Below are 40,852 nucleotides of genomic sequence, written 5' to 3' on the forward strand. Positions count from 1 at the left end.
GTGTGGCTCCACCGAGATGGAGCCACACCGGCCTCGCGCGACGGGGACGTGTATGTGTGTGACCGATATGATATGCGAGGTCAGAGCTTGCGGATGACCGTGACGACCTTGCCGAGAACGACGGCGTCATTACCCGGGATCGGCTCGAACATCGGGTTGTGCGGCATGAGCCAGATGTCGTTCTTCACCCGCTTGAACGTCTTGACCGTCGCCTCGCCGTCGAGCATGGCTGCGACGATATCGCCGCTCTCGGCCACGTTCTGCTGACGGACCACGACCCAGTCGCCGTCGCAGATCGCTGCGTTGATCATCGATTCGCCGACGACCTTCAGCAGGAACAGCGACCCCTGGCCCACGACCTCACGAGGAAGAGGGAAGACGGCTTCGATCGACTCCTCGGCGAGGATCGGTCCGCCCGCCGCGATTCGTCCCACCACGGGAACGAGTGCGGCCGACGGGATGTCGTCGGAGGAGAGGGCCGGAATTACCTCGCCGTCGCTGTCGGGCGCGACTCGAGGGTCGTCGAATCCGCGTACGTCGACCGCGCGGGGGCGGTTGGGGTCGCGGCGCAGCATGCCTTTGCGCTCGAGAGTGCGGAGTTGGTGTGCGACCGAGGACGTGCTGTTGAGGCCCACAGCGTCTCCGATTTCGCGGATGCTGGGCGGGTAGCCCCGCTCGGCGACCGAGTTGCGAATCACCTCGAGGACGCGGCGTTGACGCTCGGTGAGCGCGGTGCCGTCGGTGCCGGACGGCTTCTTCGGCCGGCTGGTCGCGGAGTTGGCGTCCGTCATGTCGTGACCTCCGTGCGTCGAGTTTCTGATGTGTTGTGTGTGATCTATCGAATCTAACCGGATCCGAGCCTTATATCAAACATCTGTTCGAGATTCTTTCGAACAAACCGGCGACAAGGTTGCGGTGGTCATGGTAGAAAGTTCGAACAGACATTCGTTCGAATGCGTGGGCGAAGCTACCGACCCCGACTGCCACGGAGGATTCGATGGGCACAGTACTGTTGACGGAATTCCGGAGTGCCGCTCCGGCCGGAACCATTGCGATTCCGCTGGCCGAAGCGCCACTGTGGGTGGCGGACAGTGATCAGTACCCGAGAAGGTCTGGGAGATCCTGCGCTCGCCCGCCAGGTATCCGCATCGGGCTCGGGCGTCCACTGCTGCAGGTTCTCGCAACGGTGTTGTGCACGGCGGTCGCGGTCACTGCGATCCTGTGCATCGCGCACCTTCGCGCGAGCGAGGTTGCAGCGGACTCCACCCGCTCGATACCGGCTGCCACCGACGCACCATCTCCGCCCTGGATGAGGGGTGCGGCCACCGGTGGGAGATGACGGTGCGGTGTCGACCAACCCGGACTTCAGGAGTGCAGCACACGTGCGGGTATTGTCTGAATCTGTCAGTCACACCACCCCGTGTGGTCGCGTCGGGACGACCTCGCCCCCGGGCGAGATCGATCTTTCGAACACGGCATCGTTTCGTCGGCGACGTCGCGGCCACTACGGCAGCGACGAAGGAATCGACATGTATTGCCCGTATTGCCGGCACCCCGACTCCAGGGTCGTCGACTCGCGTGAAGCCGACGAGGGCGCCGCGATTCGCCGCCGTCGGGCATGTCCGGAGTGCGGTCGCCGATTCACCACGGTCGAGGCCGCCGTGCTGTCCGTCGTCAAGCGCAGCGGCGTCACCGAGCCCTTCAGCCGCGAGAAGGTCGTGCGCGGTGTCGCGCGAGCCTGCCAAGGGCGCCATGTCGACAACGACGCCCTGAACAAGCTTGCGCAACAGGTGGAAGACGCTGTGCGGGCCAAGGGTGCACCGGAGATTCCCAGTCACGAGGTGGGGCTTGCGATCCTCGGGCCGCTGCGCGACCTCGACGAGGTCGCCTACCTCCGCTTCGCCTCGGTGTACCGTTCGTTCAGCTCCGCTGAGGATTTCGAACGTGAGATCACTGAGCTGCGCGAACATCAACGGACCCGCGATGTGTCCGCCGACGCGGACTGAGCAGGCCACGCCCGAGACAGGCCGGTGCGGCGGCTGGAGGGTCAGCGGACCGAATCGATGGCCTTGAGTACGCGCTTCTCCGACACCGGAGCGCGCGTGCCCATTCCCTGCGCGAACAAGCTCACGCGTAGTTCCTCGATCATCCAGTAGATGTCCACCACGTCGCGTGCGGCTCGGCGTTCTTCGGTCGACCGCGCGAGCAGCTTGTCGTAGGCCGCGTATACCCGATCGAGCACATCCATCGCCTGAGCATCGCGATTCGCGCTTGCAGGCAGCGCTTCGAGGCGCTGAGCTGCAGCAGCGAGGTAACGCGGAAGGTCGGCCAGACGACGAGTGCCCAGGTCGGTGACGAACCCGGCGAAGAGCAACGAAGACAGCTGCTCTCGTACGTCGTCCGCGGCTTCGCCGCGAACAGAATCCAGTAGCACGCCCACCTGATGGGCTCTGCTCAACACCGGCACCACGGACTTCAGTAGATGCGCGACTCTCCCGGGTAGTTCGCTGCGCACGACCCTGACGAGCGCGTCGAATTCGTCAGGAGTGCGTACCGACTTGCCGTGTGCAGCGATCATCTCGTCGACCGCGCACGTCCGGCAGTCCTCGAGGAGAGCGTCGAACGAACCGTCCGGGTTGCGGCCGAGCGCCAGCCGCTCCGGATTCGTCAAACCGGAGGTCGCGACCTTCGCCTTGGTGGGTGCGGCGGCGAGAAGGAGCGCGCGCAACCCTGTTCGGGTGGCGGCACGTTGCGCCTGCGGCGTGCTCAGAACGCGTACCGCGACCCCCTCGCCCTCGGGCACCAGGGCGGGATAGCCGGTCACCTGCTGGCCACCGACATCGCGTGTGACGGTCTGGGGGAGAGTGCCGAGGGTGTCGGCGGTCCACACCACTGTCGGCGCGCGTTCGGTACCCGCCGCAGCGCGCGCGACCTCGGCGTCGACTCGCGTCGACAATTGCTTCCGCAGCGCGGCGAGGCTCTTGCTGCGTCCCAGGACCTTGTCGTTCTCGTCGACCGCCGCGAACGTCATCTTCAGGTGGTCGGGCAGTGCCGACGGTGCGAAGTCGCCCGGTTCGATCCTGCAGTTGCCCAACCGCGACAACTCGCGGGCGAGCGCGTTGACGAGCGGTTCACTACGCGCGGTCACCGAGGCGAGGGCGGCCTTCGCGAAATCGGGTGCCGGAACCACCTGACGTCGAATCTGTTTCGGCAGGCCCTTGATCAGGACGGTGACGAGTTCGTGCCGCAGTCCCGGGACCAGCCAGTCGAATCCGACGGGCCGGACTCCCGCGAGCAGCGCCACGGGGATCCTTGCGGTGACCCCGTCGTCCTCGGTGCCGGGCTCGAACTGGTAGGTCAGCGGGAACTGCAGCTCGCCCTGACGCCATGCGTCGGGATAGTCGCCTTCCAGAACCGTGGCCGCGTCCTGGTTGACCACCGTCTCGGGTGTGAAGGTCAGCAGATTCGGCTGCTGCTGCCGGGTCTTCTTCCACCAGGTATCGAAATGCTTTGCCGAGACGACTTCTGGGCCGACACGCCGGTCGTAGAACTCGAACAGAGTCTCGTCGCCGACGACCAGGTCGCGCCGCCGCGCGCGATGCTCGAGCTCTTCGACGTCGTCGAGCAACGCCCGGTTCTCGTGGAAGAACTTGTGGCGGGTCTGCCACTCGCCAAGCACGAGTGCGTGCCGGATGAACAGCTCGCGCGAGACTTCGGGCTCGATCCGTCCGTACTGCACCCGGCGCTGCGCGACGAGTGGGATGCCGTAGAGCGTGACGCGTTCGTACGCCATCGCCGCCTGCTGCTTCGTCGACCAGTGAGGTTCCGAATAGGTCCGCTTGACCAGGTGCGGAGCCAGCTTCTCCGCCCATTCGGGTTCGATCCGTGCCGCCATCCGGCCCCACAGCCGTGACGTCTCGACCAGTTCACCCGCCATCACCCACCGCGGCGGCTTCTTGAACAGGGACGAGCCGGGGAAGATCGCGAAGTGCGCCCCGCGTGCCCCGAGGAAATCGTGCTTGTCGCCCTCGCGGAGCCCGACATGCGACAGCAGACCGGCGAGCAGCGACTGGTGGATCGCGTCGTCGCCGACCTCCTGGTGCGCGGTCTCCCAGCCGAGGCTCAGCGTGATCTGACGAAGCTGCCCTTGCAGATCCTGCCACTCCCGGATGCGCATCCAGTGCAGGAACTCGGTGCGGCACAATTTGCGGAACTGGTTGGACGACAACTCTTTCCGCTGGTCCTTGAGGTAGTCCCACAGGCGCAGGAAGGCGAGGAAATCCGATCCATCGACGTTGAACCGGGAGTGTTTCTCGTCGGCCGCCTGCTGGTGCTCGGTGGGACGTTCGCGTACATCCTGGATCGACAGAGCCGACACGATGATCAGGACCTCGCGCAGACACCCGTTGCGATGGCCTTCGACGATCATGCGCGCCATGCGTGGATCGACAGGCAGCCGTGCGAGTTCCCGGCCGGTACCGGTCAAACGGGGGGTCTCGTCCTTGCCTGTGGGTTCGATCGCGCCGAGCTCGTGGAGCAGTGCGATACCGTCGCGGATCGCGCGCGGGTCCGGCGGCTCGACGAACGGGAACGCCGCGATATCACCGAGACCGAGCGCTGTCATCTGCAGCACGACCGAAGCGAGGTTGGTGCGCAGGATCTCGGGCTCGGTGAACTCGGGGCGCGACTCGAAGTCGTCCTCCGAATACAGGCGGATACAGATGCCGTCGGCGACACGACCACAACGACCGGAGCGCTGCCGAGCGGAGGCCTGCGAGATCTCCTCGATGGGCAGTCTCTGCACTTTCGTCCGTACCGAGTACCGCGAGATGCGGGCCGTACCAGGATCGACGACGTACCGGATGCCGGGCACGGTGAGCGAAGTTTCGGCGACGTTCGTCGACAGCACGACCCGGCGCCCGGTGTGGGAGGTGAAGACGCGGTGTTGTTCGGCGGCCGACAATCGGCCGTAGAGGGGGAGGATTTCGGTATTGCGTAGCTTGCGATCGCGTAGTGCATCGGCGGTGTCGCGGATCTCGCGCTCACCCGACAGGAACACGAGGATGTCGCCGTCGCCGGCCGACTGCAGCTCCTCGACCGCCTCGCACACGGCATCGACGGGATCGCGGTCGACGAGTTCGTCGCCCCTCTCGACGGTCAGCGGTCGATACCGTACCTCCACCGGATAGGTGCGCCCGGAGACCTCGACGATCGGGGCAGATCTGCCCTCGGCGTCGGCGAAGTGCTGCGCGAACCGTTCGGGGTCGATCGTCGCCGAGGTGATGATCACCTTGAGGTCGGGTCTGAGGGGGAGTAGCTGCGCGAGGTACCCGAGAAGGAAGTCGATGTTGAGGCTGCGTTCGTGTGCCTCGTCGATGATCAGGGTGTCGTAGCGCCGCAGCATCCGGTCGCGCTGGATCTCGGCGAGGAGAATGCCGTCGGTCATCAGCTTGACCAAGGTGTGGTCGGACACCTGGTCGGTGAAGCGCACCGTGTAGCCGACGGTGTCGCCGAGTTCGGAATCGAGTTCTTCGGACAGTCGCTCGGCCACTGCACGCGCCGCGATACGGCGGGGCTGTGTGTGCCCGATGAGACCGCGCACTCCGCGCCCGAGTTCGAGGCAGATCTTCGGGATCTGAGTGGTCTTGCCGGACCCGGTCTCACCGGCGACCACGACGACCTGGTGGTCGCGGATGGCGTCCGCGATGTCGTCCTTGCGCTGGGAGACCGGTAGGTCTTCCGGGTAGCGAATGGCGGGGACGGACTCGGCACGTCGCGCGAGGCGACCGCGCGCGGTGTCGATGTCGCCGGCGATCTTGGTGAGCGCGTCGTCGCCGCGGGCTCGATCGATGCGCCGACGGAACCGATGCTCGTCGCTGAGCGACACCTCGGTCAGGGCTTCGCGAAGGTCGCGACGGCTCGGGGCAGGAGAGATGGACATGCTGGTGATACAGCTTAGCGAGTGTCGATGCCGTGCGGCGACACAGGCGCCGTCGACGTGTGGGCGCTCGCGCGATCGAACCGGCTTGCCGAGCGCGCGATTCGCAGCCGCGGAAAGCCGGCAGGCGCGGGCGAAGGCGCACCCGGGCGGGTAGGGGCACCGCGTTCGATACGAACCCATACGATGGCGGAGAACCGAGAGCCGTGGACAGGAGCTGACTGTGGGTGCGTTGTGGCACGGATTCGCCGATATGGGTGCGGTCGAACGGGACGGGGCCTTCGTCGTGGCCCGTGGAGAGGGCGCATACATCTGGGATGATGCCGGCACCCGCTATCTCGACGCGACGGCAGGCCTGTGGTTCGCCAACGTCGGACACGGTCGCACGGAGATCGGTGAGGCCGTTGCTGCGCAGCTCTCGAAGGTCGCGCACTTCTCGAACTTCGGTGATTTCGCTGCCGAGCCCACGATCGCCCTCGCCGAGAGGCTCTCGGCCATCGCGCCGATCGTCGGCAGCAAGATCTTCTTCACCTCGGGTGGATCCGACTCGATCGACACCGCAGCGAAGCTCGCTCGCCGCTACTGGCAGGAGAGTGGACGGTCGAGCAAGACACTGATCGTCAGCCGGGAGAAGGCCTACCACGGTATGCACGTCGGCGGTACGTCGATGGCGGGAATCCCCGTCAACGCAGAGGGCTACGGCCCACTGTGGACCGACACCGCCACCGTGCCCTGGGACGACGCGAAAGCTCTGCTCGAGCTCATCGAGAAGGTCGGAGCCGACAACATCGCTGCGTTCTTCTGCGAACCGATCCTCGGCGCCGGGGGCGTGTACCTGCCGCCGAACGGCTACCTCACGGAGATCCGCGACATCTGCCGCGACCACGACATCCTGTTCGTCGTCGACGAGGTCGTGACCGGGTTCGGCCGGATCGGCGGTTCGTGGTTCGCATCGACGAAGTTCGATCTGCAGCCCGACATCGTGACCACAGCAAAGGGCCTGACCTCGGGATATCTGCCGATGGGAGCGGTGTTCGTGGCACCACGCGTCGCCGAGCCGTTCTTCGCCGGTGGCGTCTGGTGGCGTCACGGCTACACCTACGGCGGTCATGCGGCGGCAGCTGCGGCCGCGCATGCCAATCTCGACATCCTCGAACGCGAGAACCTGCTCGACGAGTCGGCACGCCTCGAGAAGACGCTCCACGAGAAGCTCGCCCCGCTCGCGGATCATCCACGGGTTGCGGAGGTCCGTAGCGGTATCGGTGCGGTGGCGGCTGTACAGCTTGTCGATCCAGGGGAGGCCATGGGCTTCGTCAAAACCCTGCGGGAACACGGCATCTCAGGCCGCGCTGCCGGTCAGGGCGCGATGCAGATCTCACCGTCGTTCGTCATGACGGACGATCAGGCGCAGGCTCTCGCCGACGGCTTCGCTGCCGCCCTGGGCTGACGTCCTCTGGGCAGACCGAATCGCTCAGGCCCCGGATCGGATCCGCCGCAGCAGACGGCGGATCCGGGTCTTCGCGCTCATTCGAACCGCGGTGAGGGGTACTTCTCCGGTGCCGTCCTGCGCCGCGACCGCTCGTGCGTACCGTTCGTGCAGTACCGAGCGGATTTCGTCCGGGCTGTAGTCGCGGCGCTTGCGCTCGTTGCGCAGCGTGATCGCACCGGTCGCCGCCACACCGACGACACCGGCGAGTCCGAGCAGCTTCCACATCGTGCTGGTACGAGGGGCCATGCACTGACCCTAGCTGGCTATAGGTCTTGTCAACCGTTCGTGACAGTGTTGTGCTCATGCAACACGGAGGCGCCATCCCACCTGCTCCGACGCCGTCACGAGTCACCCTCGACGAGGCGGTGGATCTCACACGGACGGGGGACATCTGGATCTTCCGCGGGACGAGCGGAGCGGACAGGGCGATCCAGACCCTGACCAATGCCCCTGTCAACCACGTCGGGATGTCGCTGGCGTTCGCGGATCTACCTCCGCTGATGTGGCATGCGGAGCTGGGACGCAGCCTGCCGGACATGTGGACCGGCAGGCATCAGCGCGGTGTCCAGCTGCACGACCTGCGCAGCGCAGTGCAGGTGTGGGGTGCTCGCTACGGGCAGCGCGGGTGGCTTCGTCAACTCTCGGTCCCCGTCACCGCGGAACAGGAAGATCAGCTGCTGCGCACCATCGCTCGTCTGGACGGAACGCCGTTCCCGTCGACGGCGAAGCTCACCGGACGCTGGTTTGCCGGTCGTCTGCCACGCCTGAAACGACGTGAGTCCGGTCTCGAAAGTGCGTATTGTGCAGAGGTCGTCGGGTTGACGATGGAGGCGATGGGCCTACTCGAACAGCGACGTCGCGGGAGCAGTTGGTACGACCCGGGGCGCTTCTGGAGTGGCGACAGATTGCCGTTGGCGCCCGGCGTTGCACTCGGTGGTGAGATCGAAGTGGTTCTCGAAGCGAGTGACATTGCGGCGGGTGAGGCGCTCGGCGGGAAGCCGACGACCGCGAGCACTTGGCCGACATGAGGAAAGGGACCCCTCCGAGGAGAGGTCCCTTTCTCGGTGATGCAGTAGATCAGGCGCCGGAGATCAGGCGTTGGTACCGGCGAGAACCTCGCCGGCAGTGATCGCCTGGGCTACGCCCTGGAGGGTCGCGGCGACCTTGACGGCCTCCCAGACCTGCTCCTTGGTGAGGCCCTCCTTGCGAACGACGTTGTCGTGCGCGGCGGTGCAGTCGTGGCAGCCGTTGATCGTGGACACTGCCAGCGACCACAGCTCGAAGTCGGCCTTCTCGACGCCGGGGCTGCCGATGATGTTCATCCGCAGGCCCATACGGACCTGTGCGTACTCGTCACCGAGGAAGCTCTTGGCCCGGTAGGCGACATTGTTCATGCCCATGATCGACGCTGCGCCGAGTGCGGCGTTGTACGCCTCGGCCGACAGGACGTCAGCGGCTTCCTCGGAGATCTCCTGGAGCACGGTCGCCGACCTGGTGGCGGCCGCGGCGGCGAGGAACGTGCCCCACAGCTGCTGCTCGTTGAGCTCTGTCGAACGAGCGAGCGAGCTCAGGTTGAGCTTGAGATCTTTCGCGTACTCGGGGAGAGCGTTCTTCAGGTTGTCGACACTCACTGCAGCGCCGCCTTGACGAGCTCACCCGCGTTGAGGGTCGGGTCGTTCTTCTTCCAGTTGCATGCGCACAGCTCGTCGGACTGCAGAGCGTCGAGGACGCGGAGGACCTCGTCGACGTTGCGGCCCACGGAACCGGCGGTGACGGACACGAACTGGATCTCGTTGTTCGGGTCGATGATGAAGGTGGCACGATCGGCGACGCCGTCGGCGTTCAGGACACCGGTTGCCGAGACGAGCTCACGGTTGAGGTCCGACAGCATCGGGAAGGGGAGAGTCTTGAGCTCTTCGTGCTGTGCACGCCACTGGAAGTGCACGAACTCGTTGTCGACGGACGCGCCGAGGACCTGCGTGTCGCGGTCTGCGAACTCCTCGTTCAGCTTGCCGAATGCGGCGATCTCGGTGGGGCAGATGAAGGTGAAGTCCTTCGGCCAGAAGAAGACGACCTTCCACTTACCTGCGTAGTCGTCGCTGGTGATGGTGGTGAAGTAGTCGTCGGGCTGTGCAGCGTCGACCTGCGACAGGTCGCCGCCGATGAGGGCCTTCAGGTTGAAAGCGGGGAACTGATCGCCGATGGTCAGCAATGCCATTTTCGGTCCTCTCGTGGGTGTCTCGTGAACAAGCGAGTCGATCGCGCACGCCACGCACGTCGACGTGGGGCGGTGCGTTACCGGACGATCCTTGCGGTCCGTTCTCCGGTATGAGATTCATCCTGCCGGAAAATTTTCAAAAGGTAAAGGTGATTACTCGCACTATACTGATAGGCGTGTCCGATCAGACTTATCACCCGACCCTGTCACAGCTGCGTGCGTTCGTGGCGGTCGCCACGTACAAGCACTTCGGAACTGCCGCAGCACGATTGAGTGTGAGCCAACCCACACTGTCGCAGGGTCTTGCGTCGCTCGAGAACGGGCTCGGCGTGCAATTGATCGAGAGGAGTACCCGCCGTGTGCTCGTCACTCCGGCCGGCGCGCGACTCCTCGCCCAGGCCAAGGCGATCCTCGACGCCACAGACGGGTTCGTCGCCGCCGCAGCCGGCGTCTCCGACGGATTCTCGGGCCCGCTGAAAATCGGGCTGATCCCCACCGTAGCGCCCTACTTCCTTCCCGGCCTGCTCCCCGAACTACGCACGCGCATGCCGAATCTCGCCGTGCACGTAATCGAAGACCAGACGGCCCGACTTCTCGGTGCGCTCCGTTCCGGCACCCTCGACGTCGCCGTACTCGCCCTGCCGTCCGACGTCGCAGGTGTCGTGGAGATCCCGCTGTACACCGAAGATTTCATCCTCGTCGTCCCCATGGATCATCGTCTCGCCGGCAAACGAGATCTCCCACTGTCGCTCCTCGACGAACTCCCGCTCCTGCTCCTCGACGAAGGCCACTGCCTCCGCGACCAGACCCTGGACCTGTGCCGATCGGTGGACGCCCGACCCGATGCGGGCGACACACGGGCAACCTCGCTGGCCACCGTCGTGCGATGCGTCGCAGGTGGTCTCGGTGTCACACTCGTACCCGCGTCGGCAGTGCCGGTGGAAACGGCCGGTGGCGACCTGGCCGTGGCACACTTCGCTGCACCAGAGCCGGGGCGCACCATCGGGCTGGTCTTCCGGGCCTCGAGTGCACGCGCCGACGACTACCGCGCGCTGGCGGACGTGTTGCGGTCACAGGCACCGCCGCAATCCAGAACCATCAGCTGATCAGCTGCGTCCGCGGCGGGAGCGCCCGGAGTGTTTCCCACGGCTGGTCGTTGCCCGCCGCGACTTCGGTTTTTTGTCGCCGACAACCTTCTTCGGTTGCGAACCCTGACGCTCGCCCCGACGTTTGCCCGTGGAGCTCGGTGAAGCCTCGGTTCCGGTGTGATCCTGCCTGCCACGGGAACTGTTCGCAGTCCGGCCTCGCACGATGCCGACGAACTCGTCGACATGATCGGTGGTGCGGTCGGTGAGCCAGACGAGGCCCACCTGCGACTGCGGAGCATCGATGACCGGCCGATACGTCAGATCCTTGCGATGATGCAGCCGGGCGAGTGATTGTGGAGTCACGAGCACCCCCACCTCGGACGCGACATGCGAGATCGCGTCCTCTGTGGTCGCGGGCCGTTCGAACGCGCCCTCGCCGGGCAGACTCACCCAATCGAGCACATCATCGAGGGGGTGCAACACGGTCTCGTCCGCGAGGTCCGCCACCGACACCTCGTCGACCACCGCAATGGCGTGCTCCTTCGGTACGACCACCACCGAGGCCTCCGTGTAGAGGGTGATCACCGACAGCCCGTCACGCTCGAGTGGCAACCTCAACAGCGCGATATCTGCCCTGCCGTCCCTCACGCACTCGGCTGCCGAGGTCGAATCCACCGGAACCAGCTCGATCGGTACGCCCGGACGCCGTTCCTTCCACACTCGAACCCACTTGGCCGGGGTTACGCCGGGGACGTAGGACAGGCGAAACGCCGCAGCGGACTCATCGTTCACCGGAACCAGGGTACCGGTCCTGTGCGGAGCTCAGCCCTCGACGATCTCGAACTCGTCGAAGACGACCTCCCCGGCCGCATCCGACTCGGCGAGGTTGACCTCCCCGAGCAGCGCCCAACCGTGATCGCCCGCGGGATCGGCGAGGGTCTGACGCACCCGCCACACGTCCGAGTCCATCTCGGCCGAGAACAACAGCGGGCCTCGTGCATCGGGCCCGGTACCGATCTCGTCGTACTCGTCGAAGTAGAGCTCCAGCAGATCCGACCAGTCCTCCGCGTCGAGCCCGTCACCGAGTTCGGCGAGGTCGTTCCAGCGTCGACGTGACGCGAGTTCGACACGTTTGAACATCGCGTTGCGCACCATCACCCGGAACGCGCGGATGTTCGCAGAGAGCGGTCGCGGTGTATCGGCGCCGAAGGCGATCTGCTGATCGTCGGATTCGGCACCCGGGTTGGTGAGCGACTCCCACTCGTCGAGCAGGGACGAGTCGACCTGTCGGATCAGCTCGCCGAGCCACTCGGTGATGTCCTCGAGTTCCTCGGTACGCGCGGCGTCCGGAACTGTCTGACGCAGCGCCCGGTACGCATCGGCGAGATACCGCAGCACCAGGCCTTCCGATCGCGCCAGTCCGTAGTGGCTCACCTGCTCGGCGAACGTCATCGCACGCTCGACCATGTCGCGCACGACGGACTTCGGCGCCAGCGGGAACTCGGACACCCACGGGTGCCCGCCACGGTAGGTCTCGAATGCGGGCTCGAGAAGCTCCACGAGCGGCTTGGGCCAGGTGACCTCTTCGAGCAGTTCCATCCGCTCGTCGTACTCGATACCGTCGGCTTTCATCTCGGCGACCGCTTCGCCACGCGCCGCGTGCTGCTGCGCCATGAGGATCTGACGAGGATTGTCGAGGGTCGACTCGATCACCGATACCACGTCCAGCGCGTACGTGGTCGACGCCACGTCGAGCAGCTCGATCGCGGCCAACGCGAACGGGGACAGAGGCTGATTCAGAGCGAAGTCACGCTGCAGATCGACGGTCAGACGTGCCGTACGTCCGTCCTCGTCGGGTTCGTCGAGCTGTTGCACGATCCCCGCCTGCAGCAGACCGCGGTACAGCGAAATCGCCTTGAGGATGTGCTTGCGCTGTGCGGACCGCTGTTCGTGATTGTCCTCGAGTAGGTGACGCATCGCGTCGAAGCAATTCCCGGGCCGCGCAATGACGTTGAGAAGCATCGAATTGCTCACAGCGAACCGGGACTGCAGCGACTCCGGGGATGCGACGATGAGCTTGTCGAAAGTGGCCTGACCCCAGGAGACGAATCCCTCGGGAGCCTTCTTGCGTTGGACCTTGCGTCGCTTCTTGGGATCCTCACCGGCCTTGGCGAGTGCGCGGATGTTCTCGATCTCGTGCTCCGGTGCCTGCACGACGACGCTTCCCATCGTGTCGTAGCCTGCGCGCCCCGCCCGCCCTGCGATCTGGTGGAACTCACGCGCCTTGAGCTGCCGCGTGCGGGTGCCGTCGTACTTGGTCAGCCCCGTGAGCAACACCGTGCGGATCGGCACGTTGATACCCACACCGAGCGTGTCCGTGCCGCAGATGACCTTGAGAAGCCCTTCCTGCGCGAGCTTCTCGATCAGGCGCCGATACTTGGGCAGCATACCGGCGTGGTGGACGCCGATTCCGTGCCGGACCAGTCGCGAGAGAGTCTTGCCGAATCCGGTCGTGAACCGGAAGCCGCCCAGTGCGTCGGCGATGGCCGCCTTCTCCTCCTTGGAACACATGTTGACGCTCGTGAGGGCCTGCGCCCGCTCGAGCGCCGCGGCCTGCGTGAAGTGGACGACGTAGACCGGGGCCTGATGGGTGGTGACGAGCTCTTCGATGGCCTCGCCGATCGGAACCTGCGAGTACGAGAACGTCAGGGGAACGGGCCGTTCCGAGCCTGATACCTCGACCGTGGGCCGACCGGTTCGCCGCGTGAGATCGTTCTTCAGGAAAGTGACGTCGCCGAGTGTCGCCGACATGAGCAGGAACTGCGCGTGGGGAAGTTCGACGATCGGCACCTGCCACGCCCAGCCGCGTTCGGGCTCCGAATAGAAATGGAATTCGTCCATCACGACCTGACCGATATCGGAGTCCGCGCCCTCGCGCAACGCGAGGTTCGCAACGATCTCGGCGGTCGCGCAGATGATCGGAGCCCCCGCATTGACGGACGCGTCACCGGTCATCATTCCGACCAGGTCGGCTCCGAACACGTCGCACAGCGCGAAGAACTTCTCACTCACGAGCGCCTTGATCGGTGCGGTGTAGAAGGTACGTCTTCCGGTGGCCAGCGCGTGGAAATGGGCGCCGAGGGCGACCATCGACTTACCCGAACCGGTGGGCGTCGCAAGAACCACGTTGGCGCCGGAGACGAGCTCCATCAACGCCTCCTCCTGCGCCGGGTAGAGCGTGATGCCCCGGTCCGTCGTCCAGGAGGTGAACGCGTCGAACAGAGAGTCGTCGTCGACAGTGTCGGGTATCAGATCCGGAAGCAGCACCGCTCCAGGCTAGTCGGAACAGCGGCCGGCCCTACGTCGCGCTGCGTTCGTCCGATCCCATCGCGCCCAGGACCGCCGTGCGTGTGGCCGGGCCGCCGGTGATCCGGGATTCGCTCACACCGGTGAGCAGCAGCTGACGCCACTGCTCCTCGTCGAACCTCAGCGGAGTGGTGGAGTCGAGGAAATCCTCGACCACCCGCAGGAACCGGATCGGGTCGTCCCGGAACGGGAAGTGCCCGGACCCGCGGAAGACCTCGAGTCGAGACCCCGGCATGGCCGAATGTGCGAGGTGCGCGTGCCCGACCGGGATCACGCTGTCCTGATCGCCCCAGATCAATTGGACCGGGACGTCTTCGGTGAGATAGCAACGATCGAGCATCGTCACCACCTGACCACGCCAGTCGACGACCGCCCGCAAGGTGCGCAGGTAGGCCTCGTATGCGGTCGGGTCCGGAAGGCCGGCGAGGATCCGGACGAGATCGCTCGTATCCAGGAGCAACGTCCCAGGTCGGAGCGGCGAGCCGTGGAGGTGGCCGAGAACGGTGCCCGCGAGCTTCACCACAGGTACCGCCCCGGGCAGCCTGAGGAGCTTGAGCACGTCGCTCACCCCGGGGAGGGACGCCAGCCGCAGGGCCGGATGGACATCCTTGGTGACACCACCGGAGGACACGAGTACGAGTCGCTCGACCATCGCAGGGAACTGATAGCCGAACTGCATCGCCACCCCGCCACCGAGGGAGTGGCCGATGACAGTGGCCCGCTCCACGCCGAGTACCGACAGCAGGTCGCGCACCCCGTTCGCGTAGGCGGCGACGGAATAGTCGGCGCGAGGCTTGTCGGAACGGCCGTGGCCGAGTAGGTCGGGGGCGATGACGGTGTACTTCTTCGCGAGGTGCGGAATGATATCGGCCCAGGTGGACGAGTTGTCGCCGATGCCGTGGATCAATACCAGCACCGGACCGCTGCCCGCAAGACGGAAGGCGCGCCGGTATCCGTGGATGGTCCGGAACACCATCCGAGGTTCGGCGTCGGGAACCGGACGCAACGTGCGCGCTCGCGATGTAGCCATCAGTCTCTCCTGCCGTGTCCACGGGCTGCAGTCGACCTGTCGGTGTTCTCGGGTCGGTGTTCTCCGGTCGGGGTCTCCGATCGAACTCGGGAGGTGATCGTCGCTGGTTCACCCTTGCATGCCGGGCGAGCATACTTCCTGTATGTGAGGTCGGCAACAACGATCGTCGCCGGTATGTAATGCACCCGTGGCCTTACTGAGCCGTACCGGATTCGGCCGAACAGAGCCGGACCCCGGTCGTCAGGATTCGGGATCCGTGCCGCCGTCGTCCCGGCGCTCGTATTCGGCGAGGAACCGTTCGAACTCGGCTCCGAGCTCGTCTCCACTGGGCAGGCTTTCATCGGTCGGCAGGGGAGTGGACTGCTGTTCCTGCGCCGCTACGTAACTGTCGTACTGCCGTTCGAGCGCGTTGACGACGGACAGCACTTCCTCGTTACCCTCGATGTGCTCGTCGACCTGCTCGCGGACACGTGCGGCAGCCTCGCCGAGCGCCTCGAGCGGAAGGTCGAGATTCCCGACCTCGGCGACATTGATCAGCAACGACTCGGAGGCCGCCGGGTAGTCGGTCTGCGCGAGGTAGTGCGGGACGTGGACCGAGAACCCGACGGCTTCGTGTCCGTGCTGCGCCATCCGGAACTCGAGCAACGACGACGCGCCTGCCGGGACCTGAAGTTGCCCGGACCAGCGGTGATGATCCGAAATCAGATCTTTGTTGGTCGAATGTGCCGTGACTCCCAACGGGCGGGTGTGCGGAATCGCCATCGGGATCGAGTTCAGGCCGATCGTGCGCCGGACCCCGAATTGCTCCGCCAGCAGGCGTACCGCGGTGATGAAACGCTCCCACCGCAGGTCGGGTTCTGTGCCGGCGAGCAGTAAGAACGGGGTACCCGCGTTGTCGACGAGCGCGTACAGATTCAGCTCGGGCGCGGCGTACTCCGAGAAGTGATCCGACTCGAACGTCATCATCGGCCGACGAGAGCGGTAGTCGACCAGTTCGTCCACTGCGAAGGACGCCACGACCTCCGTCTCCAGTTGCTCTCGCAGATGTGTGGTGGCCAGACGCACGGCGTGCCCTGCATCGGAGAACCCTTCCAGCCCGTGCACGAGCACAGGGCCCTGCCCGTCGGCCGCTGTCAGTCGAGGAGCGGGAAACTCCAGCTCGTACATCCGGGACTGCTCGTCCATATCCGAACCACTCCGATCACGTCGTCGTAGCCTTCTGCCCGGTGGCGTACCGGCGTGGCATGGTGGTGTTCGAGTCTAATTGAACCGAAAACAGCGCTCGACGGGGTGTTCCGCCCCGGTGGCCGAGAACAGCGGAGGTTCGGGTGGCCGTGTATGCAGCTCGTCGGCAACACCATCGACACGTCGGCCGTGTGGTCATCTGCGCGGCACTGATCGTCACTGCGTCCGGGTGCTCGACCACGGTCGTAGGCACCGCGATGCCCGAATTCACATCGAGGACCGTTCCGGTGACAGGGGTATCCGATCCCAGCCTCGACCGGCCATTGCCCGCCGCGCTTCTGCTACCTCCCGCCCAGTTCCCCGCCTCCTACCCGGCAGTGACACTCCCCCCGTCGGCAGTCGCACAGGCCGCTCCCGATCTGGCCGGGATTCCGGTCGGAGCGAAGGTCGAACCGCCCGGATGCCTCCCGCTCCCGCAGAACTACGGCCCCGCGGGGACCGCGATGGCCGTCGGGACATCCGTCGACGGCAGGGCCACCATCAGCGTCGAAGTCGTCGTCCCGGCCCCGGAACTTGCCGAGCTGAAGAATCACCTCGGAGAGTGCGGCGAGGTCGACGCCACCCATAAGGGAGTGACCTCCACCGTCACCACCGTCGCTGCACCGGAGCCGCTCCCGCCGATGGGCGGCGTGCGTACCGTGGCCTACACCCGCACAGTCACATCCGGTCAACCGGGCCACGAGCTGACCCAGTCCATGGAATCCCGCGGTGCCCAACTCGGAGACGCCAGGATCCTGGTGACCTACATGACCTTCGACGACAGTGGGATCGACCGGGACGCGCTCGACATCGCATTCCACAATGCCGTGGTGTATGCGTTCGGGGGCTGATCCGGCTTCCACGACCCTGTTCGAGGCCGAGACGGTGTTCCATAACGCGTGACTCCGACACGCCGGAGGTTCCGGTCGTGGAATTCGGCGTCGGTGCGATGGTTGTCCACAGCCACCACATCCATCCACAGATTTCCGGATTACGCGTCCGCGACCGGTTTTCGGTGGGCGTCATCGTGGATCGTGCTGGACATGACCACATCGACCTCTTCTTCGCAGCCACTGCACCTGTCCGACATCGGCGAACTCCTCGCAGCAGTTCCGGCCATGCTCGGCTTCCACCCGACACGTTCTTTCCTCGTCTTGACCCTCTCGCCCGCGCCGCGATCACCGGACGGCGACGGTCGAGGCGATGCAATCGGCGCCGTCATGCGGCACGATCTTCTGCTACCCCGCGCCGACGAGGCGATTCCTGCTCCGATGAGTGCCGCATTCGAGCGGTTCTGCACAGTGTGCGTCCGTGAAGGAGCACGCTCGGTACTGGTGGTGCTCGTCGACGACAGGCTCGACCATCCGCACGGCCCCGCCGCCGATGCTGCAACACGCCTGCTCGGGGAGTTCGCCGACGAACTCGCAGCGTCCGGGGTCGAGGTGGCCGGTATCCACGCCACTCCGGAAATTGCGCGTGGGCGCGTGTGGTTCACGCCCAACGGGGAAGTGAACGGGACGATTCCCGACCCTGAGAGTTCGGTCGTCGCCGCCACACGGGTGTTCGGCGGCAGTCCGATCCGGCGGTCGCGTGACGAACTCGAGGCGCTGCTCGCTCCCGCTCCGCCGGAGCATCGCAGGCGGGTGGGGCAGTACATCGATGACGTCATCGATGCCCGCGACCTGGCCTACGAGCACGCGGCGCGGGCCGGCGGTGCCGACCGTGCGGACCGCATGGAACTCGAGGCACTGCTCGGACGCCTCACCACCTTCGGTGACGGTGCCGAACTGCGGGCCCGGGAATGCGCCGAAGTGGCTGTGCTCTTGGCGAATCCGACTGTGCGTGACTCGGCGCTCGCGTTGGCGGCAGGAGTGCAGGCGCGTGCAGCCGAACGCATGTGGGTCGAGCTCGCCCGTGCGTTGCCCGATCCGGAACGGGCCGACGCTGCGGCACTCGTCGCATTCAGCGCCTACGTGCGAGGCGACGGCCCGTTCGCGGGCGTTGCGCTCGGAGTGGCGCTGGAATCGAACCCGCGCCACCGCCTCTCGGATCTCCTCGACCAAGCGCTGCAGGCGGGACTGCGTCCCGAAGCCATTCGGGGACTCGCCGACACCGGATACGAGATCGCTGCCCGACTCGGCGTGGTGCTACCGCCGCCGGGGCCGTCGGAATGATCAGCGGCGCGCCGCGTGCGCGCGATCACCGAGATTCCGCATGAATTCCCAGGCATCCGCGACGATCTCGTCGAGGTCGGTGTGTTCGGGTTTCCACCCGAGATCGTCGATCGCTCGTGTGCTCGACGCGATCAGGACGGCAGGATCACCGGCGCGTCGCGGTGCGTCGACTGCGGCGATGGGCAGTCCGGTGATGCGCTCGCACGCCGAAATGACCTCGCGCACGGTGAAGCCCTCACCGCTGCCCAGGTTGTAGATGCGATGTGACCCCGCGGCTGCCTTCGACAGTGCCAGCAGGTGGGCGTCGGCGAGGTCCTTGACATGGATGTAGTCGCGGATCGCGGTGCCGTCCTTGGTCGGCCAATCCGTCCCGAACACCGAAATGCGCTCGCGTTGCCCCAGGGCGACCTGCAGGACGAGTGGAATCAGGTGTGTTTCGACGAGGCGATTCTCGCCTGCGCCCCCGTACGCTCCGGCCACGTTGAAATAGCGCAGGCTCGTCGCGGCCAGTCCGTGGGCATGGGCATACGACGAGATCGCATGATCGATCGCCAGTTTGGATGCACCGTACGGGTTGGTCGGACGGGTGGGCGCGTCCTCGGTGATCGGCACCTGCTCGGGCTCACCGTAGGTGGCCGCGGTGGATGAGAAGACCAGTCGTGGCGTTCCCGACAAGCGCATTGCCTCGAGGAGTGCGAGCGTGGTGACGACGTTGCCCTGCCAGTATTTCTCGGGGAACTCCACCGACTCGCCGACCAGTGATTGCGCGCCGAAGTGGAGAACACCGTCGAATCGAGATGACGTACCCCCGACGCCCAGCACGTCTGCGGCAACATCGGCGATGTCACCGTGGATGAACTCGGCACCAGGGGGGACGGCGTCGGCGTTGCCAGTGGACAGATCGTCGACGACGACCACCTCGTGGTCGTTTTCGAGCAGCACAGTGCTGCACACGCTGCCCACGTAGCCGGCGCCGCCGGTCACCAGAAGTTTCACGCTGGGTCTCCTCTTCCACCGGCCCACCCGGGGCCGGTGGAAGAGGCCCGGCGTCAGACCTGCTTCACCTGCACGGCATGGGCCATCTCGTCGGAAAGCTCGAATGTGCTGTGACCGGTCACGGTGATCATCACCGAACCCGGTCGCGTCTCGACTGTAACGCGTGCGTCGGGAACGACACCTGCCTCACGTAGCCGAGCGATCACGTCGGGATCCGACTGGACGTACTCGGCGAGCCTGCGGACCACCACGGCGGTCGGTTGCCCGCTCGGGATCTCGGTCAGTCGAATCAGCTTCTCGTCCGACACGGTGGCCTTCTCGAGACCCAACTCTGCGAGGCCGGGGATGGGGTTGCCGTACGGCGAGGTGGTCGGATTGTTGAGGACCTCGACGAGACGACGCTCCACCTCCTCACTCATCACATGTTCCCAGCGGCACGCCTCGGCGTGCACGTTCTCCCAGTCGAGCCCGATCACGTCGACGAGCAACCGCTCTGCGAGGCGGTGCTTACGCATGACGGACACGGCAAGATCCCGGCCTTTCTCCGTCAGCTGCAGATGGCGATCACCTGCGACCCGCAGCAATCCGTCGCGTTCCATGCGGGCGACGGTCTGGCTGACCGTCGGACCGCTCTGTTCGAGGCGTTCGGCAATGCGTGCCCGCAGGGGCACCACACCTTCCTCCTCCAAGTCGTAGATCGTCCGGAGATACATCTCCGTTGTATCGACCAGGTCCTTCACTCTCACACCCCTTCGTCTGCGCCCGATTCTAACCGTGGCGTTCAGGTGGTGGGTGAGGTCCGATGCTCGCGCGACCCGAGGCGGGCAAGTAGCGTCTGTGTTCATGACCACGAGCTCCACCGCGGCAGGCGGTTCGACACATCTGGGCGGCGACCGTGTGGTGGTCTGGAGCCCCGACTACCTCGACTATCGGTGGGGGCCGAGCCACCCGATGAACCCGACCCGGCTCGACCTGACGATGGCTCTGTCGCGCAGTCTCGGGCTGCTCGAGGGTGTCGAAACGGTGCGTCCGGATCCCGCCGGTGACGCAGATCTACTTCGTATCCATACTTCGGGGTATGTCGACGCCGTCAAGAGGGCGGGTTCGACGCCCGTCGGGTCCGAGCCGTCGTCCGATACCCCGCACGGTCTGGGTACCGAGGACAATCCGATCTTTCCGAAGATGCATGAGGCGAGCGCCACACTGGCGGGTGGCACGCTGGCCGCTGCTCGCGAGATCGCGTCCGGCCGTACCCGCAGGGCGGTGAGCATCGGCGGTGGCATGCATCACGCGATGGCCGACTGGGCCGCCGGATTCTGTGTGTACAACGACGCAGCGATCGCCATTTCGTGGCTCCTCGATCAGGGCTACGACCGAATCGCATACGTCGACGTCGACGCACACCACGGCGACGGGGTGCAGCACGCATTCCTGGACGACCCGCGTGTGCTCACAGTGTCCCTTCACCAACATCCGGCAACTCTGTGGCCGAACACCGGTTGGTCGAGCGAGGTCGGGGCGGGGGCGGCCGAAGGCACCGCCGTCAATCTGCCCGTGCTTCCCGGCACCGTCGACTCGTTGTGGTTACGTGCGTTCCACGCCGTCGTGCCCGGCGCGATCGCCGCGTTCCGTCCGCAGATTCTCATCAGCCAGTGCGGCGCCGACAGCCACCGCGAGGATCCGTTGGCCGATCTGTCGCTCACAGTCGACGGACAGCGGGCGTCGTATCTCGCGATGCGTGATCTCGCCGACCGGCACTGCGAAGGACGCTGGCTTGCCTTGGGTGGGGGAGGATACGGTCTGGTCCGGGTTGTGCCGCGCTCATGGACACACTTGATCGCCGCTGCGCTCGACCGCGAGATCGACCTCACGACAACGGTTCCCGACGACTGGCGCGAGCGAGTCGGGGCCATGGCGCCGGGGGTCGACCTTCCCACCGAAATGGGGGAGGGAGCCGACCTGTCGTATCTGCCGTGGGACGGTCCCGGTGGCACACCGGAAACCGGTGTTGCGTCGTTGGATCGCGCGCTGACCCGAATCGACTCCGCGATCATCGCTACTCGCCGAGCATGCTTCCCACTTCTCGGACTCGACCCGGAGGATCCCCGTGACTGACTCGGAGAGCACGCAGGCACCGGCGGGCGGAGCATCGACCCGAGCGCTCGATCCGGCTGCCGACCCCGCTCGCGAGCGCGCACTCGTCGTCGCGCGTGACTATCCCCGCCACTGGGTCGCCGATGTACTTGCCTCCGACGGTGGTGTCGTCCATCTGCGGCCGATCGTGCCGGAGGACGCCGACAAGATCGTCGAATTCCACGGAAAGTTGTCCGAACGGACGCGGTATCTCCGCTACTTCGGTCCCTATCCGACCATCTCGAAGCGCGACCTGTTCAACTTCACTGTCGTCGACCATCACACACGGGTGGCGTTCGTGGCGATGCTCGGCGACGAGATCATCGCGGTCGGCCGCTACGAAGGGCTTACTGCGGAGGGAGACGGACTGTCGGCGGAAGTCGCATTCACTGTGTCGGACTCGCATCAGGGGCGAGGGTTGGGTCCCATCCTGCTCGAGCACCTCGCGGGAGCTGCCGCGGAGAACGGGCTCCGTCGCTTCGTTGCGGAGGTCCTCGCAGAAAACCGTCACATGATCTCGGTGTTCCGAGAGGCCGGATATCAGGTCAGCCGTAGCTTCGAGGGCGGTGTGGTGCGGTTGGAGTTCGACATCGACCCCACCGAGGCACTCGTATCCGTGCGCAACGCGCGCGAACGCGCCGCCGAGGCCCGCAGCGTCCGTAACATCCTGAGCCCGGGAAGCGTCGCGGTGATCGGCGCGTCCACCGACAGTCGCAAGGTCGGCAACGCGGTCCTGGTGAACATGCTGCGCAGTGGGTTCACCGGACCGGTGTACCCGGTCAATGCCGAGCACCGCTCGGTGCGGGGCGTGCGGGCCTACCCGACGGTGCGCGACATCCCCGACGAGGTCGACCTCGCGATCGCCGCAGTCCCTGCCGAATCGATCGACTCGGTCCTCGACGACTGCCTCGCGAAAGGTGTCAAGGCACTGCTCGTCGTGTCGTCCGGATTCGGTGAAACCGGCCCCGAAGGGCGCGACGCGGAGCGGCGTCTCGCGCACGCCGCACGTGCACACGGGATGCGGCTCATCGGTCCGAACGCGCTCGGAGTCGCCAACAACGATCCGGCCTTCCGGCTCAACGCGACACTCGCTCCGATCCTGCCGCCCGCGGGCAATGTCGGGTTCTTCTGCCAGTCCGGTGCGTTGGGCATCGCTATTCTCGACGAAGCTGCCAAGACCGGAGTGGGCCTGTCCTCGTTCGTCTCGGCGGGCAACCGCGCCGATCTGTCGGGCAACGACCTACTGCAGTACTGGGACACCGACCCGGCGACCGAGGTGGTGCTCCTCTACCTCGAGAGTTTCGGCAACCCGCGAAAGTTCTCCCGCATCGCACGCCGTGTCGCACGAAGCAAACCGATCGTGGCGGTCAAGTCCGGTCGACACGCGGTACCCCCGGTGCTCGAGGCCCGTACCGGTGAGATGGACGACGCGATCGTGCGTCATCTGTTCGAGCAGGCCGGCGTCGTGCAGGTCGAATCCATTGCGCAGCTGTTCGATTCGGCGTTGCTCTTCAGCTACCAGCCACTGCCCGCGGGGCCGCGGGTCGCGGTGGTGGGCAACTCCACAGCGCTCGGTGTGCTGGCGGTGGATGCCGCGCGCGGGCAAGGTCTCAAACCCGCCGACGCGGTGGACCTCGGTGCACAGGCAACACCCGAGGAATTCGCCGACGCCGTCACCCGGGCGCTCGGTTCGGCCGAGATCGATTCGGTCATCGCGGTGTTCGTGCCTCCGGTCGCGGTGACGGTCGAGCCCTATGCACAGGCATTGCGCGATGCGGTGGCGGGCGCGGAGAAGCCGGTAGTCACCACATTCCTTGCGACGGAGGGGATCCCCGACGTTCTTGCGGTCCGCGATGAGGACGGCAATCCGGTCAGGGGATCGGTGCCCTCGTATCCCGGGCCGGAGCGGGCGGCGACCGCGCTGGCCCGCGCCTGGCGGTATGCCAAGTGGCGGTCCCGCCCACAGTCGCAGGTCGTACGTCCGGCCGGGATCGACCCGGAGCGTGCCCGAGCCCTGGTCGACGGCTGGCTCGGCACCACGCCGAACGGTCGCTACCTGTCCGACACCGAAACCGCCTTGCTGCTCGCGTGCTACGGGGTGCACATCGCCACATTCCGGTCGGTCACCACCGAGGAAGAGGCGGTCGCTGCAGCTCACGAGATCGGCTTCCCCGTTGCGGTCAAGGCGACCGGAGCACAGTGGCGTCACCGGCCGGATCTGACCGGTGTCCGACTCGACCTCGTCGACGACGATTCGGTCCGCATCGCCTACCGGGATCTCGCTGCGGTGTCGGGGGAGCCGCTGCTGCACGTGCAGAAGATGGCGACCAAAGGGATCGGATGCGCGATCCGGGTGCAGGACGACCCCTCCTTCGGATCGTTGATCTCCTTCGGTGTCGCCGGCGTCATCTCCGATCTGCTCGGTGACCGGGCCTATCAGGTGCTGCCGCTGACCGAAGACGAGGCCGTCGAACTGATCGACGCGCCCAAGGCAGCGCCGCTCCTGACGGGGTACCGTAATGCCGCGCCGGCCAATCGCGCGGCGCTCGTCGACATCGTGCAGCGCATCTCTGCGCTCGCCGACGATCTGCCCGAGGTTCGCGAACTCGTGTGCGAACCGGTGCTGGCCTCTCCGATCGGCGCCGAGCTCACCGACGCACATCTGCGGATCGGCCCGGAAGCGCCACATCCGCTCGACCTGGGGCCGCGCCGCCTGCGGTGACCGAGACAGAACAGGCTCCGAACGGCGCGATCCCCGAGAACCCAGCCCGGTTCTCGGGGATCGCTACAGCTGACGCGCCCGGTCAGCTTGCATAGGCGCGGAGGCGGTTTGCACGCTCACCTTCGCGGAGTTTGCCCATCACTTCACGTTCGATCTGCCGCACGCGCTCGCGAGAGAGGCCGAACAGCTTGCCGATCTGGTCGAGAGTGCGCGGCTGGCCGTCGTCGAGCCCGTACCGGAGGCGAATGACCTGCTGTTCTCGCTCGTCGAGGGTCGAGAGGACGCTACGGACATCGCTGTGCAGGAGTCCGGCGATCACTACGGTTTCGGCAGAGGTCGCCTCGGCGTCCTCGATGAAGTCGCCCAGCGGGGCTTCCTCATCGCTGCCGACCGGCATATCCAGGCTCACCGGGTCGCGGCTGTGGTCGAGCAGATCGGCGATCTTGCCGACCGGAATGCCGGACTCTTCCGCCAGTTCGTCGTCGGTGGCTTCGCGACCGAGCTGCTGGTGCAGTTCCCGCTTGATCCTGGCGAGCTTGTTGACCTGCTCGACGAGATGGACGGGGAGCCGGATGGTACGGCTCTGATCGGCCATGCCGCGGGTGATGGCCTGACGGATCCACCACGTGGCATAGGTCGAGAACTTGAAGCCTTTGGCGTAGTCGAACTTCTCCATGGCACGGATGAGGCCGAGGTTGCCTTCCTGGATCAGATCGAGCAGGGGCATGCCGCGTCCGGTGTAGCGCTTTGCGAGCGACACCACGAGGCGCAGGTTCGCTTCGAGCAGGTGGTTACGAGCCGCCTGTCCTTCGCGTACGACAATCGCAAGATCGCGCTTCTTGGCAGGTGAGAGACGCTTCTTCGTCTCGAGCACCTGCTTGGCGTACAGGCCGGCCTCGATCCGCTTTGCCAGTTCGACCTCGTCCGCTGCGGTCAGCAGAGCCGTCTTTCCGATGCCGTTCAGATAAACGCGCACAAGATCGGCGGCGGGACTTTGGTTGTCGAGGTCGGAAGTGACTCGAGCGGTTGTTGCGGGGCGTGCCATGACGTGCCTCCTCATCGGTGGTGTCTCACAGGGTTCAACGCTCGAGTGGGCCGGGAAAGTTCCCGCCGGTTCCCGAGCCCCAACGCTGCGACCTGCACAAACCCGGAGGCTCGTCTGAGAAGTTGCTGAGAGATCGGTGGAGGACGTCGCTGCGGGAACTGCACCCGCATCGTCGGATCAGGCGGGTTCGACGAAGCCGTGACGGACGAGCCCCTGCATCAAGGGCACCGCCATGGCCGTGAGTTCGGCTTCGTCTTCTCCGTGGGCGGCGGCGAGGAGAGAGACCAGATCGCCCAGGGGGAGGCCGTCGGCACGGAGCCCGCCGAGCAGATTCGCCGCCAGGTCGTCGACTTCGTGCTGCCATGCGGGCCCGCCCCCGCGATGCACCCGTGTGACGACCCGGGCCCAGCCGTCGTTGCCGGGCAGGAAGACACGCTCGAGCGCGGTGTCGGTGCGTACCCGGAATCGTGAGTCGAGGACGTCGTGATCGCGGAGCCACTGGAGCCGTGCGAAGTAGTCGATCGATTCGGGACCGAGCGCATCGGTGAACGAATGGCGGAGGTCTTCGGCCAGCACATCCGACGGCAGGTCGGTGCGGCGCAGATAGACGAAGCCGAAACCGACGCCCTCGACGCGATTGCGTTCGAAGTGGTCGAACCAGTCTTCAGCGCGCGCCGCGACCGCCGGGTCGCGCTGGTCGGCGTCGCCGTCCCTGAGCCAGGTACCGATGTACAGCGACGGATCGGCGACGTCGCGCTGCACGACCCACGCGTCCACACCGTGCGCGGGCAACCACGACGCAACGCGTGCCCGCCAGTCCTCATCCTCGACATGGACCCATGACGCGAGGATCGACGCGGTTCCTCCGGGGTTCAGGTGATCGACGGCCTGAGAGACCATCAGCTTGCTCGCGCCGTCGAGATCCAGCCCCGAATCACGGTAACTGTGCTCCACCTGGCCGCTGCTCACCACGAACGGGGGATTCGCGACGATCCGGTCGAAACAGCGGTCTGCCACGGGCTCGAACCACGAGCCCTCGAGCAGTTCGAGGTCGAGTTCGTTGAGCGCGGCCGATGCGGCGGCGAGTGTGAGACACCGCGGTGTGATGTCGGTCGCGGTCACCGTGTCGGCATACTCGGCCGCATGGATCGCCTGGACACCGCAACCAGTGCCGAGATCGAGCACGGAGCCCACCGGATCGGTGGGAGTGGCCTGCAGCAGCGACAGGGATGCCTGCCCGACCCCCAGGACATGGTCGGGACGGGTGGATACGGCGCGAAGGGCGCCGTCGAGGTCGGACAGAACCCAGCGGTTGCCGACGCCTGCGTCCAACGGCCGCAGATCCAGCGAGGTCCGTACACCGTTCGTGTCGCGTTCGAGCAGACCTGCGGCGAGCGCGTCGTCGAGGGCGAGAGGTGCGAGGGCCACGGTGACCTCGTCGGCGGGGCAGGTGTCCTGCAGAAGGAAGAGTCGTACGAGCACACCGAGATCGCCTGCGTCGCGCGTGGCGCGTCGCGCCGGAACGGGCTCGCTGCGTCCCAGCGCGGCGTGCGCTTCGGCACCCAGAAGATCGCGCACGGTATCGATGTCGTAGCGACACCGGATCAACGCAATACGTAGGGGCGGGCAGATCGACAAGAGCAGGTCGCGGTCCACGACGCTATTCTCGCAGCACCACGCACCACCCGACGCATCGCCCGTGTCGGATCAGCCGTCGATGACGCGGTATTGGTGCGCCTCGAGGGCGGCGTGTTCTTCGCTCCGTCCGTCCCAGCGACTCGGCTCGTCCTTGCGTCGTGGTGGCCGGTCGTTCGCGATGAGCACCGCGATCCACGGGAGGGGTATCGAGAGCCCGATGATCGCCATCGCGATCCACGGGTTCGCCCATATTCCGTACGAGGCGGCGGCCAGGATCAACGCAGGGATACGGAATGCCATCAGTGTCATGTATTTGCGGACCCGCGCTCGGTGCTGGTCTTCGAGAGACGCCTCCGCCTCCGTGATCAGGACCGGGTTATCGGGCGATCCGCTCTCGTGGGATCCGCCGAAACCAGGTGTTCTCGCCATATCTACTACTTTCCCACGCCCGTAGATCGAATGCACATACCGGTTCGGCGCAGCGGTGCGGCATTATGGACATGTGAGTACGGATACCAAGGAACGGCCGGATACCACCACCGACGAAACCACCAGCGACGACACTCCCAAGTTCTTCCATTACGTGAAGAAGAAGAAGATCGCGGAGAGCGCCGTTATGGGAACCCATGTTGTTGCGTTGTGCGGTGAGGTCTTTCCGGTGACCATGTCGCCGAAACCGGGCTCGCCGGTGTGCCCCGAGTGCAAGAAGGTCTACGAAGGCCTGCGCAAGGGCGACTGAGGTAGTCGGGTCAGAGGAGCGTTCTCCTCCGATCCGGGGTCTCGCGGCGAAACCGGACCGTTGTCGGCCGAGGTGATCGAATCCTCCTCGGCCGTTTCGTCGTGTCCGGACACCGATGGATTCCGGGACGATGGATCACTGGACGCGGTCGAGCGGTCCGGACGGTCGATCGGGCATGCGTCGGCCTCACGCTCGTCGGAAGGGCGCGGGTCGTCGTAGCCGGGAAGCTCATCGGAGCGGAGAAGATCGGTGAGCCGGATGGGACTGGCCATCGTGATCCGTCGGGTCAGGTTGGTGACCGCCCCTTCCTCGGGCGACGGCTGCTTGTCGGCCTGCTCGGCGAGCCACACGCGCCATTGCTCGATCCGTGTCGCTCGCGCGGGCCACATCTCTTGGATGGCGGCGTTGAACTCGGCTCCGATGACCACCGCGAAGCCGAGGAAGAACGTGAACAGCAGGAACGCGATGGGCGCGGCCAAAGCACCGTAGGTGTATCCGTGTTCGGCGATCCAGGTCAGGTATCTGCGCAAGCCCGCACTCGCGAGAATGAAGAACGCACCTGCCAGGACCGCGCCGCCGAGTAGCCGATGCCAGGGCAGGGACTTCGGCAACGCCACCTTGTACAGCGTGGTCAGAGCGACGAGCAGGAGCAGGCCGACCGCCGGATAGTAGAAGGTGTCCACGAGTTGCGACCCGAGCGAGTACCACGACTGAGGGAGCAGACGACCGATCACGGTCGGTCCGAGCGCCACGAGTGGCAGTGTGACGACGGCCAGGATGAGAAACATCACGTACAGCAGCAGGCCGAACACGCGTTGCCAGACCGGGTGGCGGTGGTCCTGTTGTCCGTGTGCTTCGACGATCGAGTCGACGAACGTCGAGATCGCCGACGAGCCGGCCCAGAGCGACAGTACGAAGCCCAGTGACATCACATCCGCCCGTCCGCGGTTGAGTACGTCGTAGACGGTCGGAGCGATGATCTCGTCGACGACGCTGTCGCTGAAGGCGGTGCGCGTGAATGTGACGATCTTGGACACGATGATGTCGGCTATGTCGGGGCCGAACCATCCGCCCACGTAACCGAGGCTGCCGAGCAGGCCCAGGAGCAGCGGCGGCAGCGACAGGGTCTGCCAGAACGCGGCCGTCGCAGCCTTGCTGAAGATCGAGTGATCCCACGCGGATCGCGCAGTGTGGCCGAGGACCCGACCGCACAGGCGTACGGCGCGCCATAGACGGCGCGGTCCGGACGTGGGAGGCACAGGTGTGGCGTTCATCTACTTCCAGCATTCCTGATGACACGACGTAATGCGCGCCCCACATGCGGTTGTCGGTGTCTCGGATTCTGTCACGATCATCACGTCCCATCCCCATCGCCCTGGCGGTTCGGGACGTCGATCGACGGTCGGAGGCGATAGGCTGCATGGCGGTCGGTGGCCGGGCTTCGAATTCTGCCGTCACCGACCGGAGTTGAGCGGACAAGGAGCGCGAAGAACCGGTGAGCACCGAAACCGTCGGACAGGCTACGACCTCCGTATCCGGGGGACAGTTGCGCGCGTGGCAGCGTCGCGCCCTGACCAAGTACCTCGCCACCAAACCTCGCGATTTCCTCGCGGTGGCCACGCCTGGGGCCGGCAAGACCACATTCGCGCTGAGGGTCGCGTCGGAATTGCTGAGGGACCGGACCGTCGACCAGGTCACGGTCGTTGCGCCGACCGAACACCTCAAGCATCAGTGGTCATCGGCAGCGGCACGAGTCGGGATCGCGTTGGACTCGAACTTCACCAACTCCACAGGGCAGACCTCGAGTGACTACCAGGGCGTGGTCGTCACCTACGCGCAGGTCGCATCCCACCCGTTCAAGCACCGGGTGCGCACCGAATCGCGTCGCACCCTGATCATCCTCGACGAGATCCACCACGGCGGCGACGCCAAGAGCTGGGGTGAGGGGATTCTCGAGGCGTTCGGCGATGCGACCCGACGACTCGCACTGACCGGTACCCCATTCCGCAGCGACGACAGCGCTATCCCGTTCGTGACGTATGAACCGAACGAGGACGGCCTGATGCAATCGAAGGCCGACCACTCCTACGGTTACTCCGATGCGCTCGCAGACGGCGTCGTGCGACCCGTCGTGTTCCTTGCCTACTCCGGTGAGGCCCGCTGGCGCACCAGCGCGGGGGAGGAGTACACCGCCCGGCTGGGCGAGCCGCTGAGCGCCGAACACACGGCCCGCGCGTGGCGCACCGCACTCGACCCCGAAGGCGACTGGGTGCCTGCGGTCCTGAATGCCGCCAACACCCGCCTCGAGCAGCTACGCGCGGGCGGCATGCCGGATGCCGGCGGGCTCGTCATCGCCACCGATCAGGCGGTTGCTCGCGCCTACGCCAAGATCCTCGAACGACTCACGGGGGAGCCGCCCGCCGTCGTCCTGTCCGACGAGGCCACCGCCTCCTCACGCATCTCCGAGTTCAGCGAGGGGACCCAGCGATGGATGGTCGCGGTGCGGATGGTGTCCGAAGGCGTCGATGTTCCGCGGCTTGCAGTCGGCGTCTACGCGACCAGCGCCTCGACCCCACTCTTCTTCGCTCAGGCGATCGGCCGTTTCGTGCGTGCCCGGCAGAAGGGCGAGACGGCCAGCGTGTTCCTGCCGTCGGTACCGGTGCTGCTCGACCTCGCCAGCCAGCTCGAAGCGCAGCGCGACCACATTCTGGGTAAGCCGCACCGGGTCAAGGAAGGCTTCGACGACGAACTGCTCGCCGACGCGAACCGAAGGAAAGACGAGCCCGGCGAGGACGAGAAGCCCTACACGTCGCTCGGCGCGGAGGCCGAACTCGATCAGGTGATCTACGACGGTTCATCCTTCGGAACTGCCACGTTCTCGGGCAGTGACGAAGAAGCGGACTATCTCGGTCTGCCGGGGCTGCTGGATGCAGACCAGATGAGGGCGTTGCTGCGTCAGCGTCAGGAGAAGCAACTCGACAAGCCGGCGACGCCGCAGGCAACGGCCCCGCCGCCGCAGGTGGCGGAGCGGGTCGCCGCAGCCGACGAGCTTCCTCAGCTGCGCCGCGAACTCAACTCGCTGGTGGCGGTCGTGCACCACCGCACACGGAAGCCACACGGTGTGATCCACGGAGAACTCCGTCGCCAGTGCGGTGGCCCACCGACGGCGATCGCGAGCGCCGAGCAGCTGCGCGATCGCATCGCGATCCTTCGGAGCTGGTGACGGCCTGCAGTGACGACCGGACTGTGAACGACGAAACGGGCGACTGCTGGAAGCAGTCGCCCGTTCATGTCGGGTCGCGGAACCATCAGGTTCCGGACGGCGGATCAGACGGATGCGTCGGCGTCGGCCTCGGTGACGATCGTGGCACCGAGCTCACGGAGCCGATCGGTGTGTTCGTTTGCGTGATGACCGCAGAACAACAGTTCGCCGCCTGCGGGAAGGACAGCGCGTACGCGAGCGGCTGCATTGCACCGATCGCACCTGTCGGCGGCTGTCAACTTCGGGGTGGTCAACGTACCGGGCATGACTCCTCCAAACTGGCCACCTTCGACAACGGTCGCCTGGGGTCTGGTCCGCCGCGCCGGGGGTAGCGCGGTAGATCTACTCTTACAGACGATTCGCGTTCGCGGGTTGTTCCCCTAGTCGCCCATTCGTGTCGTGTTTCACGAATTGTGCAGAAGAAACCCCAGGACGTGGGCGTTTGCGTATTTGTTCGGTGTCTCACCACGCGGATGTTCGCTCACAGCGCAGCAGCCGGAACGGCGCGTCGCGGCCTGGTAGGTGCTTCGGCGTCGCCAACAATGAGGGGCATGAGTGAACCGCTGCTGCACATCTGCCCGCGGGACGAGTGGCTCCGCGCCCGGAAGTCCGGCGCCCTGACGCCTCCCTCATTGGCCGACGTGGGCTTCGTGCACCTGTCTACACCCGACCAGGCGCACCTGCCCGCGAATCGCTTGTTCCACGGGCGCACGGACCTCGTCCTGCTCCACATCGACCCGTCGCGCCTTACCGATGACGTGCGGTTCGAACCGGGGGTGCCGGAGGACCCCGACTCGATGCGGTTCCCGCATCTGTACGGGCCGTTGCCGGTCGACGCGGTCGTCGATGTCGCCGACTACCTGCCGGGCGAAGACGGACGCTTCGTACCTCTGTGAGCGAGCCATGCCACACGGAAACGGCCATGCCACAGGAAACGGCGTAGGGACGATGTCGTCCCTACGCCGTTCTCGATCGTCCGTGGCCACCTCGATCGTCCTTGGCCACGCCGCGTGACCGGTCGACGTACCTGACTAGTCGAGGTAGTCGCGCAGGACCTGGGACCGCGACGGGTGGCGCAGCTTCGACATCGTCTTCGACTCGATCTGGCGGATGCGCTCACGAGTCACCCCGTAGACCTGACCGATTTCGTCGAGGGTGCGGGGCTGACCGTCGGTGAGTCCGAAGCGCAGTCGCACGACACCGGCCTCGCGCTCGGAGAGCGTCTCGAGGACGGACTGCAGCTGATCCTGCAGCAACGTGAACGACACCGCATCGACGGCGACGACCGCTTCGGAGTCCTCGATGAAGTCGCCGAGCTGGCTGTCGCCCTCGTCGCCGATGGTCTGGTCGAGTGATATGGGCTCACGCGCGTACTGCTGGATCTCCAGCACCTTCTCCGGCGTAATGTCCATTTCCTTCGCGAGCTCTTCTGGCGTGGGCTCACGGCCCAGATCCTGGAGCAACTCGCGCTGGATACGGCCGAGCTTGTTGATGACCTCGACCATGTGCACGGGGATACGAATGGTGCGGGCCTGATCGGCCATGGCGCGGGTGATGGCCTGACGGATCCACCAGGTCGCGTACGTCGAGAACTTGTAGCCCTTGGTGTAGTCGAACTTCTCGACCGCACGGATCAGACCCAGGTTGCCTTCCTGGATGAGGTCCAGGAAGGCCATACCGCGGCCGGTGTAACGCTTGGCGAGAGAGACGACCAGTCGAAGGTTCGCCTCGAGGAGGTGGTTCTTCGCTCGGTTACCGTCGCGGCAGATCCAGTTCATGTCGCGGCGCTGGGCCACCGGGAGCTTTTCGCCCTTCGCGGCGAGTTCCTGCAAGCGGAATGTCGCGTACAGGCCGGCCTCGATGCGCTTGGCGAGTTCGACTTCTTCCTCGGCGTTGAGGAGGGCAACCTTGCCGATCTGCTTGAGATAGGCGCGCACCGAGTCGGCGGAGGCAGTGAGCTCGGCGTCCTTGCGTGCCTGGCGCAGTGCCTCGGACTCCTCTTCGTCCCAGACGAAATCGCCGGACGCCTTGTCCTTCTCGCTGGGTTCGTCCCCTTCGGTTGTGGCGTCTTCGGCGACGAGCTCGCCTTCCGCCACCTCGATGTCTTCGAGCTGAGGCTCTGCTGCGCTGTCGAAGTCGTCGTCGCCCGCCTTCGCGCCCTTGGCCGCGGTCTTCTTCGCGGCAGTCTTCTTGGCGGCCTTCTTGGCGGGTGCCTTCTTCGCGACGGCCTTCTTGGCCGGTGCTTTCTTCGCGGCGGCCTTCTTGGCCGGCGGAGTCGCCGTAGGCGTCGCGGGGTTTGCAGCGTCGGCGGCGCCCGAAGCGTCCGCGACGGGTGCCGATTCCTTCTGTGAATCAGCGGTGTGGATGTCGGTGGCTGCCACGTACGCCCTTTCGTGACGAGGTAGTGCGGCGTCGCGCCAGAGGAGTTCCGGCGGAGAGGTCTGTCGGGATCAGGCCGGGTTCCGGCCGGCTGTGCACCATTGTAACGATCCCCGTGACGGAGGATGTGTCGGACTCAAGGAGTCGCGCCTGTTTTCGCAGCGTATGCAGCACCGACGATCCCCGCCGTGTTGCGCAGTTCGGCTGCGACGACGGGAGTGTCGTTCGTCAACAGCGGAATCCACTTCTCGTGCTTTCGGCTGATTCCGCCGCCGGCGATGAACAGATCGGGCCACAACAGGGCCTCGATACGCTCCAGGACCAGCGAAACCTCTCGAGCCCAGCGCTTGTAGGACCAGTCGTTCTTCTCCTTGATCGACGACGCGGCGCGATGCTCTGCTTCCATGCCGTCGATCTCCATGTGTCCGAGTTCGGTGTTCGGGAGCAGGACGCCGTTGTGGAGGATCGCGGAGCCGATTCCGGTGCCGAAGGTAACGAGGATGACCAGGCCTGGGGTGTCGGCCGCTGCGCCGAACCGATCCTCGGCGATCCCTGCGGCATCGGCGTCGTTGAGAACCGTGACGTGTCGTTCGCCCAGCGCGGTCGAGAAGAGTGCTCGCGCGTCCGTTCCGATCCATGAGGAATCGATGTTGGCGGCGGTCCTCGCGACCCCTCCGGTCACCACACTCGGGAGGGTGATTCCGACGGGCCCCTCCCACTTCGCCTGCCTGATGATCTCTGCCACCGTCGCGGCCACGGCGTCGGGAGTCGAGGGCTGGGGAGTGAGGATCTTGATCCGGTCGCCGATCAGCTGACCCGTGGTCAGGTCGACCAGACCCCCTTTCACTCCGCTGCCGCCGACATCGACGCCGAATCCCACGTCGGTGGAGTAGGTCGGGGGCGGGGGTGTTCCCTGCGTCATCTGGTGTTCGGCGCGGATACTCCCTCGTTCACGGGGGAGAGGAAGCGCCGTCCTCCTTCCAAAAGGTGGGCTGCGTGGAGCAACCGTGTCGGACCGAGCACACCGTGTCGGTGGGCGCGGTTGTCGTGCCGGGCATGGGGACCGAGGTGGTGCGCTACAAGTACCGACTGCGGCCGGGCACACTCGCCGAACGCACCCTCATCCAGGAATGGCATCGCTGCCGATTTTTGTGGAACGAAGCCGTCCACCAACAGAAGACCGGCCGGAAACCGAACTTCACGAAACTGGGCACCATGCTGACCGAGACCTGCGCCCGTTCGTCCTGGTTGCGGGAGGGTGCTCAGGTCGCGCAGCAGCAGATACTCCGCACGTACGCGCAGGCCCTCGACGACTCGTTCACCGTCAAAGGCCGCCGACGTCCCCGCTACAAGGCCCGGAAGGTGGTGTTGGTGCGGCCCGCGTATACGACGATGACGTGTTCGGGGTGTTTCGCGAGAGCCGGGCAACCCCTCGGACTCGGGGAACGAGTCTTCCGGTGCGGTACCTGCGGGTTGTCTGGGGGTCGGGATCGGAACGCTGCCAGAGTGATTCTGGCTGTGGCGGAGCGTGGCCACACCGGTGTCGACGACGTAGGTCACTGGGGTCCGCCTCCTTCGGGTGCAGTCTGAGCTGCGAATCTCCTGTCAACAGGGCAGGAGAGACGTTAAGAGATGCTCACTCTCCCGTCGGTCGCACAGCTCTGGTCGGTCGGCCGCAACGCTTGTGGGGCAACGATAGTTCTAAAGTCACGGTTGTGCGGGTGGTGCGGCCGATGCACGTGTGTTCCGATGGTCGAGTGTCAGATGCCATCGATTCCCCAGTCGTCGAGTCCGATCCCGCCGCACTGCGCGCGGTCGCCGCCACCGTTGCCTCGGAGGCGGCTGCCCATGTGCGTCGTCGCCGTGCCGAGCTGTTCGGGGCGGAGCGGCCGTTCGGTGGCGAGGCCGACGCGGTGCAGACGAAGTCGTCCGGCACCGACCCGGTCACCGTCGCCGACACCGAGACCGAGGACCTCATTCGGAGCAGGCTCAGGCAGTTGAGGCCCGGCGACGCTTTTCTCGGCGAAGAGAGTGGTGGCAGCGACGGCCCGGGCGCGGACGGCGTGGGCGGGACGGGCATCCAGTGGGTCGTCGACCCGATCGACGGCACAGTGAACTTCGTCTACGGGATTCCCGCCTACGCAGTGAGTGTGGCGGCCCGGATCGACGGTATCTCGGTGGCAGGTGCCGTGGTCGATGTCGCCTCGGGCGATCTCTACTCGGCGGCAGCAGGCCTCGGCGCCACGCGTACCGACGCCGAGGGGAGCGTGACCAGGCTGCGCTGCACGCCGGTGGCCGATCTTGCGCTTGTACTCGTCGCCACAGGGTTCTCCTACTCGGCGGAGAGGAGAGCTGTCCAGGGTCGGTTCGTGGCGGAGTTGCTACCGCAGGTGCGAGATATCCGGCGGATCGGAGCTGCGGCCCTGGATCTGTGCATGGTGGCGTCGGGACGGGTCGACGCCCACTACGAGCACGGCCTCAATCCCTGGGACTGGGCGGCCGGCGCGCTCATCGCGTCCGAAGCGGGAGCCGAGGTCCGGTTGCCCGCCGGATTCGGCGATCAAGGCGAGATCATGACTGCCTCGGCACCGGGCGTGGCGGAGGCATTCGCTGCGGCGCTTGCGAAAATCGGTGCGATCGCTCCTGTTCCCGCATAACAACGCCGCGAGTTCTCGTGCGGGAAACTGTGGTGAATTCGGTCCGAAATCACGGGAGCGTTCGGACGAAAAGGGGAAATTGCCCGATTTTGCGAAATGTGTGCGCGGTCAGCAGGGTGCGTTGAGCGCAGCATCGAGAAGTTCCACATCGAGAGGTGCGGATTTCTCGCCCACGGAGGCTTCACGCAACGTGCGCAACAGTTCTTCGGCGTCGGCGCTCGGTGTCAGGTCACGGAAATATGTGCCGAGGGCGAGATCGACCGTGTCGTCCTGACGATCGTCGAGAATCAACTCTGCGCAGGGCGCCACGAGTCGTGCGGTATTCGCAGCGGCGCGACCGGTCTCGCCGAATCGAACCTGACCGTGGCATTGCATGTTCTGGTCGACGTACACCGGATCGTTACCCGCTTGCACATCCGGCGCACTCGCAAAACCGTAGTCGCTGAGCTGGGCCGCGACGGTGGATGCCTGTCCACGTTCACCATTCGCGTTGAACACTCGCACCCTGGTTGCGGCGAGCGGAGCCGGCTCGACGTCGAGCATTGTCGAACGCTCCGCAACCTGCCCGAGCGGGGCAGGGGCGGGGCTCTCGGGATCAGCGGGCGCGGTGGGCGGCGGCGGGCATGCCACCGTGGCCGTCGTGGTGTCGGCCGTGGTCAACACCGAGCTCCAGACCACGATCGTCCCGGCGGCGAGAACTGCACCCGCTATCGCGGCGGGAATCCAGCGGCGACGATGGAACGGGCGACCGCGCTTGTCGGTTGCGCTGCCTTCGGTGATCAGGGAAACCACGCAGGCCTGCCTTTCGTCTCCTCGCCGTGCGAACGGTACGTCGTTCACCTGCCGTGTGTACGGTGCGACGTTCACTCTAGAGGGCAAGGTGGTCGACGCGATGGAGGCGTACCCCGTCAGGAATGTCACGTTCACCGTGATGTAGGTGACGATTTTCGGTCGATTCCGAAGAAACAGCGAATCGATTGCATATTTCGTTCGGTCGTCGGCTATTGTTCGGCGGCCGAGCGTCGTCCATCGACGAAGGCGACGGGGTTCGGACTCGGGGTATTCGGGGTACCACCGACAAACCGGCACCTGTGGGAACTTCACCGCACGGTCGAGCGTTGCTTTGGCCGGGAGCATCACCGTGGTTCCTGTCGAGCACCTGTAAGAGGACTAGAGGTAAGAGGGAAATGGCGACTGACTACGACGCACCGCGGCGGACCGATAGCGACGATGTGTCGGAAGACTCACTCGAAGAACTGAAGGCACGGCGTAACGAGGCGCAGTCCGCGGTAGTGGACGTCGATGAATCGGACACGGCCGAATCCTTCGAACTCCCGGGTGCGGACCTGTCCGGCGAGGAACTGTCGGTGCGTGTGGTGCCGAAACAGGCCGATGAATTCACCTGCTCGAGCTGCTTCCTGGTACATCACCGGAGTCGCCTCGCGAGCGAGGAGGGCGGTCGGATGATCTGCCGTGACTGCGCCTGGTGACAAAGCACACGCGCTGACCTACTTCGAAACGCCGCAGCAGTGGCCCGGAAGGGCCACGGCTGCGGCGTAGAAGTATGTGCTGCGAGGGTCAGCTCGTCGACGACTCGCTGTGTCCCAGGGCCGCCAGGAGCTCGGCGGGTCGCCGCGTGCTGATCAACCAGTAGGGGGTCGGATCGTCCTGGTCGTCGAGGACGATCAGAGCCATCGTCTTGATCCACGGACGATGCCGTACGAACGCTGCGGGGTCGAGCTGTCGGCCGAGCGCGGCGCTTTTTGCGGAGGCCGGGACGACCACCCCGCGGGAGATCAGCTCCACCGGAAGGTGCGCCTGCTCGACGACGAGTTCTCCGTCGACGACCTCGATTCGCCGTCGCGAGAGCCACACCAACGTCCACAGTGCGCACGGGACGAGAACGGCATACGGAACCCACTCGTATACCCCTGGTGCGCCCATGTGCAGCTCGGCCGCGAGCAACGCTGCGATTCCGATACCGATGGGCCACCACCAGATCGGAACCCACAACCGTTCGGAGTAGGTCGGCGTGTGGGTCAACGAACCGGTGGTGCTGCCGGAGCTGGAGGTATCAGACACGCACCCAGGATAGTCGCCTCGAAATGGGACATCGACATCCGGAGAGTAGTCTCGGTCCACGTGACCGACCTTTCCCCCATCCCGCTGCGTCGTCTCGACCCGGGTGTCCCCATGCCGACACGTGCGCACGCAGGTGACGCGGGCGTGGATCTGTGCTCTACCAGCGATGTGACGATCGAACCCGGGCAGCGCGTGCTCGTCGGAACCGGAATATCCGTGGCGTTGCCGGTGGGAACCGTCGGGTTGATCCACCCGCGCTCGGGACTCGCCGCCAAGTTCGGACTGTCCGTGGTGAACACACCGGGAACCGTCGATGCCGGCTACCGGGGAGAGATCAAGGTCTGCTTGATCAACCACGACACCGAGCAGGCCGTCGAAGTGAACCGGGGCGACCGCATCGCGCAGCTACTCGTGCAGCGGGTCGAGCGCGGGGGCGCCCGGATGGCCGGCGAGGGCGGCGCGCAGGGCGCCGGGGACGGGCTCGCGGAAGGCGGGGCCGCCCTGGAGGAGGAGCGCGGAGGAGAGGTCATAGAGGGCCGCCGCCCGGGCGGCCGGCGGACCGGTCTCCGCCTCGGGGGCGGCGGCGAGCACGTACAGCGCCCGCGCGAGGGACCGCCAGACGGCGAGCGCGGCGTCGTGCAGGTCACGGTCACGGTCCCGGTCACGCGCGGGCGCAAGGGCGGGCGCGACGGCGGGCGCGACGGCGGGTGCAGCGGCGGGCGGGAGGGCTGAAGGAAGGAGCATCTCTTCGTCCTGCGGTCGGTGGCCGACAAAACGGGCCGGTGCCCCCCGGGGACCGTCCGGTCCTGCCCCCTCGCCCTCTGCGGGCTCAACGACGCCGGGCGCGTGGGGAAACGGTCCGGCAACCCCGGGTGGCCGAACGGGCGCGCCCCGGCGGCCCGCCGCGGGGGTGACCGGGCGGGTGCCGGTTGAGCCGTTCAGTCGCCACAGTGGGCGACAGTCGCATCACCGTATGTAATTTCATCGTGCTCCCCTTCCGTCGGCGGCGGACCGCGCCGCACGGCAACCAGGAAAGAGGTCCCGATGAGGCGCATGCGGCACAGCGACCAGGACGAATCCCCGCCGGGCCGGACCGGATACCGAGGCTGGCGGCGGCTGGCCGTCCTCGCCGTCGCTCCGCTGCTGGCCCTGCCGTCCACCGCGGCGAGCGCCCAGGGCGTGTGGCTGACCCTCCCCCAGATGCCCACCGCGCGCGCCTACCTCGCGGGCGCGGCGGCGAAGTGCCCGGAAGGGCTCCACGGCACCTGCGTGTACGCCGTCGGGGCCGACGCCAAGCTGGAGGCGTACAGCCCCGCGGTCGGCACCTGGGCCACCCTGCCGCCGCTGAGGACCCCCCGCTCGAACCTCGCGTCCACGACGGCTCCCTGTCCCGGCGGGGTCCGGGGCGACTGCGTCTACGCCATCGGGGGGCTGGTCGGCGGCACCACCACCGTGACCAGCCTGGAGGCCTACAGCACCGAGACCAACGTCTGGCTGAGCCTGCCCCCGCTGCCGGGCGGCCCCCGCGCCTCCCTGGGCGCGGCCACGGCGCCGTGCCCGACCGGGGTCGGCGGACTCCGCGGTACCTGCGTCTACGCCATCGGCGGGACGACCCTCACCGGTGCCGACCCGATCCTGACGCGGGTGGAGGCGTACAGCCCGGCCACCAACACCTGGGCCACCGTCTCCTCCCTGCAGACGGCCCGTTCCGGCCTCGGCGCCACCGGCGCGCCCTGCCCCGGTGACCTGGGCCTGCGCGGGACCTGTGTCTACGCCGTCGGCGGCGGCAACACCGGCGACGCCGCCCTCATCACCGCCGAGGTGTACAGCCCCGAACTCGACGGGTGGCAGCCGCTGCCCGACATGCCGACCGAGCGCGGTCTGACGGCCGCGGCCACCGCGCCCTGCCCCGACGGCATGACCGACGGCTGCGTGTACGCCGTGGGCGGTACCAACGGCACGGACAACCTGGCCGCGCTCGACGCGTACAGCCCCGTGACCAACGCGTGGGTGACGCTGCCCCCGATGCCGACCGCGCGCCGGGCCCTCGCCGCGGCGGCCGCGCCGTGCCCCAAGACCCGAAAGAGCGACTGCGTGTACGCCCTGGGCGGTCTCCCGGGAGCCGACGAGACCCCGACGTCGAAGGCCGAGGCCTTCGCGATCGAGGGCTCCGAGCAGCGGCCCGGCAGCGACCAGCCGCCGCAGCGGCCGACCCAGCCGGGCGCGGTCACGCCTCCCGGCGGCGGCCAGCAGCAGAACCCCGGCGGGCAGACCTGGCCGGACCACCAGCAGCGGCCGCCGGCCGCCGAGCAGCAGCCGGGCGGCGCGCAGCAGCCCGGAGGCGGCCAGCAGAGCGGCGGCGCCCAGCAGCCCGGTGGCGCCGCGCAGCCCGGCGGCGGGCAGCGGCCCCCGGCCAGGCCCGACCAGCAGCAGGCGCAGCCCGGCACGGGCCAGCAGCAGAAGCCGGGCCAGAGGCCGCCCGCGAAGCCCGGCCAGAAGCCTTCCGGGAAGCCCGGCCAGAAGCCCAGCACGAAGCCGGCCCCGGACACCTCCCCGCAGGAGAGCCTGGAGGACGAGCTGCCCTTCGTCCGGCCTCCGCTGGAGGAGTCGGACGGCTCGTCGCAGGAGTTCGAGCCCTCGGCGCGCTGACAGCGCGCCGACCGCCCTCGCCG

Annotated in this window: 35 protein-coding genes and 1 pseudogene; 16 read left to right on the plus strand and 20 right to left on the minus strand. The window is 66.4% G+C overall.

What is annotated here, in order from left to right:
* Positions 1 to 80 precede the first annotated feature (80 nt).
* On the minus strand, positions 81 to 791 hold the full coding sequence (gene lexA / locus ACFWCF_RS25040; RefSeq protein WP_378567485.1) for a transcriptional repressor LexA: 711 nt from the start codon (positions 789 to 791) through the stop codon (positions 81 to 83).
* Positions 792 to 1,529: 738 nt separating this feature from the next.
* On the opposite strand from lexA, the gene nrdR reads away from it, so the two are divergent.
* Positions 1,530 to 2,006 (plus strand): transcriptional regulator NrdR, encoded by a 477-nt coding sequence (gene nrdR / locus ACFWCF_RS25045; protein ID WP_378491119.1) that lies wholly within the window; start codon positions 1,530 to 1,532, stop codon positions 2,004 to 2,006.
* A 41-nt stretch (positions 2,007 to 2,047) separates the two neighbouring features.
* Here nrdR and hrpA read toward each other — a convergent pair whose 3' ends face one another.
* Entirely contained in the window at positions 2,048 to 5,941 is a 3,894-nt protein-coding gene (gene hrpA / locus ACFWCF_RS25050; RefSeq protein WP_378567488.1) for an ATP-dependent RNA helicase HrpA, read from the minus strand.
* Between the two features lie 250 nt (positions 5,942 to 6,191).
* Here hrpA and ACFWCF_RS25055 point away from each other — a divergent pair, with 250 nt between their 5' ends.
* Complete coding sequence (locus ACFWCF_RS25055) at positions 6,192 to 7,385, plus strand: aspartate aminotransferase family protein (RefSeq protein WP_378567562.1); 1,194 nt, start codon at positions 6,192 to 6,194, stop codon at positions 7,383 to 7,385.
* Positions 7,386 to 7,409: 24 nt separating this feature from the next.
* On the opposite strand, the gene ACFWCF_RS25060 is transcribed toward ACFWCF_RS25055, so the two are convergent.
* On the minus strand, positions 7,410 to 7,673 hold the full coding sequence (locus ACFWCF_RS25060) for a hypothetical protein (protein WP_378567491.1): 264 nt from the start codon (positions 7,671 to 7,673) through the stop codon (positions 7,410 to 7,412).
* A 56-nt stretch (positions 7,674 to 7,729) separates the two neighbouring features.
* Here ACFWCF_RS25060 and ACFWCF_RS25065 point away from each other — a divergent pair, with 56 nt between their 5' ends.
* Positions 7,730 to 8,455, plus strand: a complete 726-nt coding sequence (locus ACFWCF_RS25065; RefSeq protein WP_378567494.1) for a hypothetical protein — start codon at positions 7,730 to 7,732, stop codon at positions 8,453 to 8,455.
* Between the two features lie 63 nt (positions 8,456 to 8,518).
* Here ACFWCF_RS25065 and ACFWCF_RS25070 read toward each other — a convergent pair whose 3' ends face one another.
* Together ACFWCF_RS25070 and ACFWCF_RS25075 are read right to left on the minus strand one after the other, a co-directional pair.
* Entirely contained in the window at positions 8,519 to 9,058 is a 540-nt protein-coding gene (locus ACFWCF_RS25070) for a carboxymuconolactone decarboxylase family protein (RefSeq protein ID WP_378567497.1), read from the minus strand.
* Positions 9,055 to 9,645, minus strand: a complete 591-nt coding sequence (locus tag ACFWCF_RS25075; RefSeq protein WP_378491124.1) for a peroxiredoxin — start codon at positions 9,643 to 9,645, stop codon at positions 9,055 to 9,057. Before ACFWCF_RS25075 ends, ACFWCF_RS25070 begins: the two co-directional genes overlap by 4 nt.
* A 176-nt stretch (positions 9,646 to 9,821) precedes the next feature.
* On the opposite strand from ACFWCF_RS25075, the gene ACFWCF_RS25080 reads away from it, so the two are divergent.
* A complete protein-coding gene (locus tag ACFWCF_RS25080) occupies positions 9,822 to 10,751 on the plus strand; it encodes a LysR substrate-binding domain-containing protein (RefSeq protein ID WP_378567500.1) in 930 nt (309 codons plus the stop codon).
* On the opposite strand, the gene ACFWCF_RS25085 is transcribed toward ACFWCF_RS25080, so the two are convergent.
* The 4 genes from ACFWCF_RS25085 to ACFWCF_RS25100 form a co-directional block, all read right to left on the minus strand.
* Positions 10,752 to 11,525 carry a LysR family substrate-binding domain-containing protein gene (locus tag ACFWCF_RS25085; protein WP_378567503.1) on the minus strand — a complete coding sequence of 258 codons (774 nt, stop codon included), beginning with the start codon at positions 11,523 to 11,525 and terminating at the stop codon, positions 10,752 to 10,754. It lies immediately after the preceding gene.
* Between the two features lie 30 nt (positions 11,526 to 11,555).
* Positions 11,556 to 14,060, minus strand: a complete 2,505-nt coding sequence (locus tag ACFWCF_RS25090) for a DEAD/DEAH box helicase (protein ID WP_378567506.1) — start codon at positions 14,058 to 14,060, stop codon at positions 11,556 to 11,558.
* A 31-nt stretch (positions 14,061 to 14,091) separates the two neighbouring features.
* Positions 14,092 to 15,129: an alpha/beta fold hydrolase gene (locus ACFWCF_RS25095; protein ID WP_378567509.1), complete on the minus strand. Its 1,038-nt coding sequence runs from the start codon at positions 15,127 to 15,129 to the stop codon at positions 14,092 to 14,094.
* Between the two features lie 240 nt (positions 15,130 to 15,369).
* Positions 15,370 to 16,314, minus strand: a complete 945-nt coding sequence (locus ACFWCF_RS25100) for a proteasome assembly chaperone family protein (protein ID WP_378491129.1) — start codon at positions 16,312 to 16,314, stop codon at positions 15,370 to 15,372.
* A 287-nt stretch (positions 16,315 to 16,601) separates the two neighbouring features.
* Here ACFWCF_RS25100 and ACFWCF_RS25105 point away from each other — a divergent pair, with 287 nt between their 5' ends.
* A complete protein-coding gene (locus ACFWCF_RS25105) occupies positions 16,602 to 17,204 on the plus strand; it encodes a DUF5642 family protein (protein ID WP_378567512.1) in 603 nt (200 codons plus the stop codon).
* Positions 17,205 to 17,396: 192 nt separating this feature from the next.
* On the plus strand, positions 17,397 to 18,527 hold the full coding sequence (locus ACFWCF_RS25110; RefSeq protein ID WP_378567515.1) for a DUF4192 domain-containing protein: 1,131 nt from the start codon (positions 17,397 to 17,399) through the stop codon (positions 18,525 to 18,527).
* Here ACFWCF_RS25110 and galE read toward each other — a convergent pair whose 3' ends face one another.
* Both galE and ACFWCF_RS25120 read right to left on the minus strand, forming a co-directional pair.
* Positions 18,528 to 19,523, minus strand: coding sequence for a UDP-glucose 4-epimerase GalE (gene galE, locus ACFWCF_RS25115; protein WP_378567518.1), 996 nt, complete (start codon positions 19,521 to 19,523; stop codon positions 18,528 to 18,530). It abuts the gene before it with no gap.
* Positions 19,524 to 19,576: 53 nt separating this feature from the next.
* On the minus strand, positions 19,577 to 20,263 hold the full coding sequence (locus ACFWCF_RS25120) for an iron dependent repressor, metal binding and dimerization domain protein (RefSeq protein ID WP_378491133.1): 687 nt from the start codon (positions 20,261 to 20,263) through the stop codon (positions 19,577 to 19,579).
* A gap of 103 nt (positions 20,264 to 20,366) precedes the next feature.
* On the opposite strand from ACFWCF_RS25120, the gene ACFWCF_RS25125 reads away from it, so the two are divergent.
* Together ACFWCF_RS25125 and ACFWCF_RS25130 are read left to right on the plus strand one after the other, a co-directional pair.
* The gene (locus tag ACFWCF_RS25125; protein ID WP_378491134.1) at positions 20,367 to 21,638 is read left to right on the plus strand and encodes an acetoin utilization protein AcuC; all 1,272 of its coding nucleotides are present in this window, start codon (positions 20,367 to 20,369) and stop codon (positions 21,636 to 21,638) included.
* A complete protein-coding gene (locus tag ACFWCF_RS25130) occupies positions 21,631 to 24,378 on the plus strand; it encodes a GNAT family N-acetyltransferase (RefSeq protein WP_378567521.1) in 2,748 nt (915 codons plus the stop codon). Before ACFWCF_RS25125 ends, ACFWCF_RS25130 begins: the two co-directional genes overlap by 8 nt.
* An 82-nt stretch (positions 24,379 to 24,460) precedes the next feature.
* Here ACFWCF_RS25130 and ACFWCF_RS25135 read toward each other — a convergent pair whose 3' ends face one another.
* From ACFWCF_RS25135 to ACFWCF_RS25145, 3 genes are all read right to left on the minus strand, one after another.
* Entirely contained in the window at positions 24,461 to 25,423 is a 963-nt protein-coding gene (locus ACFWCF_RS25135; RefSeq protein WP_378567524.1) for a sigma-70 family RNA polymerase sigma factor, read from the minus strand.
* A 177-nt stretch (positions 25,424 to 25,600) separates the two neighbouring features.
* Positions 25,601 to 27,079: a methyltransferase gene (locus tag ACFWCF_RS25140; RefSeq protein ID WP_378567527.1), complete on the minus strand. Its 1,479-nt coding sequence runs from the start codon at positions 27,077 to 27,079 to the stop codon at positions 25,601 to 25,603.
* A gap of 51 nt (positions 27,080 to 27,130) precedes the next feature.
* Complete coding sequence (locus ACFWCF_RS25145; RefSeq protein ID WP_378567530.1) at positions 27,131 to 27,490, minus strand: DUF3099 domain-containing protein; 360 nt, start codon at positions 27,488 to 27,490, stop codon at positions 27,131 to 27,133.
* 73 nt (positions 27,491 to 27,563) lie between these two features.
* Here ACFWCF_RS25145 and ACFWCF_RS25150 point away from each other — a divergent pair, with 73 nt between their 5' ends.
* Complete coding sequence (locus ACFWCF_RS25150) at positions 27,564 to 27,800, plus strand: DUF3039 domain-containing protein (protein ID WP_378491139.1); 237 nt, start codon at positions 27,564 to 27,566, stop codon at positions 27,798 to 27,800.
* On the opposite strand, the gene ACFWCF_RS25155 is transcribed toward ACFWCF_RS25150, so the two are convergent.
* Positions 27,773 to 29,074, minus strand: coding sequence for a YihY/virulence factor BrkB family protein (locus tag ACFWCF_RS25155; protein WP_378567533.1), 1,302 nt, complete (start codon positions 29,072 to 29,074; stop codon positions 27,773 to 27,775). The genes ACFWCF_RS25150 and ACFWCF_RS25155 overlap by 28 nt on opposite strands.
* A 221-nt stretch (positions 29,075 to 29,295) precedes the next feature.
* Between ACFWCF_RS25155 and ACFWCF_RS25160 the strand changes: the two genes are divergently transcribed.
* Positions 29,296 to 31,023 (plus strand): DEAD/DEAH box helicase, encoded by a 1,728-nt coding sequence (locus ACFWCF_RS25160; protein ID WP_378567536.1) that lies wholly within the window; start codon positions 29,296 to 29,298, stop codon positions 31,021 to 31,023.
* 104 nt (positions 31,024 to 31,127) lie between these two features.
* Here ACFWCF_RS25160 and ACFWCF_RS25165 read toward each other — a convergent pair whose 3' ends face one another.
* Complete coding sequence (locus tag ACFWCF_RS25165; protein ID WP_378491142.1) at positions 31,128 to 31,328, minus strand: hypothetical protein; 201 nt, start codon at positions 31,326 to 31,328, stop codon at positions 31,128 to 31,130.
* 285 nt (positions 31,329 to 31,613) lie between these two features.
* Between ACFWCF_RS25165 and ACFWCF_RS25170 the strand changes: the two genes are divergently transcribed.
* Positions 31,614 to 31,958: a DUF952 domain-containing protein gene (locus ACFWCF_RS25170; RefSeq protein WP_378567539.1), complete on the plus strand. Its 345-nt coding sequence runs from the start codon at positions 31,614 to 31,616 to the stop codon at positions 31,956 to 31,958.
* Between the two features lie 135 nt (positions 31,959 to 32,093).
* Here the strand turns inward: ACFWCF_RS25170 and ACFWCF_RS25175 are convergent, their stop codons facing one another.
* Both ACFWCF_RS25175 and ppgK read right to left on the minus strand, forming a co-directional pair.
* Complete coding sequence (locus ACFWCF_RS25175; RefSeq protein WP_378567542.1) at positions 32,094 to 33,443, minus strand: RNA polymerase sigma factor; 1,350 nt, start codon at positions 33,441 to 33,443, stop codon at positions 32,094 to 32,096.
* 134 nt (positions 33,444 to 33,577) lie between these two features.
* Positions 33,578 to 34,363: a polyphosphate--glucose phosphotransferase gene (gene ppgK / locus ACFWCF_RS25180; protein ID WP_378567545.1), complete on the minus strand. Its 786-nt coding sequence runs from the start codon at positions 34,361 to 34,363 to the stop codon at positions 33,578 to 33,580.
* 134 nt (positions 34,364 to 34,497) lie between these two features.
* On the opposite strand from ppgK, the gene ACFWCF_RS25185 reads away from it, so the two are divergent.
* Positions 34,498 to 35,031: a zinc ribbon domain-containing protein gene (locus ACFWCF_RS25185; protein WP_378567565.1), complete on the plus strand. Its 534-nt coding sequence runs from the start codon at positions 34,498 to 34,500 to the stop codon at positions 35,029 to 35,031.
* Between the two features lie 143 nt (positions 35,032 to 35,174).
* Positions 35,175 to 36,098, plus strand: a complete 924-nt coding sequence (locus tag ACFWCF_RS25190; protein ID WP_378567548.1) for an inositol monophosphatase family protein — start codon at positions 35,175 to 35,177, stop codon at positions 36,096 to 36,098.
* A 108-nt stretch (positions 36,099 to 36,206) separates the two neighbouring features.
* Here the strand turns inward: ACFWCF_RS25190 and cei are convergent, their stop codons facing one another.
* Complete coding sequence (gene cei / locus ACFWCF_RS25195; protein ID WP_378567568.1) at positions 36,207 to 36,890, minus strand: envelope integrity protein Cei; 684 nt, start codon at positions 36,888 to 36,890, stop codon at positions 36,207 to 36,209.
* Between the two features lie 395 nt (positions 36,891 to 37,285).
* Between cei and ACFWCF_RS25200 the strand changes: the two genes are divergently transcribed.
* Positions 37,286 to 37,588: a DUF4193 domain-containing protein gene (locus ACFWCF_RS25200; RefSeq protein ID WP_378567551.1), complete on the plus strand. Its 303-nt coding sequence runs from the start codon at positions 37,286 to 37,288 to the stop codon at positions 37,586 to 37,588.
* An 88-nt stretch (positions 37,589 to 37,676) separates the two neighbouring features.
* Here ACFWCF_RS25200 and ACFWCF_RS25205 read toward each other — a convergent pair whose 3' ends face one another.
* A complete protein-coding gene (locus ACFWCF_RS25205; protein WP_378567554.1) occupies positions 37,677 to 38,180 on the minus strand; it encodes a DUF3093 domain-containing protein in 504 nt (167 codons plus the stop codon).
* Positions 38,181 to 38,291: 111 nt separating this feature from the next.
* On the opposite strand from ACFWCF_RS25205, the pseudogene dut reads away from it, so the two are divergent.
* Positions 38,292 to 38,606: pseudogene (dut, locus tag ACFWCF_RS25210) on the plus strand (dUTP diphosphatase); the annotation flags it as partial.
* 627 nt (positions 38,607 to 39,233) lie between these two features.
* Positions 39,234 to 40,829, plus strand: a complete 1,596-nt coding sequence (locus ACFWCF_RS25215) for a kelch repeat-containing protein (RefSeq protein ID WP_378567557.1) — start codon at positions 39,234 to 39,236, stop codon at positions 40,827 to 40,829.
* The last annotated feature ends 23 nt before the right edge of the window (positions 40,830 to 40,852 follow it).

Origin of the sequence: Rhodococcus sp. NPDC060090, assembly GCF_042729855.1 — a bacterium.
GTDB lineage: Bacteria > Actinomycetota > Actinomycetes > Mycobacteriales > Mycobacteriaceae > Rhodococcus.

Excerpts from the sequence above, each read along its gene's own strand:
- ACFWCF_RS25185 (WP_378567565.1), top strand. The coding sequence starts at position 34,498 with ATGGGGACCGAGGTGGTGCGCTACAAGTACCGACTGCGGCCGGGCACA.
- lexA (WP_378567485.1), bottom strand. The coding sequence starts at position 791 with ATGACGGACGCCAACTCCGCGACCAGCCGGCCGAAGAAGCCGTCCGGC.
- hrpA (WP_378567488.1), bottom strand. The coding sequence starts at position 5,941 with ATGTCCATCTCTCCTGCCCCGAGCCGTCGCGACCTTCGCGAAGCCCTG.
- ACFWCF_RS25125 (WP_378491134.1), top strand. The coding sequence starts at position 20,367 with ATGACCACGAGCTCCACCGCGGCAGGCGGTTCGACACATCTGGGCGGC.
- nrdR (WP_378491119.1), top strand. The coding sequence starts at position 1,530 with ATGTATTGCCCGTATTGCCGGCACCCCGACTCCAGGGTCGTCGACTCG.
- ppgK (WP_378567545.1), bottom strand. The coding sequence starts at position 34,363 with ATGACGCAGGGAACACCCCCGCCCCCGACCTACTCCACCGACGTGGGA.
- ACFWCF_RS25215 (WP_378567557.1), top strand. The coding sequence starts at position 39,234 with ATGCGGCACAGCGACCAGGACGAATCCCCGCCGGGCCGGACCGGATAC.
- ACFWCF_RS25060 (WP_378567491.1), bottom strand. The coding sequence starts at position 7,673 with ATGGCCCCTCGTACCAGCACGATGTGGAAGCTGCTCGGACTCGCCGGT.
- ACFWCF_RS25110 (WP_378567515.1), top strand. The coding sequence starts at position 17,397 with ATGACCACATCGACCTCTTCTTCGCAGCCACTGCACCTGTCCGACATC.
- ACFWCF_RS25135 (WP_378567524.1), bottom strand. The coding sequence starts at position 25,423 with ATGGCACGCCCCGCAACAACCGCTCGAGTCACTTCCGACCTCGACAAC.
- ACFWCF_RS25075 (WP_378491124.1), bottom strand. The coding sequence starts at position 9,645 with ATGGCATTGCTGACCATCGGCGATCAGTTCCCCGCTTTCAACCTGAAG.
- ACFWCF_RS25190 (WP_378567548.1), top strand. The coding sequence starts at position 35,175 with ATGCACGTGTGTTCCGATGGTCGAGTGTCAGATGCCATCGATTCCCCA.
- ACFWCF_RS25165 (WP_378491142.1), bottom strand. The coding sequence starts at position 31,328 with ATGCCCGGTACGTTGACCACCCCGAAGTTGACAGCCGCCGACAGGTGC.
- ACFWCF_RS25100 (WP_378491129.1), bottom strand. The coding sequence starts at position 16,314 with ATGGACGAGCAGTCCCGGATGTACGAGCTGGAGTTTCCCGCTCCTCGA.
- ACFWCF_RS25170 (WP_378567539.1), top strand. The coding sequence starts at position 31,614 with ATGAGTGAACCGCTGCTGCACATCTGCCCGCGGGACGAGTGGCTCCGC.
- ACFWCF_RS25055 (WP_378567562.1), top strand. The coding sequence starts at position 6,192 with ATGGGTGCGGTCGAACGGGACGGGGCCTTCGTCGTGGCCCGTGGAGAG.
- ACFWCF_RS25065 (WP_378567494.1), top strand. The coding sequence starts at position 7,730 with ATGCAACACGGAGGCGCCATCCCACCTGCTCCGACGCCGTCACGAGTC.
- ACFWCF_RS25200 (WP_378567551.1), top strand. The coding sequence starts at position 37,286 with ATGGCGACTGACTACGACGCACCGCGGCGGACCGATAGCGACGATGTG.
- ACFWCF_RS25155 (WP_378567533.1), bottom strand. The coding sequence starts at position 29,074 with ATGAACGCCACACCTGTGCCTCCCACGTCCGGACCGCGCCGTCTATGG.
- ACFWCF_RS25095 (WP_378567509.1), bottom strand. The coding sequence starts at position 15,129 with ATGGCTACATCGCGAGCGCGCACGTTGCGTCCGGTTCCCGACGCCGAA.
- ACFWCF_RS25145 (WP_378567530.1), bottom strand. The coding sequence starts at position 27,490 with ATGGCGAGAACACCTGGTTTCGGCGGATCCCACGAGAGCGGATCGCCC.